Source organism: Paenibacillus sp. Dod16, assembly GCF_049893405.1.
Lineage (GTDB): Bacteria > Bacillota > Bacilli > Paenibacillales > Paenibacillaceae > Paenibacillus_AQ.
On record NZ_JBNDYG010000019.1, the window covers coordinates 1 to 57,671 of the forward strand.

Below are 57,671 nucleotides of genomic sequence, written 5' to 3' on the forward strand. Positions count from 1 at the left end.
AGCCGGGCCGCCTCCAATTTTAATTCCAAGGAGTACCGTTGGTAAGTTTGTCCTTTTTTAGCCATGAAAAATTTGTCCTTTTTTAGCCATGAAAAAATCCCCTTCGTTAGGCAAGATTAAGTCCATCTTAACAGATGTCTTTTTTCTCTTGTCTACTAAAAGGGGATAATACCAGATTCGCGGCTTTTTGGTTTTGCGTTGCAGGAGTCCTTCCTTTAAAGACATCCCTCTTCCAGTGGGGGACAAAGCCGTGCTACAATAAAGGACAAGCATAAGTAAAACGCTTAACCTGGAAGAGAAAGGAATGACCTCTTTGCAGCAAAACTGGTATCGCAAGCTGCTTCTTTCCTATTCATTATCGTATTTTATCACCATTACCATTATCGTATTTCTTTCTTTCATTATGTTTAATGAGGCTTCACGCGAAGAAGCGGCCAAGGCGAACGGGATATCCACGAGATTTATTATGGAAGACCTCGACCGCTCCATCCATGCAATTGAGATGAACGTGCTGAACGAAGTGGAGACGAGTTCCCTATACTCGAGCTATCTGTTCAGTACCCCGTCATCCGACCAAAATTTGATGTATTCGCTGGTGAAACGACTTCGCGTGCTGCAAACGGACAGCGACATGATTGAATCGGTCTATTTGTACCGTCATTCGGATCAGTCCGTGCTGACTACCAGCGGACAGAGCTCCCTCTCGTCGTTTCCGGACCGTTCATTTATCGAGCACGCCGTGAAGGAGCACGATTATCGGGGCTGGTCGGCCGTACGCTCCATGACGGGTCTCGGGGAGAACGAACCGAAGCAGGTCATCTCCATGTACAAAAATTTGCCGCTCCCCTTCGGAAGCCAGGGACTGCTGGTGATAAACGTCAGCATGTATCGGTTGGAGCAGATGATCAATCCGATGATAAATGACAGCGTTTCCTTTTTGAATATTCTGGATTCCAGCGGGGAGCTGATCTTCGAAGCATCCCAGACGGGAGAGGATAACCGGGCCAAAGAAGGCAAGGTACTGACAATGCTGCAATCGGAACAGCTGGGTTGGACTTTTGAAAGCGGCCTCCGTGCGGGCCAGCTCTATGCTTGGGTGTCGGTCGTATCCTATATCTGGGTCGTCATCGGGTTCGTGACCGTGGTGCTTGCCGTTATTTACATCGTTTATATTAGCAGGCGGAATTATCAGCCGATCAAAGCCATGATGAACCGCATAGAATCCATTCAGCTGAACATGCCGCAGGCGGCTAAGGATGAATTATCCGTGATCGACAGCGCGCTTGAAAGCCTGATCAACAGGTCCATGGATTATGACAAAAAGCACGACGAGAATCTCCAGCTTCAGCGCAGTCAGCTGTTTATGGACCTGATCGGCGGGCAGAAGCACGAGGAGGAGCTGCAATCGAGGATGAGCGAGCTGACCCCGATGACCCTGACGGAACAACCGGTTGGCTATGTTATGATGCTCGGTGAAATCAATGACTACAGCGGCTTTCAGGATGTTCATACCGCTCGGGACCAGAATGTGTTGAAGTTTGCCTTGATGAACGTGTTCCAGGAGCTTTCACGCAATGCCGGCTTCAACAGCTGGCTCGAATGGATCTCCGGCAGCCGCGTCGGTATTCTGATCGCGCTGCCGGAGGTAAAGGACGAGACTCGTCCGGCCCTGATCCATGCTGCCGAGGAATGCCGCGGCTGGGTTGAGGAAAAGCTTCGCCTGCCTATGAGCTTCGGGCTGGGCAGTACGGTCACCGGGCTTCATGAGATCGGGGCCTCGTACCGCTCCGCCTCGGAGGCGCTCGGCCATAGACTGGTAATGGGGGATCATGGCGTCCTGATTGGCGATGAGCTGTCCAAGGAGGATTTAAGCCACCTGCTTCCTTATCTGACGGAAATTTCGGAGCTGGTCAAGGACTTTCGCTTAAATAACGATGGCTGGAGAACCCGTCTGCAGGATATGTTCGTTTCGTTCAAGGAGGAGCGGCTGAAGGACGATATCATCCGTTCTCTGGTCAACAGCATGCTTCAGCTGCTGTCCCGGGAGGTTGGGGTGTTATCCGGCGAGCTGCGGGATCAGCTTTCGGAGAGCAAGGACCATATGCTGGCGGGAGCAGCGACCCTGGAGGAGCTCCAGAGCAGGATCAGCGATCAACTAACGGAAACTTACCGTACTTACGTTGCGCTCAGTGAAACCAAAAGCTACCGAGCCATGATCAGTGAGATGAAGCACTATATCGAAGAGCATTTTGAAGATCCGGATTTGTCCCTAAAGCATCTTAGCGACCGTTTTCAGATTTCAGGCAAATACGCAAGCTATCTGTTTAAAATGGAATACGATATGAAGTTCGTTGATTTCCTGGTTCAGCTGCGGATGAAGCGGGCGGAGGAGCTGCTGGCGGAGACCGAGTTCTCCATACAGGAAATTGCGGAGAAAATCGGGTATGCAAACGCCATTACGTTCGGGCGGGTGTTCAAACGGACGGCCGGTGTGACGCCGGGAGATTACCGCAAGCTGAAGATGAAGCCGTCTCCTGGTATGGAGCCGGGATCATAAACGAGCGGCTTGGATTGCGAAAGCAGTTTATGACTATAGTTTATCAAGAAGCGGGTGCAGAAGTTTCCGATTGGGAGCAGCACCCGTTTCGTATTTTTGCATATGCACGGCAAATTTCAAGCCTGGGGCTTCATTTAGCGGGACGTTCAACATACGGAACAAACCGTGGATGCAGCAAGGTTTAAGGCGATCGTATGAAAACGGTTTATGATGCGAAAATAGTCATTGCTAAACCGAGAAACCGTGTAACCATGCGCATTCTGGGGTTTGGAATTTGGTTTATTGTCATACCCGGGCCTCTGAGGCATACTGAGGACACCCCACGTGTTAAGCGCTTACATGAATGGATCCCAAAGCAGCGCAGGGATGTATCCGCAGGATATATTCAATTAAGAGAACAGCGCGAACGGTAGGGCAATATCAAAATAAGAAAAGGGGATGTAACTATGGCGGCAAGCAAGAAAAAATGGGGCAAGCTCGCAAAGCTCTCGCTCGTCATGCTATTGGCTGGAACGGTCGTATTATCCGGGTGTTCATCAGACTCGGGCGGCAGCACCAATACTTCAAGTGGAAGCGGAGATTCCGGCTCTAAGGATGGTAAGCAGGTCACGCTGAAGGTCGAAATATTTGATCGCGGCAATACACCGAAGCCATACACCATAACCGACAGCTACCTAACGAGATACATCCAGGACAACTTTGGAACTCCTAACAACATTAAGATGGAATTTGTACCGGTACCCCGTTCGGAGGAGATCAAGAAGCTGAACGTTCTGATGGCCAGCGGCGGCAACGTGCCGGATATTGTTTTTACGTACGACACCCCTACCTTCAATCGCTACGCGGAGCAGGGCGGACTGACGGAACTGACCGATCTGATCAACGAGCACGGTCCGAACCTGAAGGAATTCCTCGATGAGGACGCGATGAGTTACGGCCAGTACATGGGCAAACAGTTTGCCGTTCCTGGAAAGCGGGCTTTCCTGGGTAAGTATTCTTCCTTTATCCGTACCGACTGGTTAGAGAAGCTCGGGATGGACGTGCCACAAACCACGGATGAGCTGTACGAGGTCTTGAAAGCTTTCAAAGAAAAGGATCCGGGCGAAACCGGCGGCAAGGTCATTCCTTTCGGCATGACAATCGAACCGGCTCAATACGATCCGTTAATCTGGTCCTTTATCCAGCCGACCACGGATGAACAGAAGTACACGCAGCTCCAAAAGCTCGGAGCGAATGACTACCCGACCCTGCTTCCGGGCTTCAAGGATGCGCTTCAATTCTTCAACAAGCTGTACAATGAGGGGCTGATCAGCCGTGACTTCAGTTTGGACGAAGACAAGAAGCAGTTGACCCAGGATGTAACGAATGGCCTCACTGGTTTCCTGACAGAGGATTATCCGAACTTGTACTATGCGGACGGCACCTATGATACGCTGCTGAAAAACCAGCCGGATGCCAAACTGGAACCGATCGATCCATTCACCAACTCCGAAGGCAAGCGCGCGAAGCCCGAATATGCGCCAAACGGCATGTATATCATGATTCCGAAAACAAGCAGCCATGCTGTGGAAGCGATTAAATACCTGAATTGGATGGCCGATCCTGCCAATCTGCTGGCTCTGCAAAACGGCGTGGAAGGAGAAAACTATGAAATGGTGGACGGCATTCCCGTCATGAAGACCGACGCTCCTCAAGATGTGATTGATCGTCTTTACAACTCCGGCGACATTGCCATTATCGCTAACGGTAACTTTGTTGGCGACGAGGCACAGAACCGGGAGAAGCTGACGACCAACTTCCCGGAGAAGTTCCAGGATCTGCACCGCAAGGCCGTCGAAATAGCGGCAACGGATACGTTTAAGCCGGTCAACTTTGACCGACCGATCGAAGCCGAAGCGAAATACGGCACGAACCTCCAAGCCAAATACGAAGAGATGATCGTAAAGACGGCGATGGCCAAACCGGAAGACTTCGAGAAAGTGTTCGAAGCTACGATGAAGGATTACATGGTCAGCGGCGGCCAGGCGATTCTTGATGAGCGGACCAAGGTTTATCAGGAGATGCAATCCAAATAAAGATACTCCGCAGCGGGACAAGGGAAAGGACGGCTATATACAAGAGGCCGTCCCTTCGCTCCCGGCGTCATGAGCAAGGAGAGGATGATTCAGATGAGAGGAACCGTTTACCTGCGCCGGTACTGGCAATTATATGCACTGCTTGTTCTGCCTTTGGTCTACTTTATCATTTTCAAATACGGCCCGATGTGGGGCGTTCAGATTGCTTTTAAGGATTTCAATTTCTTCCAGGGCATCACCGGAAGCGAATGGATTGGACTGGATGCCTTCCGAGAAGTCTTCCAGACACAGGACTTTTATAAAACACTGCGCAACACACTGATGCTCAATCTGTTGGATCTCTTGGTGTCATTTCCGGCCCCGTTGATTCTGGCGATTATGCTGCATGAACTCCGAATCCGATGGTTCAAACGTTTATCCCAAACGATATTGTATATTCCCCATTTTATTTCATGGGTTATTATAGGCGGCATTGTATACCAGGTGTTTGGCACGCAATCCGGCATGATCAACAATATGCTGATGGCGCTCGGCTTTGATTCGGTGCCTTTTCTAACCGAAAAAAATACATGGCTCATCACCTACCTGGCGACGGGTGTATGGCAGAGCGCAGGCTGGGGAACCATCCTCTATCTGGCTGCCTTAACCGGGATCAACAAGGAGCTGTTTGAAGCGGCGGAAGTGGACGGGGCAGGCAGGTTCAAACGAATCTGGTATATCACGCTGCCGGGCTTGAAGACGACGATTGTAACGCTCCTCATCATCAACCTCGGGAATATGATCTCGATCGGTTTTGACCGTCCGTTTGTCATCGGCAATAAAGCGGTCATGGATTACTCCGACGTGCTGAGTACCTATGTGTACCGGACCGGTTTGGAATCCGGGCAGTATACGCTGGCGACGGTGGTCGGCCTGTTCCAGGCTGTCGTTGGCTTGGTCTTTATCCTTGGAGCCAACTATGCATCCAAAAAACTGACGGACGAGTCCATCATTTAACGTTTTTGCAGAAAGGAGTATCACTCATGAGCGAGCGTGTGTCGAACCGCGTTTTTGATACCGTAAACATCATCCTGCTTGCACTTTTTGTTCTTATTTGCCTGGCACCCTTTTTCCATATTATCGCCATCTCCTTCAGCTCAAATCGTGCAGTAACGTCAGGTGACGTGACTTTGTTTCCGGTAGAGTTCAGCCTTCAGGCTTATAAATCCGTATTCTCGGATTCCAGCATGATCCGGTCTCTCGGCTTTACGGTCATGCTCACATTGCTGACGACGGTGCTGTGCATGATCATGACGATGATTGCCGCTTATCCACTGACAAAAAAGAAGCTGAAAGGCCGCAAAATCTTCATGTTTATCATCATTGTGACCATGTTCTTCAGCGGGGGCATTATCCCGGAATACATTCTCGTGAAAGACCTGAATTTGCTGGATACGATTTGGGCCCTGGTTCTTCCGGGACTGATCAGTCCGTTCTATCTGATTATCCTGATCTCCTTCTTTAACGGAATTCCGGAAAGTCTTGAGGAAGCGGCCGAGATTGACGGCACCAGCCAGATCGGAACGATGCTTCGGATTATTCTGCCGCTGTCATTGCCGGTCATAGCAACGCTAAGCCTGTTCTATGCGGTCGGGCGCTGGAACGGATTTCAGGACACGCTGTTGTACATTACAAGCGAAGAGCTGTATCCGCTCCAGCTGAAGCTGTATCAATTGGTACAGAACAATATGATAACGGATCTGACCCGTAACGAGGGACCTGCAGCGGGTGTCAGAGCAACCACGGAAAGCTTGAAAGCGGCCAGCGTCGTATTTGCCACGGTGCCGATTCTAATCGTGTATCCATGGCTGCAGCGTTACTTCGTCAGCGGCGTGATGCTGGGAGCCGTGAAGGGTTAAGGACGACGGATATCAGGAGGATCGTAAATGTATAACAAAGTTTTTGAAGTCAATGACGGCTGGGTTCGGGAGGGGACGGACCGCCAGATTATGGAGCAGGCACATCGCTGGTATGGCGGGGTTCGTACCTTGGAGAACGGTTTGCCCTCACCCAATCATAACAGCGGGACACCGACCGCCATGGCGATCTGGGCCGCCGCGCTTTGCAATCCGGCATCCGAGTATTACCGCAATCACGAGCTCGCCCGTCGGATTGCGCTTGCTGCGCGCTATATGCTGGAGACTCAGCATAGCGACGGTACGATCTCGCCGGGCTGGACGAATTTTCATTCTCCTCCGGATACGGCGTTCGTCGTGGTTGGTTACGCGCAAGCAGCGCAGCTGCTTCTGGCCGACGGTTGGGAAGAGCTGAAGGGAGCAGCGGCGGATATGCTGCTGTTTCTGGAACGGACCTTGCCCGCGCTGATTACCGGAGGCTGCCATACGCCGAATCATCGGTGGGTCATCTGCGCGGCGCTGGGCTTCTTGAATGAGCTCTTTGATTCGCACGATGCCTTGAAGCGGGCGGAGGAGTGGCTCGCCGAAGGCATGGACGCCACGGCGGACGGGGAGTGGACCGAGCGCAGCAACGGGATCTACAACGTCGTCAGCGACGTCATGCTGATTCATGCGGCCAGGTTGCTGAAGCGTCCGGAGCTTCTGATCCCGGTCCGTGCCAATTTGAAGATGATGTCCTATCTGGTTCACCCGGATGGGGAGATCGTTACCGAATATTCCGGGCGGCAGGATTTTGGTCAAAGCTTCGATATGTCGGGATATTTTCTGCCGTGTCTGATGATGGCCTCGCTGGACCGTGATCCGGTATTTCAGGGGATGGCGGAACAGTCGCTGTCTCTGCTGAAGCATCCCGGCGGAGCACCGACCAACGCAGCCGTTCGGCTGCTCTTGGATCCGGGGCTAAAGCGCCAGGGTGCGGAGACAACGCCGATGCCGGAGCATTATCGCGTCGTGCTGAACGGAGAATTTCCAAGGGAGCGCTACCTGTCCGGGTTTGCAGGTGCCGGTCATCACGGTGTCATCCGTTACAGCCGGATGCATACGGATTTTGGCGCTCCGGTCGCCCGAATCCGTGAAGGACATACCAGCGTGACCGTCAGCACGGAAATGTCCTCCTTCTTTTCTATTCGTCATGGAGCGGCTCGTTTGCTGGGTGTGCAGTTCGCCTCCTACTTCGACCCCGGCTTTGTCAAGATGAGCCGGATGGCGACGTTGGAGGATGGGTATCGGCTATCCGGCGAACAGGAGAAGGGCTACAACGGGCCGGTGCCGGAAGCCGATCTGCCCGCAAGCACCAAGGCAGACATCAGCCCTTGGTATCTGCTGCCGCATCACCGCCGTCCCCAGACGCATGTGCAGCAGCATAAGGTGGGGGTGGACGTGCTGGAAACCGTTGATGGCTGGAAGCTGGTCATTTCCTCGACGGAGCCGGAGGAAGTCGTATCGCAGATCTCGCTCATATTTCCGGCAGCTGGAGCCCTTAGCGGTGGAGAGCTTGCTCCCGCCGGCGTGGATGCTCAGTTCTGGATGGAAGGGAGCATTCGCTACGAGATGGACGGCGAGTGGATGGAAATTAGCGGCGGCGAATTTCAGCACACAGCGGCGGGCGTCCGGGAAGCGGTTTATCCGCTTGGGTGCCGAACGCTGCTGCTGAACGTGGTAACTCCGTTCGAGAAGGAGATTCACATCAAGCTTTCTCCGGCAGAGCAAGCTCAAACGGAAGGAAGTGGAGCTTCATGACAAGCTATATCGAAGCTCGTGAGAGCATCCGGTATTGGTTGGGCGATGATGATGCCGGAGTGCTGAAGACCATATCCGACCGCTACATTGGAGCGAACCCGGAAATTCCGTTCTCGCTGCGCTCGTTCGCTGAAACAGGTATTCTTCAGACCGAGGAAGGGTTCTATAATTTCAACTTCGGCGACCGGTTCCGGGATGCGAGGCCGGGGGACGCCGCCTATGCACTTGGCTTGGTCTGGAGCGACGATGAGCGTTCGCTTGACGCCGGGATTATGCCGTTCAGCCCTGTACGGTTCTATCTGAACGATCAGCTGATGTACCGCTCGGGAGCCGAGGACGAGATGAAGCCGGATGCAAAAATCGTTGTTCCGCTTGTTCTGAAACCCGGCTGGAATACGCTGCTGATTGAGGCGTGCAGGACCGAAGCTGGCTTCGGCTGCCGATTTGGCGCCCAGGAGGGCAAGGTCAGAATTTTGCAGGTGTTATCCCCGTTTGCTGATCGGAAGGAAGCTGCCGGTTGGGCGTATGCCGGGCCGTTGACCGCCGGCATGTTCGGAGAAAGCGGTATCTTTCCGAATGCCCACGGAACTGAAGGCGAGACCGGTGTTAGCTGGCTCCCGGTCACAGGCTGGAGCGAGGAAGAAGCGGAGAAGCCGAATTTTGAGCGTATGTTTGGCTTGCCGAAGCTCCCGGTATCGGGTTATGCCTGGAGCCGATTGCATGTGCCGGCAGGCGTTGACTGTGTTGTGCTTAGAGGCCGCGCTCTGGGGCGGACGGAAGTATGGATCGACGGGAAACCCGTGTTGGATACTCAAGGGTGCGGCAATTTTGGCTGCGAGATTCCTGCTGCGGCCAGCCGAGGGGATCTTCTCGTACGATGCTCTAGCGGGCCATCCGGATGGGGATTTGAGCTTGAGGCCTATGGTTCAGAGAAAGAGCTGGACTTTGTGCTTCCGGTTCAAGTCCAGGGCGCACCTTCTCCGTGGCTATTTGCCGGGCCGCTGGCTGCAGAGAAGGAGGAAATACAGAAGGAGGTGTGTTCGGTACGACGGCTGTTCCCGCGCGCGGATAGCGGCGGTTTGACCGGCTGGTCCCTGGATGCGCCGGGCCGCCGGGTCAGGCCGTTCTATGAGAACGCAATGCTGAGCAACAAATGGACCTCCGGTTCTGCCACCAATTTCGGGCGCTGGGACTATCCGCTTGGGGTGACGATGTACGGCCTGCTTCAGACGTCGCGAATCCTGAAGCGGCCGGATATTGCGAAATTTGCTCACGCGCACATCGACATCTGTACTTCATGGTATGAATACGCCGTTTGGGATCGGGATACGTATGGATTTCCGTCGATTAACCATCAGTTGGTGCTGATCAAAATGCTGGACAACTGTGGTTCCTTCGGCTCTGCGATGCTGGAAGCATACACGGAAAGCGGTAATCCGGACTATTTGAATGTGGCGGACGTTATTGCGGACTTTATGACGAACCGCCTGGAACGTCGGGAAGACGGCGCCTTCTACCGTCTCTGCATCTCGGAGTACTCTGCGGATACGATGTGGGCGGATGATCTGTACATGAGCACGCCTTTCTTGTCGCGGTACGCCGAAATTACAGGCGATTCCTCTTATCTGGATGACGCGGCCCATCAGTTTTTGAGGTATCGGGAGTATCTGTTTATGCCGGAGGAAGGCGTGATGAGCCACGTGTTTGACTTCAAATACGGGAAGGCGACCCGAATTCCTTGGGGGCGTGGAAATGGCTGGAGCCTGTTCTCCTTGTCCGAGCTGCTTGAACGCCTGCCGGGGGAGCATAAGGATCGACCGGCCCTGCTTGAATTCTACCGTGAGCTGTGTGCCGGGATCGCTTCCTACCAGGGAGAGTCAGGGCTCTGGAGACAAGTCATTACCGATCCGGAAGCATATGAGGAAGCATCCTGTACAGCCATGTTCGCCTATGCCTTTGCCAGAGGCGTGCGGTTCGGCTGGCTGGAGAATCCCGCACCGTTCGCCGATGCCGCCATTCGGGCATGGCAGGGGCTGACCGGAAAAGCCATCGATCGCCGCGGCAGCGTGCACGGGGTATGCAGCGGGTCCCGTTATTCCTTTACCGGGGATTATTACAAGCATGACCTGCTCACCGTGGTGAATGACAATCACGGGACCGGCATCATGATGCTGGCGGGCGCGGAAATCATAAAATTGAAAGGCATGCTGGGCGGCAAGTAAGGCATACACTTTCTTTAAAGCGCTTAACCCTTAGTTGGTTAGGCGCATAGATCTAATAGGTTAAGCGCTTAATTCACATAATGTTTCTTTCTTAGGCTGCAATGAAGATGAAAAGTTGAAAAGGAGATGAACCGGTTGACGACGACACGATTAACGATGGCACAGGCGCTGCTGAAGTTTTTGGATGCACAGTACGTTTCCGTCGATGGAGTGGAGACGAAATTCGTGCATGGGGTAATGGGAATATTCGGACACGGCAATGTAACCGGTCTTGGCGAGGCCTTGGAACGAAGCGCGGGTGACCTGGTTTATGTTCAAGGCAAAAATGAGCAGGGCATGGTGCATACCGCTGCGGCATACGCGAAGCAAAAGAACCGGCGGCAGATCTGGGCCTGCACCTCGTCCATCGGACCCGGTGCGCTCAATATGGTCACCGCGGCAGCTACGGCAACGGTGAATCGCATCCCGGTGCTGCTGCTGCCTGGTGATAACTTCGCCTGCCGCCAGCCTGATCCAGTGCTGCAGCAGATAGAGGCACCGTCGGATTATACCGTATCGGCCGCAGATGCTTTCAAGCCGGTGAGCCGGTATTGGGACCGGATATCCCGGCCGGAGCAGCTTATCGCGGCCGCCCGCCAGGCGATCCGTGTGCTTACTGATCCGGCGGAGACGGGAGCGGTTACGCTGGCGCTGCCTCAGGACGTGCAGGCTGAGGCGTACGATTATCCGGCTTCGCTGTTTGAGAAAACGGTACACGTCATCGACCGCCGCCCGCCGTCGGCGGAGCGACTGAAGCGTGCGGCGGGACGGATTGCAGCCAGCAAGCGTCCGCTCATCATTGCCGGAGGAGGCGTGCACTACAGTGATGCAGCCACCGACCTGGCTGCATTTGCGGAATCTTTCGGCATCCCGGTCGCAGAAACGCAGGCCGGCAAAAGTGCGCTTCCCTGGAACCACCCCCTGAACCTGGGCGCCATGGGCGTAACGGGCTCGTTGGCGGCAAATCGCGCTGCCGCTAAGGCCGATCTGATTATCGGTATCGGCACCCGATATTCGGACTTTACCACGTCCTCCAAATGGGCGTTTCAAAGGGAGGATGTATCGTTCCTGAACCTGAATGTCAACGGTGCGGATGGCGCCAAGCTCGGCGGCGAAGCGCTGATTGCCGATGCGAAGGAAGGGTTGAAAGCGCTGCACCAGGAGCTGTCTCGGGTTGGCTATCAAGCGGGTTACGAAGATCGAGAGCTTGCCGATTTGAAAGCAGCGTGGGACTGCGAGGTGGACCGCTTGTACGCTGCCGAGCATCCGGACGGCTTGTCTCAGACAAGAGCCCTTGGCGTCATCAATGAGGTCATCTCCCCATCTTCCATCATCGTCTGTGCCGCAGGCAGCCTTCCGGGAGACTTGCACCGGTTATGGAGACCTTCCGAACCGAAGACGTACCACATGGAGTATGGCTTCTCCTGCATGGGGTATGAGGTGAGCGGCGCCTTGGGAGCCGCTCTCGCGGAGCCGGACCGTGAAGTCTATGCGCTGGTCGGCGACGGCAGTTACCTGATGCTGCACTCGGAGCTGATCACCAGCTTGCAGGAAGGCCGCAAGATTACGATATTGTTGTTCGACAACCACGGATTCCAATGTATTCATAATCTGCAGCGGAGCAACGGCAGCGATGGGTTTGGCAATGAGTTCCGACGCCGCGAAGTGGGGACGGGTCGCTTGACAGGTGAATACCTCCCGATTGATTTCGCGGCACACGCTCGTGCGCTTGGGGCTAAAGCCTACAAGGCCAACTCGCCGGAAGCACTGCATGAAGCACTTCTCCTGGCGCAGAAGGAAACCGTCACGACGCTGATCGAGATTCCGGTCGTTCCGGGGACGAACACCGATGGTTATGAATCCTGGTGGCGCGTAGAGGTGCCGGAGGTGTCGGCCTCAGGCAAGGTAACCGAAGCGCAGCGCCAGATGGCTGCCCGAAGCAAGGAAGCAAGACTCTACTAAACCACACAAAGGAGGCGCTGGTTATGAGTAACAGGCTGTTCAAGCTGGGGATCCACCCCATCAACTGGGTCGGCGAGGATGTAAGGGAGCATGGGGACGACACGACCTTTGAGATGATTGTAGATGATATTGCGGCTTTGGGACTGACTGGTACGGAGATGGGAAGAAAATTCCCCAAGGATCGGACGATACTGAAACGGGAGCTGGATGCGCGCGGCATTCAGCTGGTTTCCCAGTGGAAGTCGGTGCTGTTCTCTGATCCCGATTACCGGAAGCAGGAGCTGGAGGATTACCGGCGGCACGCGGAGTTTCTGGCCGGAATCGGCAGCAAAGTCATCAGCACGGCGGAGGTAGGGGGATCACTTCACTTCGATCCCCGACGGACGCCGAATGAGAGTATCGTTCTCCGTCTGGATGACGCCGGATGGGAAAGCCTGGCGGAAGGACTGAACCAGGCTGGCGAGATTGCGGCGAGTTATGGCATGAAACTGGCTTACCATCACCATGGCGGCACGGTCGTGGAGCAGCCGGACGAAATCGACCGCCTAATGGCCATGACCGATCCTTCGTTGGTGTTTCTCCTGTACGATACCGGTCATGCCTATTACGGGGGAGCAGATCCGCTTGAACTGCTCCGCAAGCATTATGAGCGGATTGCGTACATCCATCTGAAGGATGTCCGGCTTGATGTTTTGGAGCAGGCACGACAGGCTCGGTGCGATTTTGTGAGCTGCATTCGCAGAGGGGTGTTCACGGTTCCAGGAGACGGCTGCATTGACTTTGCGCCGATTATCGGCGAGCTCGTCAAGCGCGGCTATGACGGTTGGGCGATGCTGGAGGGTGAACAGGACCCTGCGCTGCATCCTGCAAAGGAGTACGCTCAGCAGGCCATCGAATACCTGGAACGGCTGGAAGGCCAGCAGAAACGATAGGGCTGAAGTTATGCGGCATGATCGTTGAAACCAGGCTCTTGGCGATTCGACATCGCTCGAGAACACAGATAAAAACATGCATAGCAGACAGCCAGTGGCTCTCATTCGGGCTACGATGGTTAAGAGCTGCAGCTGATCAGGTGTCAAAGGATAAAGAACTGCAGGTGATTACGGCCATTGGATAGCGGGGGCCATGCGTTTCTTGGTGCTCGCAGCTTGGGCCGATCTGATCAAGGAGAAGGAGGTTAATCCATGAGTGAAATCACGTTCAATAACGAAAAACCGTTGGATTTCGTGGCTGTAGGGAGGCTCTGCATCGACCTGAACGCCAATGAAATTAACCGGCCGATGGAGGAAACGAGCACGTTTACCAAGTACGTGGGCGGATCACCCGCCAACATCTGCATCGGGATGGCACGTCTGGGGCTGATCACGGGCTTTATCGGCAAGGTTGCGGACGATCAGATGGGACGTTTTATTACAAAATACCTTGAGAATAACGGGATTGCGACTCAAGGCGTGTCCACCGACTACACGGGAGCCGTGACGGGTCTGGCTTTTACCGAGATCAAGAGTCCCACCGACTGCAGCATTCTAATGTACCGCGACAACGCCGCGGACTTGCTGCTGGAGACAGGGGACGTGAACGAAGAGCTGATCGCCTCCGCCAAAATGGTGCTGATCTCCGGAACCGCGCTCGCGGCCAGTCCTTCCCGGGAAGCTGTGTTTCTGGCTCTGGACTATGCCAAGCGCCACGGGGCCGTAATCGCGTTTGACCTCGATTACCGTCCGTACACATGGAAATCTCCGCAGGAGACGGCGATCTACTACAATTTAGCGGCGGAAACATGCGATATTATCCTCGGCACACGCGAGGAGTTCGACATAATGGAGCAGTTCGGTGGCAACCCGGAACGAAGCGACCGCATCACGGCCGCCAAGTGGTTTGATTACAACGCCAAGATCGTCATTATCAAGCACGGCAAGGAAGGTTCCATTGCGTATACCCCTGGCGGTGCCAGCCATACGGCACAAAGCTTTCCGGCGAAGGTTATCAAGACGTTCGGAGCGGGGGATTCATACGCCGCCGGTTTTCTGTACGGCCTGATGCAGGGCTGGCCCATCGAGCGCTGCATGGAGTTCGGCAGCGCGGCGGCAAGCATTGTCATCTCCAGCCACAGCTGCTCCGATGCGATGCCGACGAGCGCGGCGGTTCACGATTATATCGAGCGCTGCAAGCGAGGCGAAATTACGTCCAATTCCTGAGCTTGGTTCATGGCCAGGAGCTATGTTGGAGATCTGTCATCACTGATGTTTCGTTCTGTTCTAATTTACTGATCCAATCGAAAGGGGCCAACCAGCCATGACGCAAACCCTGAGCAATTATATCGGTGGACAATTCGTTCCTTCCCGATCCGAAACCACCGATCCCGTATACAATCCGGCGACGGAAGAGATCCTTGCTTACGTTCCGCTATCCACCAAAGAGGAGGTGGATCAGGCCGTGCAGGCGGCCGCCAAAGCGGGACGTGCCTGGGCCAAGACAGCTGTTCCTCGCCGCGCCCGCATTCTGTTCAAGTATCAACAGCTGCTCGTGGAGCACTGGGAGGAGCTGGCACGCCTGATTACGGCGGAGAACGGCAAAAGCTATGCCGAAGCCTACGGCGAGGTGCAGCGCGGCATCGAATGCGTGGAGTTTGCGGCCGGCGCACCTACGCTGATGATGGGCAAGCAGCTTCCCGACATCGCCACCAACCTGGAGTCCGGCATGTACCGGTATCCGATCGGCGTTGTTGCGGGTATAACGCCGTTCAACTTCCCGATGATGGTGCCGTGCTGGATGTTCCCGCTCGCCATCGCTTGCGGCAATGCGTTCGTGCTGAAGCCGTCGGAGCGCACGCCGCTCTTGGCTCAGCGTTTGGCGGAGCTGTTCGCCGATGCCGGTCTGCCGGACGGCGTTCTGAATATCGTCCACGGCGCTCATGATGTAGTCAACGGCATCTTGGAACATCCCGGCATTGCCGCTGTGTCCTTCGTCGGCTCCCAGCCGGTGGCAGAGTATGTGTACAAAACCGCTTCTTCCCACGGCAAGCGTGTGCAGGCCTTGGCCGGAGCGAAGAATCACAGCATCGTGATGCCGACTGCCGACTTGGATGGGGCCGTGACCCAGATCATCAGCGCGGCCTTCGGTTCTGCCGGCGAGCGCTGCATGGCCTGCTCCGTTGTCGTGGCCGTAGGCGACGTGGCGGAGCCGCTGCTGGAGAAGCTGAAGCAGGCGGCCGATGAGATTACCATCGGCAACGGAGCGGACGAAGGCGTCTTCCTCGGGCCGGTTATCAGGCGAGCTCACAAGGAGCGTACGATCTCTTATATTGAGGCGGGCGAGCAAGAAGGCGCCAAGCTGGTGCGCGACGGACGGAGCGATGAGGCCGTGAGGGGGGACGGATATTTTGTCGGACCGACGATTTTTGATGAGGTGACCAGCGAGATGAGGATTTGGAAGGACGAAATTTTTGCCCCCGTGCTGTCTGTCATGCGTGCGGAATCGCTGGAGGAAGCGATTGAAATTTCCAACCGCTCGGACTTTGCGAACGGGGCCTGCCTGTTCACGCAGAATGGCAGCGACGTGCGCCAGTTCCGTGAGCATATCGATGCCGGCATGCTTGGCGTCAACCTCGGCGTTCCAGCGCCGATGGCGTTCTTTCCGTTCTCTGGCTGGAAAAATTCTTTCTACGGGGATCTGCATGCGAATGGAACGGACGGCGTGGAGTTCTATACTCGCAAAAAAATGGTAACAGCGCGCTGGTAGCCTTTAAGCAGAGGAGACGTTCATATGAAAACCATTAATATCGGCATTATCGGTGCCGGACGAATCGGCAAAATCCATGCGGATCATCTGCTTCGCATGCCTGGTGCGAAAATTGCGGCCATCGGCGATTTGTTCGCCGGCGACGAGTTAAGGGCCTGGGCCGCGGAATGCGGCATTCCTATGGTTACGACTAATAGTAACGATATCATGGAACATCCGGATATCGATGCCGTGCTGATCTGCTCTTCGACGGATACGCATGTTCCGCTGATCAAGCAGGCCGCGGCGAACGGCAAGCATATTTTCTGCGAAAAACCGGTCAGCATGAGCGTGGATCAGACCCGTGAAGCGCTGGCGGCCGTGGAAGCGGCAGGCGTAAGTCTGCAGATCGGCTTCAACCGCCGGTTTGACCATAACTTCAGCCGGGTTCGGGAGATTGTGTCCGCGGGGAGAATCGGGGATACCCATCTGATCAAGATTACCTCGCGTGATCCGAGTCCGCCGCATCCGGATTACATTAAAGTGTCCGGCGGGCTGTTTATGGATATGGCTATTCATGATTTCGACATCGCCCGTTTTTTATCGGGCAGCGAGGTGGTCGAAGTGTATGCCCAGGGAGCGGTACTCGTGGACCCTGCCATCGGAGAGCTGGGCGACATCGACACCGCCCTAACAACGTTGCGGTTTGAAAACGGAGCGCTCGGCGTCATCGACAACAGCCGCAAGGCCGTCTACGGTTACGATCAGCGGATCGAGGTGTTCGGCTCCGGCGGCTGTGTCTCCGCTGACAACGACTATCCAAGCACCGCCATTGTCAGCGGTCCGGATGGCGTTACCCGCGACAAACCACTGTACTTCTTTCTGGAGCGGTACAAGGAAGCGTACATGAACGAGACGCGGCAATTTATCGATAGCTTGCATAACGGTACCGCGGTGCCAGTCAGCGGCCATGACGCCCTTCAGGCAGAGCTGATCGCCTTGGCGGCCAAGCGTTCGCTCCAGCAGGGCCGCCCGGTGAGGCTTGCCGAGCTCACCACCGGCATATCCTCCGCAGGCTAAACCTGAAATCAGAAGAGGCTGTAATTGGCAGCGGGCTGTCGAGAGGAGATGGCTAAGCTGGCTGAACAAGAAGACATCATCGTTTGTGTTCGCTAGCCTCAATATCTGCTTGAAATCGATATATGAGAAGCTGTCGCCCAAGCGCTGGAAGATCTTACTCAAACGGGAAAACTATCTGTTGGAGCTTCCTCATTTGCAGAGCTAGAAACAAAAAGGAGGAATATCATGCCGAACTTAATTGTACCCCTAACGACGCCGGACCTGGACGGGCGCGTGCTGTCTATAACGCCGCAAAGCGCAGGCTGGACATATGTGGGATTTGAAGTATTCCGTTTACGGGAAGGACAGACGCTGAGAAGAGTCACGGGAGATCAGGAAGCGGCTGTTGTTCTGTTAACTGGGCGAGCCGACGTGAGGGCCGGGGGAGAGAGCTGGCACAACATTGGCAAACGCATGAGCGTGTTTGAAAAGACGCCTCCCTATACGGTTTATGTGCCCTCACAGAAAGAGTTCGAGGTCACAGCACTAACTGAAATGGAGCTGGCGGTGTGCCTTGCCCCGGGGAAAGGCACGCATCAGGCCCGTCTCATCGCGCCGGAAGAGGTCGGCGTGGAGAACCGCGGGAGCGGGAGCATGTCGCGTCTGGTGCATAATATTTTGCCGGAGCAAAAGCTTGCGGACAGTCTATTGGTGGTCGAGGTGTTTACGGACGGGGGCAACTGGTCCAGCTACCCGCCGCACAAGCATGACCGCGACGAGCTGCCGGAGGAATCGCTGCTGGAGGAAACCTACTACTTCCGGGTTCAGCCGGAATGCGGTTTTGCCGTTCAGCGGGTCTACACCGATGACCGTTCGCTGGACGAAACAATGGCGGTCAAAGACGGCGAGGCCGTTATGGTGCCTGAGGGCTACCATCCGGTATCCGCGCCTCCCGGATATGATGTGTACTATCTGAACGTCATGGCGGGGCCGAAGCGAATATGGAAATTCCGCAATGATCCGGATCATGATTGGCTTATGAGATAAAGCTGGAAATCATGGGACGTGTTATGGACCAGGATCCTAAGGTGTGCATGTCTGCAGGCAGTAATAACGACTAAACGGTCTTGCGCTAAACGAGATGAAAGCTCATAATAAATTGAAATGCCAAAATTAAACAAATGGAGTTCAAGGGATGATAAGAGCGACTATTTATGACGTTGCGCGCGAAGCCGGCGTCTCCATTGCCACCGTCTCTCACGTCATGAACGGCAAGGGCAAGATCAGTCGCGAACGGCGTGAGGAGATTCTCGATATCATGCAGCGCCTGAATTATCGGCCGAATGCGATTGCCTCAGCCCTCGCCGGCAAAAAAACCTATACCCTGGGCTTGCTCGTCCCTGACATCTCGAACCCCTTTTTTGCCGAGATTGCACGATCGGTCGAGGATCACGGGCATCAGCTTGGATACAGCGTGATCATCTGCAGCACGGACAACCAGGAAGAGAAGGTAAAGCGCTATGTCAGCCTGCTGAGACAAAAGCAGGTGGACGGCGTTATTATCGGTACGGGCGTATCCCATGGCGAGCTGCTTAAGCCGCTTCAGGAGCATTCGCTGGCTATAGCGCTTATCGCTCGCGACAATCCGGCACTTGGCGCAAGCAGCGTTCGGGTTCATGACTTGGAAGGGGGCCGTCTGGCTGCTGAGCATCTGCTTCGTCTCGGTCACCGCAGGCTGGCGGTACTCGCCGAGCATGAACGGGTGACGAGCAGCAATGAGCGGGTAAGGGGTTTTGTCGAGGCTGCCGCCTTGCTCGGTTTGGAGCCGTCTCCCGACTATATGGCGGCCTGTGACCATAAGATCGAGGACGGATACCGCCGAGCCAAAGCTATTCTGGAGCTGGAGGAACCGCCCACGGCGCTGTTTTGCTGCAACGACCTGCTGGCGATCGGCGCCCTTCAGGCGATCCGCGAGCTCGGGCTGCGCGTTCCGGAGGACTGTTCGGTCGTCAGCTTTGACGATACGATTCTCGCCCGGGTAACCGATCCGCCGCTCACCGTTATTGCCCAGCCGATGGAACAGATGGGCCGCCTGGCGGTAGACCTTGTAGTCAGGAATCTGTCCAGCCAGGGAGAACCTCCACAGCGGATTGTGCTCCCCCCAGAGCTGGTCATCCGCCGATCCACGGCCCCGCCGCCGGGATAAAATTTTCTAGAGACAATCGGTTACACCAAGAATCATGTTCCAGTTAAAACGGACGACAGAGTCGTATTATGGGCAATGGCAGTTGATTTGCTGCTAGTGTTGAATAACGTCTCTAAAGTCCGTTTTTTGGTATAGAATTTTATCAGTAACCGTTACAGGGTTGAATGATTCGTATGTTTTGAGGTTTTTCGAAACGCTGCGGGAGCCATCCCTTTGTACTTATGAAATGCTTTACTGAAGTGAAATTCATCATAATATCCGCAAGCGTTGGCGATAACCCTCAATGTATACGACGTGTATGCCAAGTAACGCTCTGCATGCCGCATACGGATGTCGGTCAGGTAGTCCTTGGGAGAAACATGCAGATGCTTCATAAACAGCTTTCGCAAATATGACTCTGAAATGGCATGTTTCTTTGCTAAGGATCCAATATGAAGCGGATCGGCGTAATGGTCTTCGATGTCTGATTTTATCCTGTGATATGCCTCATATGCGGGCTCTATTAGAGACGGCTTGTTCTCCTGATGTAATTTGGCGATCATCCTTAGAAGCAGGGCGCTGCTTTCCAATTCACTCTCCGTATTCCCGGGAACCCAAGCCCTTGTCAACTCGCTGAAACCATGGTCCATCCCGATGGCTTGCTCGCCTAGATAATGGGCCATAAATGGGATATCAAGCCGCTGAACGCTTTGAGGGAGCTGCCATTCAGACCGGGAATGTTGAAGACAGCAGCATTCAAATAGCACCATGCTTATGGTAAGAGGGGCTTCCGGAGCGTTTTTCATACGCATCTGCAAGCCTGGTTCCATATAAAACAGCATGCCTTGACTTACCGGATATGCTTGATCCGCATAGAAGATTCCGCTGCCTTCATGGATCCAGTAGAAACTGTGCACTGACGTATTATTACGGATATCAGACCAATCGGAAGAGGTTGTCTTTCGGAAGGTCCAGTTGATCCGCACAACCAAATCTCGAGCATCATACACGGCAGTCCAGCCTCCATCCTGATAGGTGATATAAGAAAAGAATAACTCAGGATCGCAACAATCGCCAGGGATGCAAGGAGCGATTTTTACATGTTTTGTATCGGCTTTTCTATGGAGTACGCTGCATCAATAATCTAGTGTTTACTTATCGGATTTTTGAGGGGATCCTCAAAGCCGCATGATGGATAGGAGGAGAAGAAATGCTGCGATTATTTGATACCCACCATATTCGAAAGTGCAAGGAACTGGAGGGAATGTGGGAGTTTGCTCCAGTAGCCGGCATAGGGGAGCGACCAGCCAGTTACACTGACAAGCTGCCTGTTCCCGGTTGCTGGGAGATGCACCCACGCTTCGGAAACTATAGGGGAGTTGGGGTATACCGCAAGATCATCTCGCTGTCCCGAAAAACCAATTTGCGAATCGAATTCAAAGGGGTCAGCCACACGGCACATGTTTATTTCAACGGGGAATTGGCAGTCCGTCATTATAACGCATATACCGCCTTTGACATGGTCATCCCGGAAGTTCAAGCCGGTGAACATGAACTGCTGGTGTATGTGGATAATTCCTTCAACGAGGAATCGGCCCTTCATGTTCCTAACGATTACTATACGTACGGCGGCATTATTCGGCCGGTTGCCCTGGAGGAGATAAGCGATTTATACATTGAACACGTCATGTTCACTCCATATAAACAGGGCGGGGTTTGGCACGGTTCTTGGAAGGTAGTGATCCGAAACCTTGGAAGCCTTGTGAAGAAAGGATCACTCCGCGGTTCGCTGGCTGAGGTGGAGGGGGTGCTTGGAAGCTTTGAAGTGAAGCCAGGGGAGCGGGTCGAACGAATAGCCACCGTATCGTATCCAGGTGTGTTGGAATGGTCGCTGGACGACCCGAATTTGTATGTGCTGCGAGCGGTCCTTGCCGTTGATGGTACGGATTGCGATGATTGGCTGGACCGCATAGGCTTTCGCGAGATAACAACGCATCACGGAAAAATCCAATTGAACGGCCAGAATCTCGTGCTCAAAGGCGTTAACCGGCATGAGGACCATCCCATGGCCGGTTCCGCACTTCCGTTGCCCCTCATGGTAAAAGATGTGGACCTCATAATAGAGCTTGGTTGTAATTCCGTTCGGACGAGCCATTATCCGAACGATGAGCGATTTCTGGATCTATGCGATGAACGAGGGATTGCGGTGTGGGAAGAAAATCACGCCCGCGGTTTGAGTCTGGAGCAGATGCTGCACCCGAATTTCGGTTGGCAGAGCGAGCAGGTGACTCGTGAAATGGTGCAGCAGCATTTTAACCATCCGTCCATCCTGATATGGGCCATTCTGAATGAATGCGCCAGTAATACGGAGGAGGGGAGAGCTCACTACGCGAAGCAGTTAACCATTATTCGGGAGCTTGATCCAAGTAGGCCCCGGTCCTTCGCTTCCCATCACCGTGATCAGGAGAAATGTTTTGATTTGGCGGAGATCGTGTCATTCAATCTCTATCCAGGCTGGTATACCGACGAGAATCCTGGGGAACTGGCGGATCTGGCCAGAAGCTGGGCAGATGCGCTCGGCGGAGAAGGTAAACCGATGATTATGAGTGAATTCGGAGGGGACGGGTTCTACGGATTCCGCAGTCCGAATCGGGAGAAAGGCTCCGAGGAGCGTCAGGCCGATATTATCGCGAGCAATCTGAAGGCATACATGGAGCGCGAATACATTTCCGGGATGTTCATATGGCAATTTAGCGATTGCCGCGTGACGGAAGGGCTTGGTTGGCTGCTGAATCGTTCATGCACGCGGAACAGCAAAGGCATCGTGGATGAATATCGGCGTCCGAAGCTGGCGTATGAAACCGTTCGAAGACTTTTTATGGGAGAATCATAATATTTGACTGAGTGGTACATAAACCCTATACTTTTAGATAACAAAGATCATGTTCAAAAGGGATGAGGGGAATGACCACGAACGGTAGACCGCGTGAGTTCAAGAAAGAAGCTGTCATTGATGCAGCCATGGACGTATTCTGGTCCAAGGGTTATGAAGCGAGTTCCACGCAAGAGCTGTGCGAGAAGACAGGGCTTGGTAAAGGGAGCCTGTACAATGCGTTTGGCAGCAAGAATGAGTTATTCGAGCAGGTGCTCCAGCGTTACAATGATGAAGGCCTGGAGATATCCAGAGAGATTCTGGGCCGGTCCGTCCCGGTTAAGGAAAGGCTGCGCGCCTTGTTTGAATGGGCGATCGGCATGGATTTTTCGGATCCGAATCATCGCGGCTGCATGGCGGTTAATATTAGTATGGAACGAGCTGGGCGGGACCCGATGGTCGAGCGGATATTCGGGCAATATATTTATGATCTCGAGGAAGACTTGGTCCGCGTGATGGAAGAGGCGATTCATTCGGGGGAGATACGAGGTGAACGCTCTGCGAAGCAGCTGGCTAGTTTATTCTTAAGCAGCTATTACGGACTGCGGGTGATGAACTCCGCTACGATGAATCGGGAGTTAGCCGATCGAATCGTCGAAAGTACACTCGACGCTATTTTCTCTAGAGTATAGATATAATTGATCGGTATTAAAGAAAGGCCGTATCCATGGGTAGTTCAAAACTATCTTTGGAAGCGGCCTTTGGCTTATCTCAACAACCAAAACCATTATCCGTTCGATTTGCTATTTGATCGGGTTGATGGTTTTATGTGCTTTTTTCTATGTTATCAGCTCTGATTTCATGTAGGATCCGTGCGCTTGACTTGTGTTCTAACGCTTCTCGGCCTCCAGTTGATCATGAGAACCAACTGATCCCTCATATAAGGGACGGAATAGTGGAAATTGTTCTCGATCCAGTGGAATACCAGGCCGATTAAGGCGTGCATGTTGTAGATGATGAGAAGTTCATGGTTGAGCTCTTCACCGGGATAGTCCAGATCCTCCATGGCGATTTGCTTTAATGCCGAGAACATTTTATCCCGGACCAGCGGCAGAACATCGCTTTTGAATAAGGCTGTATATACGTCTGCATTTTGATGAATATGATCAAATATTTTTACCGCATTAGCAGGCAGCTCATCGATATGAAATACGTCGACTTCCCCGTAGGGAGCCCTGAAGGAAGCAATCAGTTCCTCCATTAAAGGGGTCAGGATATCATCAAGTAGAGACTCTTTGTTGTCGTAGTGGGTATAGAAGGTTCCTCGATTGTAATTCGCTAACTCTACGATTTCCGTAATGGAAATGCTGGAGAAGCTCTTCTGCGAGAGGAGTGATAGAAGCGCTTGCTTTAAAGCCTCTTGGCTGCGGACGACGCGACGGTCGGTCCTTTTATTTCTCGTTTGCATAGATTCGAGTCCTTTCGGTTACAAATATAACGAATTTAATTATTAAAATATAAACAAATTTATGTTTTTTGTTCGGTATCGTACATTTCCATGTTTTTTAATGATTGTGACCTAAATCATACTACAATTATACTAGAATAGACATATGTCATGTATTGTACAGTTGTTGAATGTTGTCACTGAATTTCGAAATGATATCAAACCAATAATGGGGGGATGGAACATGAGATTAGCTGGTAAAGTTGCGATAGTTACGGGTGCTGCTTCCGGTATGGGAAAAGCGACAGCGGAACTGTTTGCCGCCGAAGGCGCAAAGGTTGTCGTGTCTGACCTGCGTCTTGAGGCAGCGCAAGCCGTTGTTGACGGAATTACGGCAAAAGGCGGCACGGCCCTGGCATTGGTAGCGAATGTGGCCAAGGAAGAAGATGTTCAGCAGCTGGTAGATGCTACTGTTAATGAATATGGAACGCTTGATATTTTGATCAACAACGCTGGCATTATGGACAACTTCGTACCGGCTGCCGATCTAACGGATGAGTTGTGGGATCGCGTATTTTCCATCAACACGACGGGACCGATGAGGACCATTCGTAAATCATTGCCAATCTTCCTGGAGAAGAAAAGCGGAGTCATTGTCAACATTGCATCTGCTGGAGGTCTAATGGGGTCCAGAGCGGGTGCAGCATATACGGCCGCTAAGCATGCCGTTGTCGGATTAACGAAGAATGTCGGTTTCCAATATGCAACGCAGGGAATCCGCTGTAATGCGGTTGCTCCAGGAGGTGTCATCACGAATATCAGCACCACCCTCAACGCGCCGAATTCGTTCGGCATGGAAAGAGCGATGGCTGGTATCAACCTGAACCCGCGGGCAGGCGAACCGGAAGAGATCGCGAAAGTCGTACTGTTCCTGGCTTCAGATGAAGCTAGCTTCGTCAATGGTAGTGTTGTAACAGCCGATGCAGGCTGGACTGCATATTAATAAGCAAGAGCAAGCGCAAGGGCTTTCTAAAGGATACCTCCTTTAGGAAGCCTTGTTTTTTTGCGGTGGTATAAAGGTTGAAACTTCTCCAACTCATAAATAAACCTTTAATATTCTACACAACCTATACCAGTCTATTGATGGATATCCTAATGTTACATAGATAATTCTTCGAGGAGGGAGCAGGGTTGTGGAAATATTTCTTATGGTACTTATGTTTCTGGTCCTTGTCGGTATTTCAAACATTATTAATCGATTTCTGCCGTTCATACCTGTCCCGTTGATTCAGATTGCGCTTGGGATCGGGGCCGCCTATATTCGCGGGTTCCATCACGTTCCGCTGAACCCGGAATTGTTCATGGTTCTGTTTATCGCACCGCTCTTGTTCAATGACGGGAAGCTTACCCCGCGCGAAGAGTTATGGAAGCTCAGGTCCAGTATCCTGCTGCTGGCGCTAGGTCTTGTATTTGCAACGGTACTGATCGCGGGCCCTTTCATTCATTGGCTTATTCCGACCATACCGTTATCGGCTGCATTTGCGCTGGCGGCGATACTCTCGCCTACCGATGCGGTTGCGGTGGGCTCCCTGTCAGGCAGGGTGAAGCTGCCGGGAAAAATCATGCATTTGCTTGAAGGCGAAGCGCTGATGAATGATGCATCCGGTCTCGTTGCATTTAATTTTGCGATTGCAGCTACCGTAACGGGTTATTTTTCGTTAACGAATGCCATCGGCAGTTTTTTTGTCATTGCGGTTGGAGGCATCGTGATCGGCGCACTTCTAGGATTTCTTGTGATCTGGTTCCGAATGCTGCTTCGCCGTCTCGGTATGGAGGACGTCACGCTTCATATGCTGATCATCATTCTGACGCCATTCATCATCTACCTTATCGCCGAGGAATTTCATCTATCCGGGATTCTGGCTGTCGTTGCGGCGGGTGTCACCCATGCGGTTGAGAGGGATCGCATGCGATCGGCGTCCATAAAGCTCAGAGTGGTATCGGACAGCACCTGGTCGGTCATTCTCTTCACGCTAAATGGGCTGGTGTTCATTCTGCTCGGGCATGAAATCCCAGGAGTCGTTAATCAAATATGGAGTGACCCTGCCTATAACAATGGACAAGTTCTCGGCTATATTTTTCTTATAACGGCTGTATTGATATTGCTGCGTTTCGCATGGGTCTGGGCATCTACGAACCGTCAGTATAAATCTTCCCTGTTGACTGCACTATCGGGCGTACGGGGAGCATTGACGCTGGCTGCGGCTTTCTCTATCCCGCTCACCCTCTCGGACAATCGTCCTTTCCCAGAACGAAGCTTAATGTTATTCATCTGTGCGGGCGTGATTTTGTTAACGCTGGTGATCGCGAGTGTTCTGCTTCCGCTTTTGACACGGGAGAAACATGTGGATTCGTCCGCGGTGATCAATCGCGAGAAAGAAGCACGGCTTCATATGCTGCAAGCGGGTATACGTACCGTGCGTGAAGAAATGACGGATGAAAATAAGGAAGAGGCAGTTCAGCTTATCTATGCGTATACGAAGCGGCTTCAGCAATCACAAATAACGGATAAGAGCGACATGCGGGAGTTCTGGAAAGCCACCATCGCAGTAAGAAAAATCGGACTCGCAGCGGAACGGAACGTTGCGGAAACGTGGCTTAAGGAACATAAAGCATCCGCAAGGGTCGCGGAGCTGTTCCTATCCTCGCTGAACAAAGTCGAGATGCTGCTTACCAGCCGATATAAGTTCAAGCTGCTTATGAGGAATTTATGGCGGAACTTGAAGAACTTGCTGAAAAAAAACGAGTCCCATGAAACGCGCATGTCTCCGGACCATCCGGATTGGGATATGTATAAGGCACTAAAGCTGGAGGCGATTCGTGCTGCAATACATGAGATCCAAACGGTGAAACCGGCACAGAGGCAGGAAATCCTGCAAGCCGTTATTGCAGACTATCGTGCAATGGAGCATTTTCTTCAGAATGATCGTGTGTGGAGTCGAAGAAAGCAGAAGCTTAGCAGTGAACGCCGGGAACTGGAACTTAAAGCCATTCAATCCGAGCGTAACGAGATTCAAAGCATGTTCGAACAGGGCGATATTGACAGGTCATTGGCGAGCCATCTGAGAATGGATGTGAATTACCGAGAGGCGAATTTGTATGAGTCTCAAGCACTGGTTGAAGATGAGGGCCATTAGACGATGGTCCTTTGTTGCGCTTGATGGAGTGTCAGGTTTACGTTACAATAATGAAAAGCTTGTTGGGAACGGCAGCTAAAGCTGCAGAATGCCTATTTAAGGCAAATCTAAACTTGAAAAAGGGGGTAGGAACATGAGCATCCATAAAGAAGCGGCCTCCAAAAAATCGACAATGGCCTGCCCGTCCACTTATAAAACCTTCAGTCTGGCTGTACAGGCGCTGGTTACGCTTGAACGTCACTCCGGTAAATGCTCGAGCGGCGATATCGCCTCGTACTTGCACTCGGAATCAACTTTGATTCGACGCGTGCTGAAAACCCTTGCGCAAGCCGATATGATTGAGTCGCGTGAAGGAAGAGACGGCGGATACCGGCTGAAGAAGAATGCCTGCGACATTACACTGGCTGAAGTTTACTCGATTCTTCAAGTCCACAGCTCCATCAGCGACAGTATGCTGGATGCGGCTTCCGGACATTGTTTTGCCGAGGAAATCAAGGAATCCTTTGTCGGCATTTTATCCGAGATTGAGGACAGTACCCTGAAAATATTGGAATCCCGGACGATTGCGGACATCGCTCAGTGAACTTTTCAGAAAGTGATTGACAAAGAAATCCAGCCTGCTATATACTGTGCATTAAACAACACAGTTAACTTGCGATTTAAACTGTGCAGAAAAATGCACAATATAATTTTGGAGGGGAAAAACCATGTCTACCATAACAAAACCCGATTTTCAAACCGTGATTCAGGAACGCCACTCGGTCCGTCAGTACGACCCGTCGGTAAAGATTCCAAGAGAAGAGATGGAAGCGATTCTGAAGGATGCTACACTGGCACCTTCCTCAAGCAATCTGCAGCCATGGCGCTTTCTTGTGATTGATGATGCTGAGCTTTTGAAGAAGCTGCATCCGATTGCAAACAATCAGGAGCATGTACTTCAAGCCTCGGCCGTCATAGCTGTGCTGGGTGATATGAAATGGTATGAGAAGGGCGAGAAGATTTATTCGATGTCTGAAGAAGCGGGATATATGACCGAAGAGGTGAAGCAATACTTTATCCATACGGCCGAAAATCTTTATGCGAATATGGATCAATCCGTGAAAGAAAGCATCGTGGACGTGGATGCTGGACTGATCTCCATGCAACTGATGCTGAGTGCACGCGCAAGGGGTTATGATACCGTGCCGATGGGCGGATATAACAAAGTTCAATTCGTGGAAGAGTTCAATATTCCTGCCCATTACCGCAGCGTGATGTTGATTGCTATCGGGAAAGCAGCCGCTCCAGGTCGGCCAACGATAAGATTGCCGCTTGAAGACGTTGCTTTCTGGAATAAAATCTAAAACACTGATCGATGCCCCTGATTCGAAGAACTAATTCTCGCCGATTCATGATTGAAGGATGCAGTTATAGAGCCCAGTGTTACTTTGGAAGGTTCACTGCTCCATGCAAGAATAGATCCACGATCTCAACAGCCATATCACGAGCGCTGGCATAACCGCTCCGGGTATCTTCACGATTGCCCAGCATCAGCATCGCCGAGAAAGCCTGCGCCATAAGCAGAGGATTGCCTTCCCGAAGCTCGCCGGAACGCATCGCTTGATCAAACCGATCGGCAATGACTTCATGAATTCGCTGTTCCGCCTCACGGATCGCGGACATCTGCTCCTGGGATAAAAAAGGCTCCGCTTCCCGCATCATCGTCTCCATCTCGGCATGCGGACGGGCGATCTTCGCTTCAGCCACCCGGATTAATCCGGACTCCAGCGTATCGGCCTCTTGCAGAAAGCGATGAGTGGAAGCATACGCTTTATCGAGAATCGTGGTCACCGCTATTTTAAACAGCTCGGGTTTGTTTGTGAAATGATAGTAGATGGAAGCCTTGGTCACTTGGCAAGCCTTAGCGATCTGCTGTAAGGATACGGACTCATAGCCATTCTCCATGAATAACTTGGAGGCGGTCCAGAGGATGGTTTCCTGGATAGGAGCCTGATCGGCAGCTGCTTTGGGACGCCCGGGATTTCGGGGGTTGCGTATTTTTGTCATGATGACCTCCTGCCTATAGTGTAAGACATGCCGGTCGCTTTTTCAAAATAAATATACGCTTCCGATTCAAGTATTGGTACAGTTTGGGATCATCACGGTCATCGGTGTTATGCTGGATACGTTCATCGTAAGACATTTCCTGGTACCCGCGATCACAGCACTATTGGGCAAGTGGGCTTTCTGGCCAGGCAATCCCGAGTTGGTTACCGAAGAGGACAATCAACGCTTAAGTATTGAGAATAAAGCGTAAATCAATCAGTAATTCTTGTGACAACCACCTCATCTTAAGGTTAAGTAAGAGATGAAGGTGGTTGTTGACGATTTTGACGAGCATGAATGGGAGCTGGTAAGATAAGGGAGAGGGCGGCGTTATCAATCAAAAGGGGTGTGACCTATGGCAACGATGCAAGAGGCTATTGAACTCCGCACTGCAGGTCTACCGGAGGAAGCCAAAGAAATTCTCCTCGGGCTGTTAGCCCAATCCCCAGACGATCCCGAAATCCTGTATCAGCTGGCCTGGGTGCATGATCTGATGGGGCTTGAGGGTGAGGCGGTTCCTTATTATGAGAAGGCGATCTCTTCTGGCCTGAAAAATCCTGAGCGATGCGGTGCATTGCTTGGACTTGGAAGCACCTATCGTACGTTGGGAATGTACGACAAATCCAAGGGGATTTTGGAGCAGGGCTTGCAGGAATATCCCGAGGCGAGGGAGTTTAACGTATTTTATGCGATGACCTTGTACAATTTGGGACAATACGATAAGGCGATGGCACTTCTGCTTAAAGAAATAGGCGAAACCAGTAATGACGAGGGAATCAAAAGCTACCAGAAGGCGATTGCTTTCTATTCGGATAAGCTCGATCAGATTTGGAAGTAATCTACAAGGATTACTACATAATTAATGTTATGTAAACTGAGAAATAGCGTCTGATAATCATAAAATGTGGCTTGTTTTATAGCAGTGATGGAATTCATGCAAATAATCGTTTCTTCACTTTGCTTAACCGGATTTTAGGCTGCCTTCATCTCTCGTTAAGGTTTGGACCTTATACTAGGTATGTCACTACAAGTGATGGAAGGAGCAACGCAAATGAATAAGAAAAACAAAATGAGTATGTGGTCGTTAGGACTTGGGAGTGCTTTTCTGATGATGATGCTAGCTAATCATGACAATGTGCATGATGGACAAGCCCGATCGGGTATCGCTTCAAGTGCGGCCAGATCCAATGTGGCCATCCAATCCGTTGATAAGAGCCCGGCTGTCAGTATGCCAGAGAACCAGGAAATAACCCCCGAAATGATTAATCAATTCTTGAAATTAGTGGCAGAAACATAAGATGTGATTGATTCTCTATACGTAACGGTTTTGAAGACCAGTCTCCATGCTGAGGGGGCTGGTCTTTTTGGCGTATGCTCAAAAGGGTCACTTTGATATTACCGATATTGCGGCAGATGTGTCTTTAATCAATCGGCTGTAAATTTTTTCGAAAACAAGAACCCATGTTCTTGTCATATCTACCCAGGAAGCTTATTATTATCAAGAGGGTTAACCTGAAGCGGGGGGATTATAGACGAATGCAAAGCGATCGCATGTTAAACAGCAAGCGAAGGACCACGGGGATTGGCATGTATAGGGAAATGTTATTCCGATACGTATTCCCGCATAAGAAATTGCTGGTAGCTTTGAGCGTGCTACTGTTATTTTCAATCGGGCTGCAACTGATTAATCCGCAGATCATCCGGTATTTTATCGATACGGCTCAAGGAGAGGGAAGTCTGACATCCCTTTATTATGCGGCAGGTTTTTTTATCGTATTTTCATTGCTCCAACAAGGCGTTTCCATTGCGGCTGCTTACTATAGCGAGAATCTGGGCTGGACGACAACCAACAAGCTTCGAGCAGAATTGGCGGAGCACTGCCTGTCGCTGGATATGAGCTTTCACAAAACCCAAACGTCGGGCTCTTTAATCGAACGAGTCGATGGCGATGTGAATGCGCTTGCCAATTTCTTCTCCAGCTTTATTATCCATCTGTTCGGCAATCTGCTCCTTATGATCGGAATTCTGGCTCTCCTGTATCGGGAGAACTTCTGGATTGGATTTGTCATGACCGTGTTTGTTGTCGGCAGCATTTACGTCATTCAACATATCCGTCGATTTGCCATACCGGTATGGAAGCGCTGGCGCGAGCTGAATGCGGATTTCTACGGATTCATTGGCGAACACCTCGAAGGCACTGAAGATACGCGTGCTAACGGGGCGGCAGGATATGTCATGAATCGATTCTACGAGATGGCAAGACGCATGCTGCCGGTTCGAGTACGTGCATTCATCGGATTTTTCCTCATGTGGAGCACAACGATATTGGTGTTTGCGCTTGGCAATGCGGCCGCATTTATCGTCTGCGCCATACTGTGGAAGAACGGACAGGGCGGTTTGACGATCGGCTCCATATATTTAGTGTTTTATTATACCGAGCTGCTAGCCAAACCGATCGAGAAGATCCGCACCCAATTGGAGGACCTGCAAAAGGCGGATGCCAGCTTGATGCGAGTCCGGGAATTGCTTGCAACCGAGCCCCAGATCAAAGACGGGCCCGGAGCTCCGCTTCCGGCAGGCCCGTTGTCGGTGGAATTCCGCAACCTAAACTTCTCCTATGAAGAGGGCGGGCAGGCTACGCTCGAAAATCTGCAGCTGCGGCTCGAGCCGGGCCAGACTCTGGGGCTGCTCGGGCGTACAGGCAGCGGCAAAACGACGATCGCCCGCCTGCTGCTGCGTTTCTATGATCCGCAGGAGGGAAGCATCGAGCTGGCAGGAACGGATATCCGGGACTGCAAGCTTCATGAACTGAGGCGCAAGATCGCGATGGTTACGCAGAATATTGAGATTTTGGAAGGGACAGTTCGTGATAATCTGACCTTGTTTGATGAAGGCATCGAGGATCGCCAAATTATATCCGTGCTAGAGGAGCTTGGGCTTGGAGACTGGTATGCTTCGCTTCCCGAAGGGCTCGGTACGAGCCTTGCCTCAGGCGGCGGAAGCCTGTCGGCCGGTGAGGCCCAGCTGTTGGCGTTTGCCCGCGTCTTCTTGACGGATCCGGGTCTCGTCATCCTTGATGAAGCATCGTCCCGCCTCGATCCGTTAACGGAGTACCGGATTGAAGCAGCCATTACGCGCCTGCTTCAGGAGAAGACCTGTATTATCATTGCCCACCGCTTGGCTACGGTTCAGCGTGCCGACCGAATTCTCATACTGGAGAATGGTAGAATGCTCGAAAGCGGACGCCGGGAAGAGCTTGCCTCAAACCCGCAATCACGGTTTAGCCGCATGCTTGCCGTTGGAATGGAGGAAGTGCTGGCATGAAAACAAGGCATTTTTTCTGGCGGTTGATTATGTACCGCCCGGGGTTGTACCTAATCAACCTGTTCGCGTGGTCCCTTATCCATATGGCACCGCTTGTTCCCGGACTGTTAACTAAGGCTTTCTTCGACCATTTGGAAGGTACATATGCTTTTCCCTACGGTGTTTGGGCAATTGCCGTGCTGCTCATTGGCGCTGCATTAGCCCGAATTGCGCTGATCTTCGGCGGTTTCATGACAGACGTGCATTTTCGCTTCCGGATCAGCACCTTGCTTCGCCGAAATATGCTGTCCCATGTCATGAAAGAGCCTGGAGCACGGGCAATACCCTGCTCCCCGGGAGAAGCCATCAGCAATTTCCGGGATGACGTCGATCAGGCCGAAGAAGCGACAAGCTGGTCCGTGGACACTCTAGGACTGGTCGGATTCGTAATCGTTGCCAGCTGGATTCTCATATCCATTGATCTGCAGCTGACGATTCTCGTATTCGTTCCTTTGATATTGGTGGTTACTGCGGCCCAGATTGCGACCGCACGGATTCAGAAATACAGGGCGGCAAGCCGGGAATCGACAGCAAAGGTAACCGGTGCGATTAGCGAAATGTTTGCCAATGTGCAAGCCATTCAAGTCGCAGGGGCTGAGAAACGCGTAGTGGAACGGTTTGTAAGCCTTAGTGAGAAGCGGCGCCAGTCCATGGTGAAGGATAAACTGTTAACGGAAACCTTGTCTTCCGTGTTCACCAACTCCGTGAATCTCGGTACAGGATTGATCCTTGTGCTTGCGAGTCTTAAGATGCGAAGTGGCGATTTTACGGTTGGGGACTTGTCGCTCTTTGTATATTATTTAACTTTTGTCACACAGCTTATATCGAACGTAGGCAACTTCATGACTTACTACAAGCAGATGGGCGTCAGCTTTCAGCGCATCAAATCCATGCTTCAAGGGGCACCTGCTTCGCTGCTTACGGCTGCCAATTATATCGGTATCGGTAAGTTTAAGAACAAACGGAATCAAGAGAAGGAAGCTCATCCTGATCACAGGGCACAGATGAATTCGTTGACCCAAGGAAGATTCAATCCTTCCGCTATTTCCGCTGCCGAAGACGGCATGGAAACGGCTATTATCAAGGCACCGCCCCTCTCGTTGCTTGAAGCGCAAGGACTGTCGTATCGATATCCCGAAACCGGGCGCGGCATTTCGAATATTAATCTGACCCTAAAGAGGGGTACTTTTACTGTCGTTACGGGGATGATTGGCAGCGGCAAAACGACGTTAGTTCGCACATTGCTGGGCTTACTTCCTGCCGAAAAGGGCGAAATCCGGTGGAACGGTGAAAGGGTGACGGAGCCAGCTGATTTCTTCATCCCGCCTCAAAGTGCATATACGGCACAGATCCCCAGGCTGTACAGCGATAAACTGCGAAACAATATCCTGCTAGGCATAATCGAAGAGCCGGGGAGCTTGGAACGCGCACTTCATGCTGCTGTAATGGAAGAAGATATCAAGCATCTGCAGCATGGCCTGGAGACGATGGTAGGACCACGCGGAGTCAAGCTGTCCGGTGGTCAAGCTCAGCGGACTGCAGCTGCACGGATGCTCGTACGGGACGCGGAGCTGTATGTGTTTGACGATTTATCAAGTGCATTGGATGTTGAGACGGAGCGCAAGTTATGGGAGAGATTGTTCAGCGAGCGAGGAGGAGCGACTTGTCTCGTGGTATCCCATCGAAAAGCCGCGCTTAACCATGCTGACCATATTATCGTGTTGAACGGAGGAGAGATTGAAGCCGAAGGCACGGCGGAACAGCTGCTGGCTTCAAGCGATAGCTTCCGACAGCTGTGGTATGGCGAAGAAACAGGATAATCAAGTTGATTAGGATTGCAGTGGATAGAGTAAGTTATGTATCCATTTCACCATATACAGAGGAGATGTACCCATGCAAAAAGCAGAACATATTCAGCTGGATTTCCGTTCGGCTGAACACCTGCCCATCTTGAAAGAATTCGAGCTTCCGGATGAGCAAGTCCAATTTACCGCTCATCCGAAAGAAGCACTTAACGCAGTTGAGGGTCAGCATCCTATCGTTATTTTAGCGGATGGTCATCCGGTTGGCTTCTTTATCCTGCACGCGACGGAACGCGTCAAAGAGTACACAAGCAATCCTCATGCGATGCTGCTAACCACCTTATCCATTGACCATCGGCAGCAGCGTAAGGGATATGCCAGGAGAGGGATGCTTGCGCTGTCATCCTTCATTCGGAGTCAGTTTCCTACCTGCAATGAGGTGGTATTGGCCGTAAACCATAAGAATGTTCCGGCCCAACAGCTTTATGAACGGGTTGGTTTCCAAGATACGGGCAGGAGAAGAATGGGGCCGATCGGAGAACAATGGGTGATGAATATAACCCTATGATGAACAATGCCGCAAAGACGTCTGGTCTTTGCGGCATAACTTTATTTAACTTGGTTGGTTGACACTCCGCCAGGTAGCTTCCAAACTTGAAGCAATATACTCCAGGATCGGTTTGCTGTAGAAATAACCGCTGTGTGACAGGGGATTCCAGCTTGTTAGCCAGTTTCCCACATTAACGGATATATCGTTACGAACCGTGCGGTCATATTCTTCATTTATGCCTTTGAGAGGGTAAGCAAGGATATCGTCTTTATCATAGAAATTAACCCATTCTCCCAGCAGCAGATCATGATAGTGCTTCAGCTTTATGGAAGGGACTTCGATCGGCCTATCAAAATCGCGGTACCGCATGCTCCACAGCGGCAAGGTGGTTCCCAGCGTATAGAATAAGGTCAGGAGCTCTCCCCGCTCCAACGGAGCTTCCGGGTCAACGACAAGACGATGCCCGCGGGAGGAGAATTGCAGATCATAGAAGAAATTGCTTGCGATTACGGATCCCAGGCTATGAGAAATCACGCATAATGGAGCCTGGGGGCCCGCTGCGAGGGCAAGTCGGTGCAGCGCTTCACTGATGGTCCGATGAATGGCCTCATAATTCTGATCCTCGGCTTCCACGGGTTGGTAAGCTACGGCATCCGCCAGATTGTGGATCACGTACTGCCGAAGGTGCTGATAACGTAAACGGTAAGGTTTAATGCTGCTGCTGATTAATTCGGACTCGCGTCCTGCGAATACATCGGCCCAATGCACGGCCTCCATGGCCAGTTGCTCATGCGGAATGCCAGATGTTTGAGAGAAGGTTCCTCTCAATTTTTTCATAAATTTATCCGCATAGTCTTTCTTTTGTGTTCCCAATCCGTGTACAATGATCACTGCAATTTTTTGCTTCATCTAACTGCAGCTCCCTTCATCGGAAATGGAATGAATGGATATCTTTTACTCTTTATACGCGATTTGTACTCGAATTGTAAATAGGTTATTTCAGTACGGGTGAAACTGGTAAGGTCAGTAGCTCTTTAGAGTCATTCCGTTTATGGTCAATCTTGATTACAATGAAGGGATAGCCAGTTGCTATATGATAGATAAAGCGACGGGTGCATTTATGTTTTGAAATGAAATAGGAGGCAGGGTATGTCCTATAAACAAATGAAATGGTTGATTCTGATCATTCCCACTTTGACGATTGGCATATGGGAGTATGTTCGGCATGAGTTTCTGCTGCCTTATATATCGATGGATCTTGGCAATCTACTTGCGCCTGTAATCGTGTTCTTGGTTTCCATTCTGTTTCTTACCCAGTTGTTCTCATTGATTGAACGGAACCAGGAGGAACTGAACCAATCCAGAGCACTGCAAGCGGCCATGCATGAAAGGGAGAAGATTGGCCGAGAGCTCCATGACGGAATCGCCCAATCTTTGTTCTTGCTGAACGCACAGATTGACCGAATTGAGAAATCGGGGCTAACCGGAGAAATTCCATATCAGGATATTAAGGAAAGTGTCCACCGAACCAATGCCTATGTACGAGAAGCTATCGCTAATCTCCGATATCCGGCAGATCCGCAAGCTATTCCGTGGATGCATAGCATGGACAGCTTGATTAAGGAAATTAAGGAGGAGACGAATCTGCATTTCGACGTGCAGTGGGAAATTCCGGATGAGATGCTATCTGCCAAAGAAAAGGTGGAGCTGCTGGCTTCGATCAGGGAAGCCTTATTGAATATCCATAAGCATGCCGAAGCGAAGCACGTCATAATAACGGCGACAGCGGCGGACTCAAGCTGGCATTGCTCCGTCAGCGATGATGGCAAAGGGTTTGAGTTGGACAAGCCGCTCGGCAGCAACCGGTATGGAATCAAAATCATGAAGGATCGGGCTGAGGCCATGGGCTGGAAGTTCATGGTGGAAAGACGCAACAACAAGACGATCATCAGCATTCGGAAGGAGAATACCGCATGAACGAGCAGCCGTTTCGCGTGTTAATCATCGATGACAGCGATCTTGCCAGAGAAGGAATTCGCACCATTCTAAGCGGTGACCCGACCTTTGAAGTCGTGGCCGAAGGACAAAGCGGCGAGGAAGCGCTGGAACTGACCGAAATATGGATGCCTGATATTATTCTCATGGATATTCAGATGCCTGGGATGGACGGATTGGAAGCGACCAAGCGAGTGAAGGACAAATTTCCTTACGTTAAGATTGTCATGGTCACGGTGTCCGACGACATTGCTCACTTGTTTGACGCCCTGAAACGTGGAGCGCAAGGCTATCTGCTAAAGAATCTGAATCCCGAATCATGGCACGAGTACCTCAAGGCAATTGCCGTAGACGAAGCGCCGATGAGCAGGGAGCTTGCTTTCCGTATATTGAAGGAATTTTCGCAGCATGACAAGCCGGATCCAAGCAATAGTCCATTAACGGCACGGGAAAAAGAAATATTGGGGCTCGTAGCCGAGGGGTTGTCCAACCGCGATATTTCGGTTGACTTGTGCATATCAGAGAATACGGTCAAGAACCATCTGAAGAACATTTTGCAAAAGCTGCATTTGGATAATCGGGTCCAGCTGACTCGTTACGCCTACGAACAAGGTTGGATGGGGAAGAGATAACTTAACAACGGGGATCTGACGTCCGAAAGGATGTTGGCAGAGATGGGGATCAGGCGAAAAAAGCATCCGTGCACTAGATACGCTCATTTCTGTTTAACAAGGAATATGCCCAGCGCAATGATACCGATGCCGGCCCAATTTTTCCATGTAGGGACTTCCTTCAGGAACAAGTATGCCACCCCTAACGAAATCAGGATTTCCAGGCATTTGGAGAAAATCAACGTATAGCCTAACTGATCGGTGGCTTTATATCCATAACGGATTCCGTATCCGATGCACATGTTGGCGATGAGGAACAGAGGAAGCATGAATAACTGAAACTGCAGCGTAGGCCAGAACAGGTGCTGGATATGCTTGGTTTGGTACGAGAAGACAAGGTTGATCATCGACAGTCCGCCGAAGAGTAGACCGACACTGTAGATATAAAACATAAAGGGCCTCCTGAAATTGATGTCTTTGTAGTACCCCATTAATGTTTCCATGCGACAACTTTTTTATCCAAGGGCAATGAGGCGAAAATTCTGTTGCGTGATATCTTGGCAGCTTGTCTAATGATTCAATTCATAAATAGTCTCGAAAAAAAGGATGCCCCCGCTTCTAAGCGGAGGCATCCTTTATATATTTGAGGGATTTCAAGACGATCAGTTCAGTATTCATGTAAAACAACGGATCATAGGATCATTAATGAACTTGGTGAAGCCTGCTGTACACGCCGCCGGAATGAATCAATTCCTGATGCGTCCCCTGTTCGGCAATGCCTTCGGAATTGACAACGATAATCCGGTCCGCGCTCTGAATGGTGGTGAGCCGGTGAGCGATCACCAGCGTTGTTCTGCCGACGGACAGCTCAGCCAGGGACTTCTGGATTTGCGCTTCCGTTTCCGTGTCGAGTGCCGAGGTGGCTTCGTCCAGTATAAGAATCGGCGGGTTCTTAAGGAACATTCTCGCAATGGACAAGCGCTGCTTCTGACCGCCGGACAACTTGACGCCGCGTTCCCCAATCACTGTTTCCATACCGTCCGGCAGGCTTCGGATCAGTTCATCGAGCGAAGCACGCCGTGCAGCTTCCCAGATTTGCTGGTCCGTGGCATGTAAGTCGCCATAAGCGATATTGTCACGGATCGTACCGGAGAAGAGGAACACATCCTGCTGCACGATGCCGATATGCTTGCGAAGATTTTGCAATTTGATATTCCGGATGTCGATCCCATCCACCGTAATCGTCCCCTGATCCACGTCATAGAAACGGGGGAGTAGGCTGCAGATGGTGGTCTTTCCCGCACCGGACGGTCCTACAAACGCAACCGTTTCTCCGGCACGGATCGTCAGATGGATGTTATTCAGTATCGTCCGCGATGGTTCGTATCCGAAGGTAACGCCTTCAAAGCGGATATCTCCCCGTACAGATGAAAGGGATACGGCATCAGGCACATCGGCGATCTCCGGCTCGGTATCCATGATTTCCAGGTAACGTTTAAAGCCGGCAATCCCTTTGGGATAGCTCTCAATAACGGCATTGATCTTCTCGATCGGACGGAAGAAGATATTGGAGAGCAGAAGGAAGGCCATGAATTCACCCATCTCAATTTTGCCTTGGATGAAGAACCAGGCACCGCAGATCATGACGAATACCGTGATCAGACGCATCAGCATATAGCTGATGGACATGCTTTTTGCCATCGTTTTATAAGCCAGCAGTTTGGTCGCCCGGAATTGCTTGTTCTCTTCCTGAAACAGTTTATTCTCATGCTCTTCGTTCGCAAACGATTGAACCACACGGATACCCCCGACATTGTCCTCGATGCGGGCGTTGAAATTCCCTACATTACGGAACAGTTGACGATAGGTCGTGGTCATTCTGCCTCCGAACTTAATGATCAGCCATGCCATAAACGGCACGATGATAAAAGTCAGAAGCGCTAGCTCTAAGTTGATGTAAGCCATTAAGGAGAAGGAACCGAGCAGTGTCATAACGGCGATGAACACGTCTTCCGGTCCATGGTGGGCTACTTCTCCGACGTCATTAAGATCATTTGTGATGCGTCCCATGAGATGGCCGGTTTTGTTGTTATCAAAGAAACGGAAGGATAACTTCTGGATGTGGGAAAACATTTTCTCCCGCAGATCCGTCTCGATATTAATGCCGAGCATATGCCCCCAGTAAGTCACGATGTATTGCAGTGCGGTATTCAGCGCATAGATGGAGAGGAGGACGATGCAGGCAATCAGGATAAGCGGCCAATCCTGGCTGGGCAGCAGATCGTCAATGAATTTGCTGACGGCAAGCGGGAAAACAAGCTCCAGCAGTCCGGCAATAACGGCGCACGTAAAATCCAAAATAAACAATCCCTTATAGGGCCTATAGTACGAAAAAAACTTTCTGATCAAGAATTATCACACTCCAAGTTCTACCTCTGTTAGGGTTATTGGTTTAAGATTAGCGGACAGCCATTATGGGGTGTCTTGCGATGGTTTCGTGTCATACAGCTCAAAAGCCTGAATGTACTCCTGAATGATCTGGTCTACCGCTTTCAGCTCTCCGCTGACCACTTCTCTGATGGCTTCAAAGTCCGGGTCATTCACTTGTTTTTTCAAAGTCTCCCGTTTCACAATCAAATTGTCCAAAAAGGAAAGCGCGCGCCCCCGGCGGAACGTCTGCGCCATCTTACCGCCTTCCCTGCCGTAGCCTTCCTCTCGCCGTCTTCCGTGCCGCCCGCCGTGCCGGTGGCTGCTATCACGCTCGCGAGGCTCCGCCCGTTTTTGACCAGATGTATCCTGATCCTCTTGGTGCATATAACATCAACCTCCTTATCAATAATCACGTATACATTTGTATACTATTAAAGTGATTGTATACGTTTGTATACACTTCGTCAATCCATTTTTCTCCATTCAACTGGAAAAATGGAGGAGATTAAAGGAAGGTATGCTATGATGATAATTAGCTGTCCCAGGTGATTGGCATGGATGGATAACAGCACCGGGATCAGGATGAACATGGGAAGGGAGCTGTACACAATGAGCGAACATAATCATGAGTACTGGATGCGTCAAGCGATTGCAGAGGCCCATCGAAACGTTCAACATGTGGAGGGTGGTCCTTTTGGAGCGATTGTGGTGAAGGATGGTCAAGTGATCGGCAGGGGCCGTAATCTGGTTACCGCGCTGAACGACCCGACGGCTCATGCCGAGGTGCAAGCCATAAGGGAAGCATGTCAACACCTGGAGGATTTCCAATTAAAAGGCTGTACGATTTATACCAGCTGCGAGCCTTGTCCGATGTGTCTGGGGGCCATCTACTGGTCCAGACCTGATGCCGTTTATTATGCAAGCACGAAGAAGGATGCGGCTGAGATCGGATTCGACGATCATTTCATATACGATGAAATCGCGATGCCGATGGACCAGCGCTCCATCCCTATGAAGCAGGTTCAAACAGCGGATTATTTGCTGCCATTTCAAGCGTGGAGCGCAGCCGAGCGCAAAGTCGAATATTAACAATAAAACCGGGCTCCCTGCATGGGAAAGCCCGGTTTATTCTTATTTATGGATAGGAATGCCGAAATATGTATAGAGTGCTTCGGTATATTCCCGTGCATTGCCCGGTTTAAAGGTGTGGACGCCGCCGGCTTTGTAAATTCTGAATTCGTCATCATCCACGGTGTTTCTGCCTTCTGCCGTACGAATGGATACGCGAGCCGTTTTGTTAAAAGGCGAATCGGGGGCATACTCGCACCAGAATGAAGTGGTGATGAAATCTCTCGGCAGGTTAGGTTCTTCCGTAAAGGAGAAGACGGGATCCCAGGCTTCTTTTTTCCACTCTTCGAGCATCCAGCCATACGCTTCAGTTTGGACGAGCCGATAGGTCTCGTTCCCCTGGGTCTGCACAAGGCCATCCACCAATTCCAGAGGATGGCGAGGTCCGGCTCCTCCGACGCCGACATCGGCAATATATCGTTGTTCTTCAATATCCACCTGCAGAATATGATGCCGACGTTTAGCAGGCGTATCGGTTTCATCCCGCCAGAAGCGTCCGAAGTAATGAGTGACCTTGAATCCCAGTTTCTGCAGCAGCCAGCCAAACAACGCATTGAGCTCGAAGCAATAGCCGCCGCGATGCCGAGTTACGATTTTATCGTAAAGATCGGGGATATCCAGGGACAGTGGAATTCGATCAAGGATATCGAGATTTTCATAGGGTACGGTATGCACATGCTGTTCCTGCAATCTGGCGAGCATATAAGCGCTGTTTACAATCGGGCCCGTGTATCCAATACGCTCAAGATATGGGTTTACATCCAGGCCATGTATCGGGTTACTCATTTGATCACCGCATCTTTCGTCTTTTGTCAGCTTGGTAGAAGTAAGCCGTATCTAATTATATACTTTATATCATATATTCGGATTTTCTAATAGAGAACAAGAAGAAGGCGGAAGAGGGACTATGCCAATGGATAGCGCGGCGCTTCGGGCAGCTATAGCCCGTCTAGGGGAACACAGCAAGGTTACTTTCCCCCGTTCTGGTACTTGAGTGCATAAAAAGAGGGTGTCCCTTATCACCGATCCTACGGCGAGGGACACCCTTTCTTACGGAATATAGATCAATTCAATATTAACCACAGGTGCAGTTCAGAACCGGTTTACGTGCCGCCGTCGTTTCGTCAAGTCGTTTCACGACCGTGGTATAAGGGGCGCCTACGACAACCTCTGGCGTGGTTTCGGCTTCTTTGGCAATCTGGATCATCGTGTCAATGAAACTGTCCAGTGTTTCTTTACTCTCCGTCTCGGTCGGCTCTATCATAATGCATTCCTCTACGTTGAGCGGGAAGTAGATGGTTGGTGGATGATAGCCAAAATCAAGCAGCCGCTTGGCAACATCCAGGGTCCGCACGCCAAACTCTTTTAGTTTTTTGCCGGATAGCACGAATTCGTGCTTGCACAGGCCCGGGTAGGCAACTTCGTAATATGGAGACAGACGGTGCATCATATAGTTGGCATTCAGCACTGCAAGCTCCGAGACACGGCGAAGTCCTTCCGGTCCATAGGTGCGAATATACGTGTAGGCCCGGACCAGGATGCCAAAGTTGCCATAGAACGCCTTCACGCGGCCGATGGATTGCGGACGATCGTAATCCCAATAATAGGTGCCGTCCTCGCGTTTGGACACGATCGGTTTTGGCAGGAACGGGATCAACAAACTCTTTACGCCGACAGGACCTGCACCGGGGCCACCGCCGCCATGCGGCGTGCTCATCGTTTTGTGTAGGTTGAGATGGACCACGTCGAAGCCCATGTCGCCTGGGCGGGTGATGCCCATGATGGCGTTGGAATTGGCTCCATCATAGTAGAGAAGACCGCCTGCCTCGTGCACGATTTCGGCGATTTCCACGATTTGCTCTTCAAATAGTCCGAGCGTGCTCGGGTTCGTCAGCATCAGTGCGGCCGTATCATCACCAACGACGGCGCGCAGAGCCTCCAGATCAACCATGCCGCGATCATTGGATTTAATCGTGATCGTGTCGTAACCGGCAACCGTTGCGCTGGCTGGGTTGGTGCCGTGCGAGGAGTCAGGAACAATGACCTTGGTTCGTTTCTCGCCGCGGCTTTCATGGTAAGCACGGATCAGCATGAGTCCCGTCCACTCCCCATGCGCACCCGCAGCGGGCTGCAGCGTTACTTGATCCATCCCGGTAAGTGCCGCCAGATCATTCTGCAGGGTGTAAAGCAGCTCGAGAGCGCCTTGAATGCTTTCTTCTGGCTGGTACGGATGAATCTTGGCAAAGCCGGCAAAACGGGCAACGTCCTCATTGATCTTCGGGTTGTATTTCATCGTGCATGAGCCGAGCGGGTAGAAGCCGTTATCGATGCCGAAATTACGCCGCGACAGCTCCGTATAGTGACGAATGACATCCACTTCATATACTTCCGGCAGTTCGGCCGGTTTGCTGCGCAGCAGGCCCTCTGGTATTAATGATGCGGCGTCGATCTCCGGTACGTCGCATTCGGGAAGGGAATAGGCGACACGGCCGGGCTTGCTGAGTTCGAATATCAATGCTTTTTCCGGTTTCATACGATCGCCTCCAATTCACCAATAAATTGGTCGATTTCTTCCTTCGTCCGCCGTTCGGTCACAGCGATCAGCATACATCCTCGAAGCTCAGGGTACGCAGCGCCAAGATCATAACCTCCGATGTAACCTGCACGCAGAAGCTTCGAGTTGATCTCCTTCACGTTCGTTCCTTCAGGCAGCTTTACCACAAACTCATTGAAGAACGGCGAGCTGAATGGAAGGGAGAGGGAGCCTTTGGCGACACGGTCGGCAGCATAATGGGATTTGCGCACATTCAGAAGCGCTGCCTCTTGCATGCCTGCTTTACCTAGGGTGGACATATAAACGGATGCACACAGCGCGAGCAGCGCCTGGTTCGAGCAGATGTTCGACGTTGCTTTTTCGCGGCGAATATGTTGTTCACGTGCCTGCAGCGTCAGTACAAAACCGCGTTTGCCGTCCTGATCGACGGTTTGACCCACAATACGTCCGGGAATGCGGCGCATCAGCGGCTCGGATACCGCGAAGAATCCGCACGTCGGTCCGCCAAGAGAAGCTGGAATGCCGAGCGGCTGGGCATCGCCGACAACGATGTCGGCTCCAAGCACGCCAGGCGATTCCAGTAAACCGAGGGACAGCGGGTTTACGCTCAGGACAAGCAATGCTTTTTTCTCATGAACCAGCGGTTCGATCGATTTCACGTCTTCAATGCAGCCGAAGAAGTTCGGTGATTGCAGAAGGACGGCGGCGGTATCTTCCGTTATGGCAGCGGCGAGCGCATCCTGGTCGGTAGCACCATTGACGATGCCGACTTCCACGACTTCCAGATCGAGGCCGCGAGCCGAAGTCAAAACGATTTCCCGGGCTTCGGGATGGACGGCACGCGATATGACGATTTTCTTCCGTTTGGTTGCACCGCTGGCGAGAGCCGCAGCCTCAGCAAGCGCCGTGGAACCGTCATACATGCTGGCATTGGCCACTTTCATGCCGGTCAATTCACAGATATAGGATTGAAATTCAAAAATCGCTTGCAGCTCGCCTTGGCTGATCTCCGGTTGGTATGGCGTATACGCCGTGTAGAATTCAGAGCGGGAAATCACATGATTGAGCACAACCGGAATATGGTGGTCGTACAAACCGGCCCCGAGAAAGCTTGTATAACGGTCAAAATCGGCATTTCGGTCCGATAGGTCGCGCATATGCTTCAGAAGTTCAGGCTCACCCAGCCGTTTTGACATGGGGAGGACGCCGTTGTAACGGACCGCTTGGGGGATATCGGCAAACAGATCTTCGATCGTTTCCGCGCCGACCGCAGCAAGCATATCGGCTTGATCCTGATCCGTCATAGGCAAGTAACGATGCTTCATGTTAAGGCAGCTCCTCTTTTGTAGAATGGTGTCTTTACTACTTTGGCTTTTAACTTCTTACCGCGGATCTCAACCCATACCTCGGTATCGAGGCTCGTATATGGCGTTTCGATCAAGGCCAATCCGAGATTTCGCTTGAGTGAAGGGGATTGGGTACCGCTGGTCACTTCACCGATGGGTTCTCCTTCATGGTTGTATACGGGATAGTGGGAGCGCGGGATACCGCGATCGATGAGTTCAATGCCGACCAGCTTACGCGGCACACCGTCTTGCTTCTGCTGTTGAAGCGCTTCCCGACCGATGAAATCGCCGCTGTCCAGCTTCACAAAGAACCCGAGACTGGCTTCAAGCGGAGAGATCGTGCTCGAAAGCTCTTGGCCGTACAATGGCAGTTTCGCTTCGAAACGGAGTGTATCACGTGCGCCCAGTCCGGTTGGAACAAGGCCATGTGGTTCTCCGGCGGTTAAGAGCTCTCTCCAAATTGCGGGAGCATCCTCAGCGGAGCAATAAATTTCAAAGCCGTCTTCTCCGGTATAACCGGTACGGGACAGTAGGGCGGAGCAGCCGCAAACCTGTGCGTTCTGGATAAAATGGAAGGAGGGGAGTTCGTCTAAGACCTCAGTCGCGGCCTGTGACATGATGTTCACGGCCGCAGGTCCCTGAAGTGCAATCAGAGCCGTCTCAGCGGACACATTACGGATGGTGACATCACCTGCAAGATGGTCTTGAAGCCACTGGAGGTCTTTGTCGATGTTGGATGCGTTAACAACCAGCATAAATCGGTCAGCCGACAGTTTATACACAAGCAGGTCATCTACCGTACCGCCGTTGTCGTAACACATCAACGTGTATTGGGCCTGACCCATCGATATGCGGGTTACGTCATTCGTGGTCATCTTCTGGATAAATGCTTCAGCGTCTTGTCCGGTGACGATAAATTCACCCATATGGGAGACGTCGAACAGGCCGGCGTGCTTGCGTACGGCTTCATGCTCTTGCACAATGCCTGAAAATTGCACGGGCAGTTCCCAGCCGCCAAAGTCGATGCAGCGGGCAGAAGGAAAATCGGAATAAAGCGGGTAAAGCGGTGTACGTTGTAATGAACTCATCTCTTCACCTCTTCGAAWTGGCATGATCAATCGGGGAAACACCAAAAAAGGACAGACAGAAGGATAACAAGTCGTGCTGAAAAAAGCCCGCTCGTTGCGTAATCCTTCTACTCTGTCCTTTGTACCTGAGAGTTACCCCACATGTCATGTAAGTATAATGTCAAGCGTGTGTGAGTTTCCCCGTGGGTGATTCTACATTCAGAATTCTCTCCAGAGGTGCGTCCGGTAAAGGTCCTTTTGCCTGAGAGATTCACCGTGTTACGGCTTACTCCTTCGGCGCTACCTGTCAATCCTGTCGGTAATCTCTCCCGCTACCATCATCCGCGTGAAAATTATTGAGTTGTCATCATCTTCCTTGCGTTCTTGTGATTATTATAAACGTGTCTCGCCATAAAGTGTCAACCTTTATTTCACTAAAATATTTTCAATCTTAAAATTTTTGTCAGATATCTTGACATCACTTCGTCCCTGTTTTATTCTGTGGGAGAATAAGCCAACCGAATATGCGGATGACGATGGATGGGAGAGACCGCCTCGCGAAGGGTGAAACCTTGGCGGCACCGAAGGAGCAAACCGTTACGCCCGCCAGGCTGACGAGTAATCTCTCAGGTAAACGAACCGCCATCTGACGCAGCTCTGGAGAGTGCGCAAGCCACCCAAGGGGAAAGATCGGACCATAAGAAGCGGTCGATCATAAACTCTCAGGTACCGAGGACAGAGAGAAGGCAAATGCCTTTTTTCGCGTCCTTTTTTTTCATTTATTTACCTTAATTTCATTTCTTTAAGAAAAGAGGAGTATCCGTAAATGAGCGAAATCAGAGAGAATTTGGTCTACAGCGACGATCATGAATGGGCATTGAAGGTAGATGGTAATGTGGTGCGCGTCGGTATTTCCGATCATGCGCAATGTCAGCTGGGCGATATCGTATTCGTTGAACTCCCCGAGACCGGCGCTGTCGTTGCCGCAGGTGACAGCATCGGTACCATTGAGTCGGTCAAAACCGTATCGGAACTGTATTCCCCTGTTTCAGGTACCATCACGAAAGTGAATGCTTCTCTGGAAGACCAGCCGGAGCTTGTGAACGAAGAGCCGTACGAAGGCGGTTGGATCATTGAGGTTGAGGTGGAAGGTGACCTGGAGGAAGCACTCGGAAAGCTGCTGACTGCAGAGGCATATCGTGCAAAAGTGGATTAAGGATTGAATCATAACATTGCATAATGAAACATAACGGCTGCTACTCGTAATGAGGTTTACGAGTGGCAGCCGTTTTAAATGATGGTGCTAATCCTTGGAACCTTGAAGGGTTCGATATCAAGTGCTTGAAGCCACACGGCGCGCGATCCGGTGTGCTCGAAGCTCAGGCAGATTCAAGATCAGTATTCCGCCGATGATGAGCAAGCTGCCAACGATGGAATAAAGAGAAATCGCTTCGCCGTACAGAAATGCGCCTAATCCTAACGCGATGATCGGAGAAACAAAGAGCCAGGTAGACGGAAAAAAGGCATTTGTTGCTTTTAGCAGCCAAGCATACAGACTATGCCCCAGCATCGAGCCGACTATCGTTAAATACAAGACAGAACCGAGGGCTGGCAGCGTTAGAATACCATTCCATTGTACCTGTTCACTGAACAGGGATAACAGCAATAGGGCAGCGCCGCCATACATCATCTGCACCGCATTGATAATAATTGGCGAGATATCCGGCATGTCAAAGGATAATTTTCGGGTAGCGAGGGAGCCCACGCTATAACCGATTTCGCCTATAAGAATGGCGATGCAGCTCAGAATCCAGATGAGGTCGCTCCCCATTGCTATCTCGGGCATGATAAGCAAACATACTCCCGCAAAACCGACCCCGCACCCCCAATAATCACTGCGCCGGGCATTCTTTCGCATTACAACCGATTGAATCATCAGAATCATCATGGGGCCTGTTGCCGATAGGATGGCAGCGATCCCTGAGGACACGTGCTGCTCGGCCCAATATAGCGTTGCAAACGTCAAGAATGTACTGGTCATCCCGATTAGAAGGAATTCCTTGCGCAGGAGAAGGCTTGGTTTTGCCTTCCGCTGCAATACCATCCACAGGAAGATGATGGCGCCCGCGAGAAGAAACCGGAGTCCCGCCGAGAGAAACGGCGGCAGTCCTGCTTCAACGCCAATCTTGATGGCGAGAAAGGTCGTGCTGAATATGGCGCACATAAGCAAGTAGTTAAAAATAATCATGTAGCATCCTCCTTTTTCTATACTATAATAGGTAGTTAATAGAACAGATTGGTGGTTGGTAGAACAGATATGTTCTATATCGGATCGGGGGAAAAACAGATGGAACTATCAACGCTGGACGACAAACATCAAGGTAAGCGGACATTGCAGCAGTCGGTCTATGACACCATTCGAGAAGGAATTGCTCAGGGAGAGTGGAAGGAGACTGAAAGAATCCCGTCCGTGAGAGCGATGGCCGAGCGTTTGAACGTTCACCGGTTAACGGTGCTGAAGGCTTATCAGCGGCTGCTTGAAGACGGGATCGTGGAAGTGAAATATAAATCAGGATATTTCGTAGCGGCTAAGGCGCCTGCGACATTGCCGGAACTCTATACATCCAGCCGGTCTTGGGAATATCAGGCGAAATCGATATATGTCAATCGCAGCCGCTTGTCCGACATTCACAGACATCAGGTCGATTACCAGATGTCGGAAGCGCTGATTGATCCTGCGCTGCTGCCGAACGCGTTCCTGTCCAATCACGTGAAACAAGTGTTTGACATGTATCCGAAGGTATTAAGCACGTATTCTTCCGTGTCCGGAGATTTGGAGCTGCGCGAGGAGATGGCCCGGTACTTTATGGACAAACAAGGCATATCGGTCCATCCGGATGAGCTGCTCATTACGACGGGATCCCAGCAAGCGATCGACCTGATCTCGCGTTCGCTTGTCAAAAGCGGAGATTCGGTGTTGATTGAGCGGCCGACGTATAGTCCGGCGATCGATGTTTTTGTGCAGCAAAATGTCAAGCTGCTTCCCATTGAGATTATGCCGGAAGGATATGACCTGGAGCAGATTGAATGTCTTATGCGGACGGAGAAGCCGAAGCTGTTCTATATGAACCCGACCTTTCAGAATCCGACAGGCTACACGGTGCCGATTACGCAGCGCAAGGCGCTGGTTGAACTGGCGGAACGATATCAATGCATTCTGGTGGAGGATGAGGTCTATCACGACATTTATTTTGGAGATCCGCCGCCGCTGCCCTTTTTTTATTATGATACCGAGGGCTATGTCATTCACATTCGAAGCTTCAGCAAATATGTGGCCCCTGGCTTGCGGATATCGGTGCTGGCGGCACGTCCGGAGCTGATGAATGTCATCCTGCCGACCAAGGCGCTGTCGGACAACGGGACGCCGCTGCTGACGCAAAAGATTTTCCAGTACTATTTCTTCTCGAGCAGACTTCAGGAGCATGTGGCCAAGCTGCGGATTGCCCTGGAGCTTCGTAAGGATAAGATGGAGAAGCTGCTTGAGCCTACAGAATGGCGATGGAACAGCCCCGGCGGCGGCTTGAATCTATGGATACAGCTGCCGGAAAACATCAACGTGGATGCGTTGTTGCGGCAATGCCTGGCGGAATCCGTAGCTTTTGTGCCGGGGCGTATATGCGACCCGCTGGATCAGATGGATTCGTGGATCAGACTCAGCTACTCCTATATCAGCGAAGTTCAGCTGGAAGAGGGAATTCGTCGTCTCGTCGAGATTTCGGAGCAGGTGAAGCATGGCTCGTTGGCATGAACAATTACGTGAGTAATGAATTTCTTCTCGAAGTCATGTAGAGATCATGTCTGCCGATAAATACGGAATATTTTAAAAAAACGGTCTGATTGAATGTCACAAAAACTGCCCTTTTCTCGTGTTATATGCAAAATCGCATAAAACAAAAGGAGATGGGTTGTCTCATGAAGGATCTAACATGTATTGTCGTTGGTGGAGGCTTTGCAGGTATACATGCTCTAAAAGCGATTCATAAAGCTTGTCATAAAGGAATAGGCGGAAGGAAGCTGCGCCTGATCCTGATCGATATGGGTTCCGCCCATGTGCGGAAAGTGCTGCTGTTCCGTCCTGCAGTGAGTGAAGAGGGGATTACCGTTCCTTGGGAACAGGTCATGCCGGAAGGTACCCGTTTCATACAGGGCAGGGTGATCGGCATGGATAAGGAGAGCAAGCAGCTGACTTTGGAAGACAGCACAGGTCTGGAACATAAGCTGGAATATGATGTCCTTGTGGTGGCCATAGGAAGCATCGTGCGGCAGGCAGCACCGGAACAAGGCGGAATATCGCTGACAGGCTTGGAAGCGGCGGAGCGGATCCGGGAACGGTGGCACGCAAACCTTAAGTTGGCAGTAAAGGAAACGAATGCGCAGGAGAAGCAGCGGCTGATGAGTGCAGCCGTCGCTGGTGCCGGCATAACGGGCATCGAAACGTCAGCCGAGATGGTCCACGCCATGCGGACAGAGGCGGTCAAGCTTGGTTTAGATCCGAAGTTAATCCGTGTGCACCTATTCAATTCTCAGGAACGGTTGTTCCTGGAAGGACCTGCGAAGGTGGCGCATCGGCTTGAACGATATCTAACCGATCTTGGCGTAGTCCTTCATCATGGAAGAAGAGTGATCAAAGAGGAGCTGGGGCTGGTTCATGTCAACGATGGATCTCCGATCCCTGTGGGCCTAACGGTATGGACGCTTGGCCTCACTCCTAACCCCGCGCTCCTCAGCCTCGGACTGCCGGTTACGATGGACGGTCAAATCGTTGTAGATGAAAGCTATCGTGTCAAAGATGCCCCGGGAGTATATGGCATCGGCGATTGCGCGCATGTGGTTGATCCCGCTAACGGTGCTGCCGACCGGATGACATGCAAGGAAGCGATCCCCCAAGCGACGCGACTTGGCGGCATTGTGCATGCGGATTTGATCGATGCGCCTGCAGCCAAGCATAAGAGTGTACCGGAGGGTTATACGGTCGGTCTGGGGCCAGGACATGGGTTAGTCTGGTCGCGTACCTGGGGAATGGATATTATGATCACAGGAAAGCTGGCTTACAAGGTCAAATCGTTCATGTGGAATTATTCCAGCATGGTTCGATAAATTAGCAGCAATCCTGCTTGAAAGGAATGAAGAAACGGAATGTTAGAGCTGTATGAGCAGTATAAGGGGCTCCTGTTTCATCTTGCTTATCAAATGACCGGAACGGTGTCGGACGCAGAGGACGCGGTACAGGATGTGTTCGTGAAAGTTCACAGTCTTCCCCCGGAGAAGCTGGAGGAGCCAAAAGCTTATCTGTGCAAAATGGTGACGAATCGCTGCATCGACGAAATCAAGTCAGCTCGAAATCGAAGAGAGCAGTACTACGGGCCCTGGCTTCCGGAACCGATCCCGGAAGCCTATAGCGAGTCCTATGAAGCCGTCGAAAATCATGAACTGCTCTCCTATGCCATGCTGGTTCTGCTGGAGCGGCTGTCTCCTTCGGAGCGGGCCGTGTTTGTTCTGCGGGAAGCGCTTGGATTCGATTATCCGGAAATCGCCGGACTGATCGATAAAACCGAGGCGAACTGCCGCAAGCTTATGAGCAGGGCGAGAGGTAAGATGGGGATCACGGAGGACGATCTGATTGGCGTGGGGTCCATGGCAGAGGAATGGGTGAGCCGGTTCTTCACGGCCCTATCCGAAGGAGATGCCGAACATGTCCTATCCCTGCTAGCGGATGATGCTGTATTGTTGTCCGATGGCGGCGGTAAAGTGATCGCAGCTGCGAGACCGGTCGAGAGCAAGGAGCGGGTTGCCCGTTTCCTCATCGGCATTCTTCACCAAGCGCAGCTGGAGGATGGAGTAGCGCCGGAGATCGAGGTAAAGGAACTGAACCATCAAACCGCTGTTATATTCCGCCAGGGAGGAAGTGTTACCGGCGTTATCTTTGTCAATATTCGGAACGGATTGCTGCAAAATATTTATATTGTGAGGAATCCGGATAAACTTGAGGGGATTTAAGTTTAGGCTAGGAACATCGACGAAGTACATTCAGAGCAGTCCGCCTCTAGGGAAGGGGCTGCTTTTTTTGCTGGAAACCGGAGGTGCAGGCGCGAAACCTAATCGGACGGTTAGATGAGCTTTTCATGAAGGAAGTTTGATTCTGGATTCGTATTCCAGTATGCAGGGTAAATACATTTCGGGTTCGCAAGCGGATCTGTTACCAAGTGCATTTACGTCAGACACGCATCTACTACCTACATACCAGGAGGTTCCGACAAATGGACAAATCCAACACCCATTCGAATGCTAACAACAGCCGGGGCAAGACAAGCAAGGACCAACAGCTGGAACAATTTACGGTAGACAATGACGGTAAAGACTTGACAACCAATCATGGACTTAAAGTCGCTGGAGATGAACATTCGCTTAAAGCGGGCGAGCGCGGTCCAACCTTAATGGAGGATTTCCATTTCAGAGAGAAGATGACGCATTTCGACCATGAGCGGATTCCGGAACGGATCGTGCATGCCCGCGGTTTTGGGGCTCATGGCTATTTTCAGCTATATGAATCCATGAAAGATTATACAAAAGCCAAATTTCTGCAGGACCCTTCCGTCGTCACGCCGGTGTTTGTCCGATTCTCCACGGTGGCTGGCTCCAGGGGATCAGCCGACACCGTCAGGGACGTACGCGGCTTCGCAACCAAGTTTTATACGGAAGAAGGGAATTATGATCTGGTGGGCAACAATATGCCGGTCTTTTTCATACAGGATGCGATGAAGTTTCCCGATTTCGTTCATGCAGTCAAGCCTGAGCCGCATAACGAGATTCCGCAAGCGCAATCCGCCCATGATACGTTCTGGGATTTTGTGGCGAACAATTCGGAAAGCGCGCACATGATCATGTGGGCGATGTCCGACCGCTCGCTTCCGCGAAGCTTTCGAATGATGGAGGGCTTCGGCGTCCATACCTTCCGTTTCGTGAATGAAGAAGGACAAGCGCATTTCGTGAAGTTTCACTGGAAGCCTGTGCTCGGCACGCATTCCCTCGTATGGGATGAAACGCAGAAGCTGGCAGGCAAGGATCCCGACTTTAACCGGCGTGATCTGTGGGATGCGATCGAATCAGGAAATTATCCGGAATTTGAGTTTGGCGTTCAAATGATTCGGGAGGATGAGGAATTCAATTTTGGTTTTGATATCCTTGATCCGACCAAGATTTGGCCCGAAGAGCTCATTCCCGTCAGAATCATTGGCAAAATGACACTCAATCGCAATACAGATAATTTCTTTGCGGAGACGGAACAGATTGCTTTCCATCCGGGACATGTCGTACCGGGAATCGATTTTACTAATGACCCGCTACTGCAAGGCCGCTTATTCTCCTATACAGACACCCAGCTTTCACGGCTCGGCGGACCCAATTTCCACGAAATTCCGATCAACCGTCCAATCGCACCGGTTCATAACAATCAGCGTGACGGGATGCATCGTATGACCATCAATAAGGGCCCTGTCAGCTATCATAAGAACGGTATTGCCGGTAACACGCCGAAGCCGGTTCCAGCGGAGCGCGGGGGTTATGAGCATTACACCGAGAAGGTGGAAGGGCGTAAGGTGCAGGCACGCAGTGACAGCTTTAAGGATCATTTCAGCCAAGCGGCCCTGTTCTGGAACAGCATGTCCGAGGTCGAGAAGCAGCATATCGTATCCGCATTCCAGTTCGAGCTGGGTAAAGTACAGCGAAAGGAAATTCGCCAGCAAGTCGTTGACCTGTTCGCGAACGTCGATAGCGAACTTGCCACCCGGATTTCGGAGGGCATCGGAACCATGCCACCGCAAACCAGCTTCTCCGCTTCCAGCGAGTCTTCTCCGGCACTGAGCATGATGAATACCGTGAAGCTCCCGTTAACCCGTAAAGTGGCGGTGCTGGCAGGCAACGGATTCACGGATGAACTCCCGTTTGTGCTTACGCAGCTGCAGCAAGCGGGCGTCATCACCGAAGTGGTTAGCGCAAAGCTCGGCGTCATTCGAGGCAAAGCCGGCGCGGAACTGGAAGTGAACCATTCGCTGCTTGGGGCGGATTCCGTCTTGTTCGATGCGGTGCTTGTCGCAGGCGGTGCGTTAAGCGTATCGGAGCTCCTGGTGGAGCCGAAGGTGCTGGATTTTGTCAAGGAAGCGTATCAGCATTTCAAGCCGATCGCAGCCATAGCCGAAGGGGCAAATTTGCTTCCATCATCCAGTGGTGAAGGGGTGGTGGTTGCGCAAGAGAATGAGGATTTGAAGCCTTTCGGCGAGGCCTTCATTCATGCCATCGCGGCACATCGCCATTGGTCGCGTACGATCTAAGAATGGATTGCCCTTGAATATATAAAACGATTGAGCTATAATTCCCCTTAATCATTTGGCTAAACAGTGAAGGGGATTATACCATGATCAACATCAAATTCAATCAACTTCATCATCACAAGCAGCGTTAGCACGCCTGTCATTCTACAGGGTGGGCTAACGCTGTTCGCGTTGGCCTCCCTGCCGCATATTCAGCGCGCGGGACCATGAGGTCCGGCGCGTTTTTTATTTTCATTTAGAACGAAAGGATGATTACGATGCAGAACGTAAAAGGAACGTATGATTATTTTGGCCAAGAACAGGCTATCCGAAGAAAGGTGCAATCGACGCTGCGTGAAGTGTTTGAATGTTATGACTATGCTGAAATGGAGACAACCATTCTGAATGAATCCGAGTTATTGTCTTCCAAATACGCAGGAGGGGAAGAAATTCTGAAGGAAATGTACCAGCTGACAGATCAGGGAACGCGACGTCTGGGCCTCCGGTACGACTTGACGATTCCATTCGCCAAGGTAATCGCGCTGAATCCCGCCATCAGCCAGCCCTTCAAACGTTATGAGATGGGGAAGGTATTCCGCGATGGTCCCGTCAAACGGGGAAGATTGCGGGAGTTTCTGCAGTGCGACGTTGATGTGGTGGGAATCTCGGGACCGGAAGCGGAGGTTGAGCTGATGCAGCTTGCAGCCGAAGTGTTTCGGAGACTTGAAATCCCGATCATGCTCCGGTGGAACAACCGAAGCTTCCTTGGTGAAATTCTTGGAGCTTTGGGCGTACCGGAAGAGATGAAACCAACCGTCATGCTGACGCTGGATAAGCTCGACAAGATGGGTAAGGAGGGGGTTCGACAAGAGCTTGCGGGTAAGGTGCTCGCATCGGAGATTTGTCGTCAAATTCTTGATTTTGTTGATCTCAAGGAGCCGACATTAACGCAAATAACAAGCACATACAACCTGGACAACGAGCGCGGAGCACGAGAAGTCCAGATCCTGCAAAATATGCTGCAGCGCGTCGGGCTGCAAAACATCTGCGTATTTGATCCGTTTCTTTCCCGAGGATTGTCCTTCTACACAGGAACCGTTTACGAAATCTTTGACGCATCTCAGGGCTTTCGTTCAAGCTTGGGTGGAGGCGGCAGGTATGACGCGATTATCGGGCAGCTCGTTGGACGCGAGGACATTGTTTATCCTACGGTGGGTCTTTCGTTCGGCATGGAATCCATCATGGAGATGATCCGAAACCGTCCGATTGAAACAAACAAGCCGCTCGTTGTGGTTATCCCTATAGGAGAAACCATACCCGAAGGATTGACGGCTGCAGCGGCACTCCGGAATCGCGGGATTCATACGCGATTGGCGGACAACCGCCGCAAATTAAAGAAAACATTAGCTTCTGTTTCAGCTGAGGGTATTCCATATGCCATCCTAATCGGCGAAGATGAAGCGGCGGCGGGCATGGTTCGATTGAAGAATATGACCGAGGGCAAGGAGCTTGCATTGACACTGCAGAAGGCGGTTGAGCTTATCATTCAATCCTGTGAATGATGACATGAAGGAAGCAGCGCTTATCCATCATGGCGTGTAAACTCATGACTAACAACTTGTGTAGGCCGACATATGGAATGCCTTTGTTCTTTTTCGAATATAATGGTTTTCTACCGAAAAGGGACTCGCGCTCGAAACGATCTCCAAGTAGAATAAATCGTATAGATGTTACCAGGGGGGAGCGGATTGCAATGCTGTACGAACAATTCTTCATGCTGCACCAAAAGCTTGCTGTTAACGCTCCGGCCAACACGGCTACGGAAGTGACGCTTGAGCAGATCGCCGAAACGCTATATTGCACAACGCGGAATGCCAAGCTCGTTATACGCAAGCTCGAGGAGAAGGGTTGGATTATGTGGAAGGCAGGACGCGGGCGAGGAAATCGTTCCAAGCTTACCTTTCTAGCCGATCAAGCTGATCTGCTTCAGGAAGCTGCGCAGCAGCTCGCGTTAAAAGGGGAATATCGGCAGGCCTTCGAACTGCTGCGTACCTATGGTCAAGGTATTCACACCAACGATTCTTACGTGGAATGGATGAACGGGCATTTTGGCTTTAGCAAGGAGATGAGAGAAGGGGAAGCGGAAGCAAGGGATTCGCTGCGGCTTCCCGTGTACCGCTTGATTGAAACGTTGGATCCCGCCGAATGCTACTACAGTTTTCAAGCTCATATGATCCAGCAGATATTTGACCGGCTGGTGATATACGATAATGCCAACGATCAATATCTTCCCGTTATCGCGCATTATTGGAACAGCAATGAGGTTGGAACAGTCTGGACTTTTCACCTGCGTAAAGGAATCCGGTTCCATGACGGTAGAGAGTTATCGGCGGAGGACGTGAAATTCACGGTAGAACGCCTGGGACGGGATAAACGAAATGGTTGGATCGTGCGTGAACTGCAGCGAGTAGAGGCGGTATCGCCTCGGGAGGTTCGTTTTATTCTTAACAAGCCGAATCGAATTTTTATCCGGTTTGTTAGCTCCATTTGCATGTCCATCGTGCCCAAACATTTGGTGAGTCTTAATGAAGAACTGTTCTGGAAGCTTCCTGTCGGAACGGGCCCTTTTCAGGTGGAAGAATGGACCGATGAACGGCTGACCATACGTGCGAATCCCCATTATTATCAGGGACGGCCGCATTTGGACAACATCCACATTATCATGATGCCCGAAGATGCGGAGCACTGCGAGGTCAGCTGGGAGCGGCTGCTGCAAGATCCGGAGCGTATCGAGCATAAAGGCGAGAAGCATGCTGTGGATATCATAGAATCTTCCGAAGGCTGTACGACTTTGATTACGTGGAATATGAAGAAGCCGGGGCCCTATCAGTCCATCGAATTTCGCCGGGCATTCAGCTTGATTCTGAACCGTGCCGAGATGATACGCGAACTTGGCGGCAACCGGCTATACCCGGCCAAAGGATTCATCATGGATGAGCAAGCGCCTTACCGTAAAGACCGACATGATCCCGAGCTCGCAAAGTCACTGCTGAAACAGTCGGGTTATGACGGCTCTCCCATTACCATGGCTACGCTCGCAAATCATATCAAAGACGCCGAATGGGTTCAGAAGCAGTGCGCTTCCATCGGGATACCATTGATCATCCGGGAGGAGAGGATGGATACCATACACCAATCGGATGTGATGAACACCATGGATTGTGTCTTGCACGGCCTTGTTCTTCCAGGTGAAGAAGTATGTTTAATCGAGAATTACGAGCAGAAGGGAAGCGTGGTTAAAGAGTTCATGGATCCATCGCTGCATCATTGGGTGAAGGATTGCG

Annotated in this window: 46 protein-coding genes, 1 pseudogene and 3 riboswitches (1 of these 50 running past the window's edge); of the genes and pseudogenes, 35 read left to right on the forward strand and 12 right to left on the reverse strand. The window is 51.6% G+C overall.

What is annotated here, in order from left to right:
* Positions 1–304 precede the first annotated feature (304 nt).
* The 13 genes from ACPV3A_RS15570 (at position 305) to ACPV3A_RS15630 (ending at position 19,535) form a co-directional block, all read left to right on the forward strand.
* The gene (locus ACPV3A_RS15570; RefSeq protein ID WP_426200181.1) at positions 305–2,557 is read left to right on the forward strand and encodes a helix-turn-helix domain-containing protein; all 2,253 of its coding nucleotides are present in this window, start codon (positions 305–307) and stop codon (positions 2,555–2,557) included.
* Positions 2,558–3,003: 446 nt separating this feature from the next.
* Positions 3,004–4,632, forward strand: coding sequence for an extracellular solute-binding protein (locus ACPV3A_RS15575; RefSeq protein ID WP_220684863.1), 1,629 nt, complete (start codon positions 3,004–3,006; stop codon positions 4,630–4,632).
* Positions 4,633–4,725: 93 nt separating this feature from the next.
* Positions 4,726–5,628, forward strand: a complete 903-nt coding sequence (locus ACPV3A_RS15580; protein WP_220687382.1) for an ABC transporter permease — start codon at positions 4,726–4,728, stop codon at positions 5,626–5,628.
* A gap of 26 nt (positions 5,629–5,654) precedes the next feature.
* Positions 5,655–6,530 carry a carbohydrate ABC transporter permease gene (locus ACPV3A_RS15585; RefSeq protein WP_113056639.1) on the forward strand — a complete coding sequence of 292 codons (876 nt, stop codon included), beginning with the start codon at positions 5,655–5,657 and terminating at the stop codon, positions 6,528–6,530.
* Between the two features lie 27 nt (positions 6,531–6,557).
* Positions 6,558–8,327, forward strand: a complete 1,770-nt coding sequence (locus ACPV3A_RS15590) for a hypothetical protein (protein WP_426200182.1) — start codon at positions 6,558–6,560, stop codon at positions 8,325–8,327.
* Positions 8,324–10,549, forward strand: coding sequence for a glycoside hydrolase family 88/105 protein (locus ACPV3A_RS15595; protein WP_426200183.1), 2,226 nt, complete (start codon positions 8,324–8,326; stop codon positions 10,547–10,549). The genes ACPV3A_RS15590 and ACPV3A_RS15595 overlap by 4 nt, the downstream gene beginning before the upstream one ends.
* 135 nt (positions 10,550–10,684) lie before the next feature.
* The gene (gene iolD / locus ACPV3A_RS15600) at positions 10,685–12,550 is read left to right on the forward strand and encodes a 3D-(3,5/4)-trihydroxycyclohexane-1,2-dione acylhydrolase (decyclizing) (RefSeq protein ID WP_426200184.1); all 1,866 of its coding nucleotides are present in this window, start codon (positions 10,685–10,687) and stop codon (positions 12,548–12,550) included.
* 23 nt (positions 12,551–12,573) lie between these two features.
* Entirely contained in the window at positions 12,574–13,482 is a 909-nt protein-coding gene (gene iolE, locus ACPV3A_RS15605) for a myo-inosose-2 dehydratase (RefSeq protein WP_426200185.1), read from the forward strand.
* Positions 13,483–13,734: 252 nt separating this feature from the next.
* Positions 13,735–14,748 (forward strand): 5-dehydro-2-deoxygluconokinase, encoded by a 1,014-nt coding sequence (gene iolC, locus ACPV3A_RS15610; RefSeq protein ID WP_426200186.1) that lies wholly within the window; start codon positions 13,735–13,737, stop codon positions 14,746–14,748.
* Positions 14,749–14,845: 97 nt separating this feature from the next.
* On the forward strand, positions 14,846–16,291 hold the full coding sequence (locus tag ACPV3A_RS15615) for a CoA-acylating methylmalonate-semialdehyde dehydrogenase (protein ID WP_426200187.1): 1,446 nt from the start codon (positions 14,846–14,848) through the stop codon (positions 16,289–16,291).
* Between the two features lie 24 nt (positions 16,292–16,315).
* Positions 16,316–17,350, forward strand: coding sequence for an inositol 2-dehydrogenase (gene iolG, locus ACPV3A_RS15620; RefSeq protein ID WP_426200188.1), 1,035 nt, complete (start codon positions 16,316–16,318; stop codon positions 17,348–17,350).
* A gap of 225 nt (positions 17,351–17,575) precedes the next feature.
* Positions 17,576–18,376: a 5-deoxy-glucuronate isomerase gene (gene iolB / locus ACPV3A_RS15625; RefSeq protein WP_426200189.1), complete on the forward strand. Its 801-nt coding sequence runs from the start codon at positions 17,576–17,578 to the stop codon at positions 18,374–18,376.
* Between the two features lie 148 nt (positions 18,377–18,524).
* On the forward strand, positions 18,525–19,535 hold the full coding sequence (locus ACPV3A_RS15630) for a LacI family DNA-binding transcriptional regulator (protein ID WP_339217949.1): 1,011 nt from the start codon (positions 18,525–18,527) through the stop codon (positions 19,533–19,535).
* 152 nt (positions 19,536–19,687) lie between these two features.
* Here ACPV3A_RS15630 and ACPV3A_RS15635 read toward each other — a convergent pair whose 3' ends face one another.
* Complete coding sequence (locus ACPV3A_RS15635) at positions 19,688–20,524, reverse strand: helix-turn-helix transcriptional regulator (protein ID WP_426200190.1); 837 nt, start codon at positions 20,522–20,524, stop codon at positions 19,688–19,690.
* Between the two features lie 200 nt (positions 20,525–20,724).
* On the opposite strand from ACPV3A_RS15635, the gene ACPV3A_RS15640 reads away from it, so the two are divergent.
* Positions 20,725–22,407 carry a glycoside hydrolase family 2 protein gene (locus ACPV3A_RS15640; protein ID WP_339217945.1) on the forward strand — a complete coding sequence of 561 codons (1,683 nt, stop codon included), beginning with the start codon at positions 20,725–20,727 and terminating at the stop codon, positions 22,405–22,407.
* 71 nt (positions 22,408–22,478) lie between these two features.
* Positions 22,479–23,078, forward strand: a complete 600-nt coding sequence (locus ACPV3A_RS15645) for a TetR/AcrR family transcriptional regulator (protein WP_426200191.1) — start codon at positions 22,479–22,481, stop codon at positions 23,076–23,078.
* Between the two features lie 167 nt (positions 23,079–23,245).
* Here the strand turns inward: ACPV3A_RS15645 and ACPV3A_RS15650 are convergent, their stop codons facing one another.
* Positions 23,246–23,854 carry a TetR/AcrR family transcriptional regulator gene (locus ACPV3A_RS15650; protein WP_426200192.1) on the reverse strand — a complete coding sequence of 203 codons (609 nt, stop codon included), beginning with the start codon at positions 23,852–23,854 and terminating at the stop codon, positions 23,246–23,248.
* 223 nt (positions 23,855–24,077) lie between these two features.
* Here ACPV3A_RS15650 and ACPV3A_RS15655 point away from each other — a divergent pair, with 223 nt between their 5' ends.
* From ACPV3A_RS15655 to ACPV3A_RS15670, 4 genes are all read left to right on the forward strand, one after another.
* Positions 24,078–24,836, forward strand: a complete 759-nt coding sequence (locus ACPV3A_RS15655) for an SDR family oxidoreductase (RefSeq protein WP_426200193.1) — start codon at positions 24,078–24,080, stop codon at positions 24,834–24,836.
* 190 nt (positions 24,837–25,026) lie between these two features.
* Complete coding sequence (locus tag ACPV3A_RS15660) at positions 25,027–27,030, forward strand: Na+/H+ antiporter (protein ID WP_339294127.1); 2,004 nt, start codon at positions 25,027–25,029, stop codon at positions 27,028–27,030.
* A 133-nt stretch (positions 27,031–27,163) separates the two neighbouring features.
* On the forward strand, positions 27,164–27,613 hold the full coding sequence (locus ACPV3A_RS15665) for an RrF2 family transcriptional regulator (RefSeq protein WP_194543194.1): 450 nt from the start codon (positions 27,164–27,166) through the stop codon (positions 27,611–27,613).
* A gap of 124 nt (positions 27,614–27,737) precedes the next feature.
* Positions 27,738–28,373, forward strand: a complete 636-nt coding sequence (locus ACPV3A_RS15670; protein WP_194543193.1) for a nitroreductase family protein — start codon at positions 27,738–27,740, stop codon at positions 28,371–28,373.
* 79 nt (positions 28,374–28,452) lie between these two features.
* Here ACPV3A_RS15670 and ACPV3A_RS15675 read toward each other — a convergent pair whose 3' ends face one another.
* The gene (locus ACPV3A_RS15675) at positions 28,453–29,076 is read right to left on the reverse strand and encodes a TetR/AcrR family transcriptional regulator (protein WP_426200194.1); all 624 of its coding nucleotides are present in this window, start codon (positions 29,074–29,076) and stop codon (positions 28,453–28,455) included.
* 55 nt (positions 29,077–29,131) lie between these two features.
* Here ACPV3A_RS15675 and ACPV3A_RS15680 point away from each other — a divergent pair.
* From ACPV3A_RS15680 to ACPV3A_RS15705, 6 genes and pseudogenes are all read left to right on the forward strand, one after another.
* A pseudogene (locus ACPV3A_RS15680) lies at positions 29,132–29,326 on the forward strand (MMPL family transporter); the annotation flags it as partial.
* 144 nt (positions 29,327–29,470) lie between these two features.
* The gene (locus tag ACPV3A_RS15685) at positions 29,471–29,953 is read left to right on the forward strand and encodes a tetratricopeptide repeat protein (RefSeq protein WP_339217933.1); all 483 of its coding nucleotides are present in this window, start codon (positions 29,471–29,473) and stop codon (positions 29,951–29,953) included.
* Positions 29,954–30,166: 213 nt separating this feature from the next.
* Complete coding sequence (locus ACPV3A_RS15690) at positions 30,167–30,412, forward strand: hypothetical protein (RefSeq protein ID WP_194543191.1); 246 nt, start codon at positions 30,167–30,169, stop codon at positions 30,410–30,412.
* A 239-nt stretch (positions 30,413–30,651) separates the two neighbouring features.
* Entirely contained in the window at positions 30,652–32,439 is a 1,788-nt protein-coding gene (locus ACPV3A_RS15695; RefSeq protein WP_426200195.1) for an ABC transporter ATP-binding protein, read from the forward strand.
* A complete protein-coding gene (locus ACPV3A_RS15700) occupies positions 32,436–34,298 on the forward strand; it encodes an ABC transporter ATP-binding protein (protein WP_426200196.1) in 1,863 nt (620 codons plus the stop codon). The genes ACPV3A_RS15695 and ACPV3A_RS15700 overlap by 4 nt, the downstream gene beginning before the upstream one ends.
* Positions 34,299–34,371: 73 nt before the next feature.
* A complete protein-coding gene (locus ACPV3A_RS15705) occupies positions 34,372–34,848 on the forward strand; it encodes a GNAT family N-acetyltransferase (RefSeq protein ID WP_339217928.1) in 477 nt (158 codons plus the stop codon).
* A 45-nt stretch (positions 34,849–34,893) separates the two neighbouring features.
* Here ACPV3A_RS15705 and ACPV3A_RS15710 read toward each other — a convergent pair whose 3' ends face one another.
* Positions 34,894–35,739, reverse strand: a complete 846-nt coding sequence (locus tag ACPV3A_RS15710; protein WP_426200197.1) for a chemotaxis protein — start codon at positions 35,737–35,739, stop codon at positions 34,894–34,896.
* Between the two features lie 240 nt (positions 35,740–35,979).
* Between ACPV3A_RS15710 and ACPV3A_RS15715 the strand changes: the two genes are divergently transcribed.
* Positions 35,980–36,807 (forward strand): sensor histidine kinase, encoded by an 828-nt coding sequence (locus ACPV3A_RS15715; RefSeq protein WP_071218528.1) that lies wholly within the window; start codon positions 35,980–35,982, stop codon positions 36,805–36,807.
* Entirely contained in the window at positions 36,804–37,457 is a 654-nt protein-coding gene (locus ACPV3A_RS15720) for a response regulator (RefSeq protein WP_194543188.1), read from the forward strand. Before ACPV3A_RS15715 ends, ACPV3A_RS15720 begins: the two co-directional genes overlap by 4 nt.
* Positions 37,458–37,540: 83 nt before the next feature.
* Here ACPV3A_RS15720 and ACPV3A_RS15725 read toward each other — a convergent pair whose 3' ends face one another.
* The 3 genes from ACPV3A_RS15725 to ACPV3A_RS15735 form a co-directional block, all read right to left on the reverse strand.
* A complete protein-coding gene (locus ACPV3A_RS15725) occupies positions 37,541–37,888 on the reverse strand; it encodes a hypothetical protein (RefSeq protein ID WP_113056665.1) in 348 nt (115 codons plus the stop codon).
* Positions 37,889–38,138: 250 nt separating this feature from the next.
* On the reverse strand, positions 38,139–39,845 hold the full coding sequence (locus tag ACPV3A_RS15730) for an ABC transporter ATP-binding protein (protein WP_071218525.1): 1,707 nt from the start codon (positions 39,843–39,845) through the stop codon (positions 38,139–38,141).
* Between the two features lie 63 nt (positions 39,846–39,908).
* Entirely contained in the window at positions 39,909–40,250 is a 342-nt protein-coding gene (locus ACPV3A_RS15735) for a hypothetical protein (protein WP_426200198.1), read from the reverse strand.
* Positions 40,251–40,475: 225 nt separating this feature from the next.
* On the opposite strand from ACPV3A_RS15735, the gene ACPV3A_RS15740 reads away from it, so the two are divergent.
* On the forward strand, positions 40,476–40,955 hold the full coding sequence (locus tag ACPV3A_RS15740; RefSeq protein WP_194543187.1) for a nucleoside deaminase: 480 nt from the start codon (positions 40,476–40,478) through the stop codon (positions 40,953–40,955).
* 42 nt (positions 40,956–40,997) lie between these two features.
* Here the strand turns inward: ACPV3A_RS15740 and ACPV3A_RS15745 are convergent, their stop codons facing one another.
* The 4 genes from ACPV3A_RS15745 to gcvT all read right to left on the reverse strand — a co-directional run bounded on the left by ACPV3A_RS15745 (position 40,998) and on the right by gcvT (position 45,982).
* Positions 40,998–41,780, reverse strand: coding sequence for an arylamine N-acetyltransferase family protein (locus tag ACPV3A_RS15745; protein WP_426200199.1), 783 nt, complete (start codon positions 41,778–41,780; stop codon positions 40,998–41,000).
* Positions 41,781–42,069: 289 nt separating this feature from the next.
* Positions 42,070–43,527 (reverse strand): aminomethyl-transferring glycine dehydrogenase subunit GcvPB, encoded by a 1,458-nt coding sequence (gene gcvPB, locus ACPV3A_RS15750; protein ID WP_426200200.1) that lies wholly within the window; start codon positions 43,525–43,527, stop codon positions 42,070–42,072.
* On the reverse strand, positions 43,524–44,873 hold the full coding sequence (gene gcvPA / locus ACPV3A_RS15755) for an aminomethyl-transferring glycine dehydrogenase subunit GcvPA (protein WP_194543184.1): 1,350 nt from the start codon (positions 44,871–44,873) through the stop codon (positions 43,524–43,526). Before gcvPA ends, gcvPB begins: the two co-directional genes overlap by 4 nt.
* The gene (gene gcvT, locus ACPV3A_RS15760) at positions 44,870–45,982 is read right to left on the reverse strand and encodes a glycine cleavage system aminomethyltransferase GcvT (RefSeq protein ID WP_426200201.1); all 1,113 of its coding nucleotides are present in this window, start codon (positions 45,980–45,982) and stop codon (positions 44,870–44,872) included. Before gcvT ends, gcvPA begins: the two co-directional genes overlap by 4 nt.
* Positions 45,983–46,092: 110 nt before the next feature.
* A riboswitch (glycine riboswitch) is annotated at positions 46,093–46,198 on the reverse strand.
* A gap of 3 nt (positions 46,199–46,201) precedes the next feature.
* A riboswitch (glycine riboswitch) is annotated at positions 46,202–46,303 on the reverse strand.
* 188 nt (positions 46,304–46,491) lie between these two features.
* Positions 46,492–46,613: riboswitch (glycine riboswitch) on the forward strand.
* Between the two features lie 174 nt (positions 46,614–46,787).
* On the opposite strand from gcvT, the gene gcvH reads away from it, so the two are divergent.
* Positions 46,788–47,177 (forward strand): glycine cleavage system protein GcvH, encoded by a 390-nt coding sequence (gene gcvH, locus ACPV3A_RS15765; RefSeq protein ID WP_071218519.1) that lies wholly within the window; start codon positions 46,788–46,790, stop codon positions 47,175–47,177.
* A 117-nt stretch (positions 47,178–47,294) separates the two neighbouring features.
* Here gcvH and ACPV3A_RS15770 read toward each other — a convergent pair whose 3' ends face one another.
* Positions 47,295–48,209 carry a DMT family transporter gene (locus ACPV3A_RS15770; protein ID WP_426200202.1) on the reverse strand — a complete coding sequence of 305 codons (915 nt, stop codon included), beginning with the start codon at positions 48,207–48,209 and terminating at the stop codon, positions 47,295–47,297.
* Between the two features lie 99 nt (positions 48,210–48,308).
* Between ACPV3A_RS15770 and ACPV3A_RS15775 the strand changes: the two genes are divergently transcribed.
* From ACPV3A_RS15775 to ACPV3A_RS15800, 6 genes are all read left to right on the forward strand, one after another.
* Complete coding sequence (locus ACPV3A_RS15775; RefSeq protein WP_426200203.1) at positions 48,309–49,769, forward strand: PLP-dependent aminotransferase family protein; 1,461 nt, start codon at positions 48,309–48,311, stop codon at positions 49,767–49,769.
* 164 nt (positions 49,770–49,933) lie between these two features.
* Complete coding sequence (locus tag ACPV3A_RS15780; protein WP_220684889.1) at positions 49,934–51,118, forward strand: NAD(P)/FAD-dependent oxidoreductase; 1,185 nt, start codon at positions 49,934–49,936, stop codon at positions 51,116–51,118.
* A 39-nt stretch (positions 51,119–51,157) separates the two neighbouring features.
* Positions 51,158–52,018, forward strand: a complete 861-nt coding sequence (locus ACPV3A_RS15785) for an RNA polymerase sigma-70 factor (RefSeq protein WP_426200204.1) — start codon at positions 51,158–51,160, stop codon at positions 52,016–52,018.
* Between the two features lie 260 nt (positions 52,019–52,278).
* Positions 52,279–54,348: a catalase gene (locus tag ACPV3A_RS15790; protein WP_426200205.1), complete on the forward strand. Its 2,070-nt coding sequence runs from the start codon at positions 52,279–52,281 to the stop codon at positions 54,346–54,348.
* Positions 54,349–54,605: 257 nt separating this feature from the next.
* Positions 54,606–55,889, forward strand: coding sequence for a histidine--tRNA ligase (locus ACPV3A_RS15795; RefSeq protein ID WP_426200206.1), 1,284 nt, complete (start codon positions 54,606–54,608; stop codon positions 55,887–55,889).
* Positions 55,890–56,080: 191 nt separating this feature from the next.
* Positions 56,081–57,671, forward strand: the 5' portion of a protein-coding gene (locus ACPV3A_RS15800; protein WP_426200207.1) for an ABC transporter substrate-binding protein. The gene runs 197 nt beyond the window's last position; 1,591 of the gene's 1,788 nt are visible here — the first part of the coding sequence; the start codon lies at positions 56,081–56,083; its stop codon lies beyond the right edge, outside the window.

Coding starts and splice junctions, on each gene's coding strand:
- ACPV3A_RS15580 (WP_220687382.1), top strand. CDS start 4,726: ATGAGAGGAACCGTTTACCTGCGCCGGTACTGGCAATTATATGCACTG.
- ACPV3A_RS15570 (WP_426200181.1), top strand. CDS start 305: ATGACCTCTTTGCAGCAAAACTGGTATCGCAAGCTGCTTCTTTCCTAT.
- ACPV3A_RS15715 (WP_071218528.1), top strand. CDS start 35,980: ATGTCCTATAAACAAATGAAATGGTTGATTCTGATCATTCCCACTTTG.
- ACPV3A_RS15795 (WP_426200206.1), top strand. CDS start 54,606: ATGCAGAACGTAAAAGGAACGTATGATTATTTTGGCCAAGAACAGGCT.
- iolB (WP_426200189.1), top strand. CDS start 17,576: ATGCCGAACTTAATTGTACCCCTAACGACGCCGGACCTGGACGGGCGC.
- ACPV3A_RS15645 (WP_426200191.1), top strand. CDS start 22,479: ATGACCACGAACGGTAGACCGCGTGAGTTCAAGAAAGAAGCTGTCATT.
- ACPV3A_RS15720 (WP_194543188.1), top strand. CDS start 36,804: ATGAACGAGCAGCCGTTTCGCGTGTTAATCATCGATGACAGCGATCTT.
- ACPV3A_RS15775 (WP_426200203.1), top strand. CDS start 48,309: ATGGAACTATCAACGCTGGACGACAAACATCAAGGTAAGCGGACATTG.
- iolG (WP_426200188.1), top strand. CDS start 16,316: ATGAAAACCATTAATATCGGCATTATCGGTGCCGGACGAATCGGCAAA.
- ACPV3A_RS15735 (WP_426200198.1), bottom strand. CDS start 40,250: ATGCACCAAGAGGATCAGGATACATCTGGTCAAAAACGGGCGGAGCCT.
- ACPV3A_RS15615 (WP_426200187.1), top strand. CDS start 14,846: ATGACGCAAACCCTGAGCAATTATATCGGTGGACAATTCGTTCCTTCC.
- ACPV3A_RS15770 (WP_426200202.1), bottom strand. CDS start 48,209: ATGATTATTTTTAACTACTTGCTTATGTGCGCCATATTCAGCACGACC.
- gcvH (WP_071218519.1), top strand. CDS start 46,788: ATGAGCGAAATCAGAGAGAATTTGGTCTACAGCGACGATCATGAATGG.
- ACPV3A_RS15595 (WP_426200183.1), top strand. CDS start 8,324: ATGACAAGCTATATCGAAGCTCGTGAGAGCATCCGGTATTGGTTGGGC.
- ACPV3A_RS15785 (WP_426200204.1), top strand. CDS start 51,158: ATGTTAGAGCTGTATGAGCAGTATAAGGGGCTCCTGTTTCATCTTGCT.
- ACPV3A_RS15675 (WP_426200194.1), bottom strand. CDS start 29,076: ATGACAAAAATACGCAACCCCCGAAATCCCGGGCGTCCCAAAGCAGCT.
- ACPV3A_RS15745 (WP_426200199.1), bottom strand. CDS start 41,780: ATGAGTAACCCGATACATGGCCTGGATGTAAACCCATATCTTGAGCGT.
- ACPV3A_RS15665 (WP_194543194.1), top strand. CDS start 27,164: ATGAGCATCCATAAAGAAGCGGCCTCCAAAAAATCGACAATGGCCTGC.
- ACPV3A_RS15685 (WP_339217933.1), top strand. CDS start 29,471: ATGGCAACGATGCAAGAGGCTATTGAACTCCGCACTGCAGGTCTACCG.
- ACPV3A_RS15690 (WP_194543191.1), top strand. CDS start 30,167: ATGAATAAGAAAAACAAAATGAGTATGTGGTCGTTAGGACTTGGGAGT.
- ACPV3A_RS15740 (WP_194543187.1), top strand. CDS start 40,476: ATGAGCGAACATAATCATGAGTACTGGATGCGTCAAGCGATTGCAGAG.
- gcvT (WP_426200201.1), bottom strand. CDS start 45,982: ATGAGTTCATTACAACGTACACCGCTTTACCCGCTTTATTCCGATTTT.
- gcvPA (WP_194543184.1), bottom strand. CDS start 44,873: ATGAAGCATCGTTACTTGCCTATGACGGATCAGGATCAAGCCGATATG.
- ACPV3A_RS15695 (WP_426200195.1), top strand. CDS start 30,652: ATGCAAAGCGATCGCATGTTAAACAGCAAGCGAAGGACCACGGGGATT.
- ACPV3A_RS15725 (WP_113056665.1), bottom strand. CDS start 37,888: ATGTTTTATATCTACAGTGTCGGTCTACTCTTCGGCGGACTGTCGATG.
- ACPV3A_RS15705 (WP_339217928.1), top strand. CDS start 34,372: ATGCAAAAAGCAGAACATATTCAGCTGGATTTCCGTTCGGCTGAACAC.
- ACPV3A_RS15780 (WP_220684889.1), top strand. CDS start 49,934: ATGAAGGATCTAACATGTATTGTCGTTGGTGGAGGCTTTGCAGGTATA.
- ACPV3A_RS15590 (WP_426200182.1), top strand. CDS start 6,558: ATGTATAACAAAGTTTTTGAAGTCAATGACGGCTGGGTTCGGGAGGGG.
- ACPV3A_RS15640 (WP_339217945.1), top strand. CDS start 20,725: ATGCTGCGATTATTTGATACCCACCATATTCGAAAGTGCAAGGAACTG.
- ACPV3A_RS15670 (WP_194543193.1), top strand. CDS start 27,738: ATGTCTACCATAACAAAACCCGATTTTCAAACCGTGATTCAGGAACGC.
- ACPV3A_RS15585 (WP_113056639.1), top strand. CDS start 5,655: ATGAGCGAGCGTGTGTCGAACCGCGTTTTTGATACCGTAAACATCATC.
- ACPV3A_RS15575 (WP_220684863.1), top strand. CDS start 3,004: ATGGCGGCAAGCAAGAAAAAATGGGGCAAGCTCGCAAAGCTCTCGCTC.
- gcvPB (WP_426200200.1), bottom strand. CDS start 43,527: ATGAAACCGGAAAAAGCATTGATATTCGAACTCAGCAAGCCCGGCCGT.
- ACPV3A_RS15710 (WP_426200197.1), bottom strand. CDS start 35,739: ATGAAGCAAAAAATTGCAGTGATCATTGTACACGGATTGGGAACACAA.
- iolE (WP_426200185.1), top strand. CDS start 12,574: ATGAGTAACAGGCTGTTCAAGCTGGGGATCCACCCCATCAACTGGGTC.
- iolC (WP_426200186.1), top strand. CDS start 13,735: ATGAGTGAAATCACGTTCAATAACGAAAAACCGTTGGATTTCGTGGCT.
- ACPV3A_RS15700 (WP_426200196.1), top strand. CDS start 32,436: ATGAAAACAAGGCATTTTTTCTGGCGGTTGATTATGTACCGCCCGGGG.
- ACPV3A_RS15790 (WP_426200205.1), top strand. CDS start 52,279: ATGGACAAATCCAACACCCATTCGAATGCTAACAACAGCCGGGGCAAG.
- ACPV3A_RS15650 (WP_426200192.1), bottom strand. CDS start 23,854: ATGCAAACGAGAAATAAAAGGACCGACCGTCGCGTCGTCCGCAGCCAA.
- ACPV3A_RS15630 (WP_339217949.1), top strand. CDS start 18,525: ATGATAAGAGCGACTATTTATGACGTTGCGCGCGAAGCCGGCGTCTCC.
- ACPV3A_RS15655 (WP_426200193.1), top strand. CDS start 24,078: ATGAGATTAGCTGGTAAAGTTGCGATAGTTACGGGTGCTGCTTCCGGT.